The sequence below is a fragment of the Microcoleus sp. w2-18bC1 genome (genome assembly GCF_036700365.1).
Lineage (GTDB): Bacteria > Cyanobacteriota > Cyanobacteriia > Cyanobacteriales > Microcoleaceae > Microcoleus.
Map to the genome: position 1 here is coordinate 1 of NZ_JAUBOS010000041.1, position 51,988 is coordinate 51,988.

At 45.9% G+C, this 51,988-nt stretch carries 46 protein-coding genes; 20 read left to right on the forward strand and 26 right to left on the reverse strand.

Annotation, left to right across the window (positions count from 1 at the left end; genetic code table 11):
- Nucleotides 1–209: 209 nt before the first annotated feature.
- Nucleotides 210–656 (reverse strand): hypothetical protein, encoded by a 447-nt coding sequence (locus tag QT979_RS19340; protein WP_333213561.1) that lies wholly within the window; start codon nucleotides 654–656, stop codon nucleotides 210–212.
- A gap of 582 nt (nucleotides 657–1,238) precedes the next feature.
- Nucleotides 1,239–2,819: a photosystem II high light acclimation radical SAM protein gene (locus tag QT979_RS19345; protein ID WP_333311417.1), complete on the reverse strand. Its 1,581-nt coding sequence runs from the start codon at nucleotides 2,817–2,819 to the stop codon at nucleotides 1,239–1,241.
- Between the two features lie 374 nt (nucleotides 2,820–3,193).
- On the opposite strand from QT979_RS19345, the gene QT979_RS19350 reads away from it, so the two are divergent.
- Nucleotides 3,194–3,583: a DUF1830 domain-containing protein gene (locus QT979_RS19350; protein WP_333213557.1), complete on the forward strand. Its 390-nt coding sequence runs from the start codon at nucleotides 3,194–3,196 to the stop codon at nucleotides 3,581–3,583.
- Between the two features lie 237 nt (nucleotides 3,584–3,820).
- Nucleotides 3,821–4,411, forward strand: coding sequence for a hypothetical protein (locus QT979_RS19355; RefSeq protein ID WP_333213555.1), 591 nt, complete (start codon nucleotides 3,821–3,823; stop codon nucleotides 4,409–4,411).
- Nucleotides 4,412–4,551: 140 nt separating this feature from the next.
- Here QT979_RS19355 and QT979_RS19360 read toward each other — a convergent pair whose 3' ends face one another.
- The 10 genes from QT979_RS19360 to purL all read right to left on the reverse strand — a co-directional run bounded on the left by QT979_RS19360 (nucleotide 4,552) and on the right by purL (nucleotide 17,313).
- On the reverse strand, nucleotides 4,552–5,637 hold the full coding sequence (locus tag QT979_RS19360; protein ID WP_333213553.1) for a DUF3474 domain-containing protein: 1,086 nt from the start codon (nucleotides 5,635–5,637) through the stop codon (nucleotides 4,552–4,554).
- A 747-nt stretch (nucleotides 5,638–6,384) separates the two neighbouring features.
- Nucleotides 6,385–7,851 (reverse strand): amidophosphoribosyltransferase, encoded by a 1,467-nt coding sequence (gene purF / locus QT979_RS19365; protein ID WP_333213551.1) that lies wholly within the window; start codon nucleotides 7,849–7,851, stop codon nucleotides 6,385–6,387.
- Nucleotides 7,852–8,409: 558 nt separating this feature from the next.
- Entirely contained in the window at nucleotides 8,410–8,874 is a 465-nt protein-coding gene (locus tag QT979_RS19370; RefSeq protein WP_333213549.1) for a hypothetical protein, read from the reverse strand.
- Complete coding sequence (locus tag QT979_RS19375; protein ID WP_333213547.1) at nucleotides 8,871–9,113, reverse strand: hypothetical protein; 243 nt, start codon at nucleotides 9,111–9,113, stop codon at nucleotides 8,871–8,873. Before QT979_RS19375 ends, QT979_RS19370 begins: the two co-directional genes overlap by 4 nt.
- 60 nt (nucleotides 9,114–9,173) lie before the next feature.
- Entirely contained in the window at nucleotides 9,174–9,335 is a 162-nt protein-coding gene (locus tag QT979_RS19380) for a hypothetical protein (RefSeq protein ID WP_333311418.1), read from the reverse strand.
- A 335-nt stretch (nucleotides 9,336–9,670) separates the two neighbouring features.
- Nucleotides 9,671–11,707: a bifunctional serine/threonine-protein kinase/formylglycine-generating enzyme family protein gene (locus QT979_RS19385; protein ID WP_333311419.1), complete on the reverse strand. Its 2,037-nt coding sequence runs from the start codon at nucleotides 11,705–11,707 to the stop codon at nucleotides 9,671–9,673.
- Between the two features lie 270 nt (nucleotides 11,708–11,977).
- Nucleotides 11,978–12,382 (reverse strand): hypothetical protein, encoded by a 405-nt coding sequence (locus QT979_RS19390; protein WP_333106498.1) that lies wholly within the window; start codon nucleotides 12,380–12,382, stop codon nucleotides 11,978–11,980.
- A gap of 5 nt (nucleotides 12,383–12,387) precedes the next feature.
- Entirely contained in the window at nucleotides 12,388–12,603 is a 216-nt protein-coding gene (locus QT979_RS19395; protein ID WP_333106499.1) for a hypothetical protein, read from the reverse strand.
- Between the two features lie 203 nt (nucleotides 12,604–12,806).
- Nucleotides 12,807–14,540, reverse strand: coding sequence for a bifunctional serine/threonine-protein kinase/formylglycine-generating enzyme family protein (locus QT979_RS19400; protein ID WP_333311420.1), 1,734 nt, complete (start codon nucleotides 14,538–14,540; stop codon nucleotides 12,807–12,809).
- A 211-nt stretch (nucleotides 14,541–14,751) separates the two neighbouring features.
- Complete coding sequence (purL, locus tag QT979_RS19405; protein WP_333311421.1) at nucleotides 14,752–17,313, reverse strand: phosphoribosylformylglycinamidine synthase subunit PurL; 2,562 nt, start codon at nucleotides 17,311–17,313, stop codon at nucleotides 14,752–14,754.
- 135 nt (nucleotides 17,314–17,448) lie between these two features.
- On the opposite strand from purL, the gene QT979_RS19410 reads away from it, so the two are divergent.
- The 3 genes from QT979_RS19410 to QT979_RS19420 all read left to right on the forward strand — a co-directional run bounded on the left by QT979_RS19410 (nucleotide 17,449) and on the right by QT979_RS19420 (nucleotide 21,094).
- Entirely contained in the window at nucleotides 17,449–18,054 is a 606-nt protein-coding gene (locus tag QT979_RS19410; RefSeq protein WP_333311422.1) for a pentapeptide repeat-containing protein, read from the forward strand.
- A 35-nt stretch (nucleotides 18,055–18,089) separates the two neighbouring features.
- A complete protein-coding gene (locus tag QT979_RS19415) occupies nucleotides 18,090–19,277 on the forward strand; it encodes a flagellar assembly protein H (RefSeq protein WP_333311423.1) in 1,188 nt (395 codons plus the stop codon).
- 62 nt (nucleotides 19,278–19,339) lie between these two features.
- Nucleotides 19,340–21,094 carry a DUF3352 domain-containing protein gene (locus QT979_RS19420; protein WP_333311424.1) on the forward strand — a complete coding sequence of 585 codons (1,755 nt, stop codon included), beginning with the start codon at nucleotides 19,340–19,342 and terminating at the stop codon, nucleotides 21,092–21,094.
- A gap of 146 nt (nucleotides 21,095–21,240) precedes the next feature.
- Here the strand turns inward: QT979_RS19420 and mrdA are convergent, their stop codons facing one another.
- Complete coding sequence (gene mrdA / locus QT979_RS19425) at nucleotides 21,241–23,067, reverse strand: penicillin-binding protein 2 (protein ID WP_333215196.1); 1,827 nt, start codon at nucleotides 23,065–23,067, stop codon at nucleotides 21,241–21,243.
- A gap of 214 nt (nucleotides 23,068–23,281) precedes the next feature.
- The gene (locus QT979_RS19430; RefSeq protein WP_333215194.1) at nucleotides 23,282–23,554 is read right to left on the reverse strand and encodes a hypothetical protein; all 273 of its coding nucleotides are present in this window, start codon (nucleotides 23,552–23,554) and stop codon (nucleotides 23,282–23,284) included.
- A gap of 59 nt (nucleotides 23,555–23,613) precedes the next feature.
- Between QT979_RS19430 and QT979_RS19435 the strand changes: the two genes are divergently transcribed.
- On the forward strand, nucleotides 23,614–24,096 hold the full coding sequence (locus tag QT979_RS19435) for a hypothetical protein (protein ID WP_333035992.1): 483 nt from the start codon (nucleotides 23,614–23,616) through the stop codon (nucleotides 24,094–24,096).
- A gap of 293 nt (nucleotides 24,097–24,389) precedes the next feature.
- The gene (cysE, locus tag QT979_RS19440) at nucleotides 24,390–25,187 is read left to right on the forward strand and encodes a serine O-acetyltransferase (RefSeq protein WP_242719981.1); all 798 of its coding nucleotides are present in this window, start codon (nucleotides 24,390–24,392) and stop codon (nucleotides 25,185–25,187) included.
- 162 nt (nucleotides 25,188–25,349) lie between these two features.
- Here cysE and QT979_RS19445 read toward each other — a convergent pair whose 3' ends face one another.
- Complete coding sequence (locus QT979_RS19445; protein WP_333215192.1) at nucleotides 25,350–25,931, reverse strand: Npun_F5749 family FMN-dependent PPOX-type flavoprotein; 582 nt, start codon at nucleotides 25,929–25,931, stop codon at nucleotides 25,350–25,352.
- A gap of 170 nt (nucleotides 25,932–26,101) precedes the next feature.
- Between QT979_RS19445 and QT979_RS19450 the strand changes: the two genes are divergently transcribed.
- Nucleotides 26,102–27,220: a tocopherol cyclase family protein gene (locus tag QT979_RS19450; RefSeq protein ID WP_333215210.1), complete on the forward strand. Its 1,119-nt coding sequence runs from the start codon at nucleotides 26,102–26,104 to the stop codon at nucleotides 27,218–27,220.
- A 103-nt stretch (nucleotides 27,221–27,323) separates the two neighbouring features.
- Nucleotides 27,324–27,824: a plastocyanin/azurin family copper-binding protein gene (locus tag QT979_RS19455; protein ID WP_333215190.1), complete on the forward strand. Its 501-nt coding sequence runs from the start codon at nucleotides 27,324–27,326 to the stop codon at nucleotides 27,822–27,824.
- A gap of 92 nt (nucleotides 27,825–27,916) precedes the next feature.
- Here the strand turns inward: QT979_RS19455 and clpS are convergent, their stop codons facing one another.
- The 4 genes from clpS to pflB all read right to left on the reverse strand — a co-directional run bounded on the left by clpS (nucleotide 27,917) and on the right by pflB (nucleotide 34,427).
- On the reverse strand, nucleotides 27,917–28,210 hold the full coding sequence (clpS, locus tag QT979_RS19460; RefSeq protein ID WP_006633998.1) for an ATP-dependent Clp protease adapter ClpS: 294 nt from the start codon (nucleotides 28,208–28,210) through the stop codon (nucleotides 27,917–27,919).
- A 230-nt stretch (nucleotides 28,211–28,440) separates the two neighbouring features.
- Complete coding sequence (gene adhE, locus QT979_RS19465; protein WP_333311425.1) at nucleotides 28,441–31,071, reverse strand: bifunctional acetaldehyde-CoA/alcohol dehydrogenase; 2,631 nt, start codon at nucleotides 31,069–31,071, stop codon at nucleotides 28,441–28,443.
- Between the two features lie 124 nt (nucleotides 31,072–31,195).
- Entirely contained in the window at nucleotides 31,196–31,936 is a 741-nt protein-coding gene (gene pflA, locus QT979_RS19470; RefSeq protein WP_333311426.1) for a pyruvate formate-lyase-activating protein, read from the reverse strand.
- Between the two features lie 262 nt (nucleotides 31,937–32,198).
- Nucleotides 32,199–34,427: a formate C-acetyltransferase gene (gene pflB / locus QT979_RS19475; RefSeq protein ID WP_445304795.1), complete on the reverse strand. Its 2,229-nt coding sequence runs from the start codon at nucleotides 34,425–34,427 to the stop codon at nucleotides 32,199–32,201.
- Nucleotides 34,428–34,850: 423 nt separating this feature from the next.
- Between pflB and QT979_RS19480 the strand changes: the two genes are divergently transcribed.
- Entirely contained in the window at nucleotides 34,851–37,586 is a 2,736-nt protein-coding gene (locus QT979_RS19480) for a bifunctional acetate--CoA ligase family protein/GNAT family N-acetyltransferase (RefSeq protein WP_333311428.1), read from the forward strand.
- Between the two features lie 427 nt (nucleotides 37,587–38,013).
- On the opposite strand, the gene QT979_RS19485 is transcribed toward QT979_RS19480, so the two are convergent.
- Complete coding sequence (locus QT979_RS19485) at nucleotides 38,014–38,616, reverse strand: superoxide dismutase (protein ID WP_333036013.1); 603 nt, start codon at nucleotides 38,614–38,616, stop codon at nucleotides 38,014–38,016.
- Nucleotides 38,617–38,997: 381 nt separating this feature from the next.
- Here QT979_RS19485 and QT979_RS19490 point away from each other — a divergent pair, with 381 nt between their 5' ends.
- Entirely contained in the window at nucleotides 38,998–39,537 is a 540-nt protein-coding gene (locus QT979_RS19490; protein WP_333311429.1) for a phosphate-starvation-inducible PsiE family protein, read from the forward strand.
- A 343-nt stretch (nucleotides 39,538–39,880) separates the two neighbouring features.
- On the opposite strand, the gene QT979_RS19495 is transcribed toward QT979_RS19490, so the two are convergent.
- Nucleotides 39,881–40,432: a peroxiredoxin gene (locus QT979_RS19495; RefSeq protein ID WP_333295631.1), complete on the reverse strand. Its 552-nt coding sequence runs from the start codon at nucleotides 40,430–40,432 to the stop codon at nucleotides 39,881–39,883.
- Nucleotides 40,433–40,552: 120 nt separating this feature from the next.
- Here QT979_RS19495 and QT979_RS19500 point away from each other — a divergent pair, with 120 nt between their 5' ends.
- Nucleotides 40,553–41,890 carry a peptidylprolyl isomerase gene (locus QT979_RS19500; RefSeq protein WP_333311430.1) on the forward strand — a complete coding sequence of 446 codons (1,338 nt, stop codon included), beginning with the start codon at nucleotides 40,553–40,555 and terminating at the stop codon, nucleotides 41,888–41,890.
- 152 nt (nucleotides 41,891–42,042) lie between these two features.
- Here the strand turns inward: QT979_RS19500 and QT979_RS19505 are convergent, their stop codons facing one another.
- Nucleotides 42,043–42,753 carry a tetratricopeptide repeat protein gene (locus QT979_RS19505; RefSeq protein ID WP_333311431.1) on the reverse strand — a complete coding sequence of 237 codons (711 nt, stop codon included), beginning with the start codon at nucleotides 42,751–42,753 and terminating at the stop codon, nucleotides 42,043–42,045.
- Between the two features lie 175 nt (nucleotides 42,754–42,928).
- Between QT979_RS19505 and QT979_RS19510 the strand changes: the two genes are divergently transcribed.
- The 5 genes from QT979_RS19510 (at nucleotide 42,929) to QT979_RS19530 (ending at nucleotide 47,102) form a co-directional block, all read left to right on the forward strand.
- Nucleotides 42,929–43,075: a hypothetical protein gene (locus QT979_RS19510; protein WP_333311432.1), complete on the forward strand. Its 147-nt coding sequence runs from the start codon at nucleotides 42,929–42,931 to the stop codon at nucleotides 43,073–43,075.
- 455 nt (nucleotides 43,076–43,530) lie between these two features.
- Nucleotides 43,531–44,235: a pentapeptide repeat-containing protein gene (locus tag QT979_RS19515; protein WP_333311433.1), complete on the forward strand. Its 705-nt coding sequence runs from the start codon at nucleotides 43,531–43,533 to the stop codon at nucleotides 44,233–44,235.
- Between the two features lie 52 nt (nucleotides 44,236–44,287).
- A complete protein-coding gene (locus QT979_RS19520; protein WP_333311434.1) occupies nucleotides 44,288–44,587 on the forward strand; it encodes a hypothetical protein in 300 nt (99 codons plus the stop codon).
- A gap of 208 nt (nucleotides 44,588–44,795) precedes the next feature.
- Nucleotides 44,796–45,527: a cytochrome c biogenesis protein CcdA gene (locus QT979_RS19525; protein WP_445301797.1), complete on the forward strand. Its 732-nt coding sequence runs from the start codon at nucleotides 44,796–44,798 to the stop codon at nucleotides 45,525–45,527.
- Between the two features lie 183 nt (nucleotides 45,528–45,710).
- Entirely contained in the window at nucleotides 45,711–47,102 is a 1,392-nt protein-coding gene (locus tag QT979_RS19530) for a cytochrome c biogenesis protein (protein WP_333311435.1), read from the forward strand.
- Nucleotides 47,103–47,552: 450 nt separating this feature from the next.
- Here QT979_RS19530 and queF read toward each other — a convergent pair whose 3' ends face one another.
- Nucleotides 47,553–47,972 carry a preQ(1) synthase gene (gene queF, locus QT979_RS19535; protein WP_333217000.1) on the reverse strand — a complete coding sequence of 140 codons (420 nt, stop codon included), beginning with the start codon at nucleotides 47,970–47,972 and terminating at the stop codon, nucleotides 47,553–47,555.
- 145 nt (nucleotides 47,973–48,117) lie between these two features.
- Here queF and QT979_RS19540 point away from each other — a divergent pair, with 145 nt between their 5' ends.
- Nucleotides 48,118–48,714 carry a hypothetical protein gene (locus QT979_RS19540; protein ID WP_333216998.1) on the forward strand — a complete coding sequence of 199 codons (597 nt, stop codon included), beginning with the start codon at nucleotides 48,118–48,120 and terminating at the stop codon, nucleotides 48,712–48,714.
- Between the two features lie 84 nt (nucleotides 48,715–48,798).
- On the opposite strand, the gene speD is transcribed toward QT979_RS19540, so the two are convergent.
- Entirely contained in the window at nucleotides 48,799–49,221 is a 423-nt protein-coding gene (gene speD, locus QT979_RS19545; RefSeq protein WP_190743421.1) for an adenosylmethionine decarboxylase, read from the reverse strand.
- A gap of 535 nt (nucleotides 49,222–49,756) precedes the next feature.
- Here speD and QT979_RS19550 point away from each other — a divergent pair.
- Complete coding sequence (locus QT979_RS19550; RefSeq protein ID WP_333311436.1) at nucleotides 49,757–49,966, forward strand: hypothetical protein; 210 nt, start codon at nucleotides 49,757–49,759, stop codon at nucleotides 49,964–49,966.
- A gap of 71 nt (nucleotides 49,967–50,037) precedes the next feature.
- Here the strand turns inward: QT979_RS19550 and QT979_RS19555 are convergent, their stop codons facing one another.
- A complete protein-coding gene (locus QT979_RS19555; protein WP_333311437.1) occupies nucleotides 50,038–50,460 on the reverse strand; it encodes a transposase in 423 nt (140 codons plus the stop codon).
- A 76-nt stretch (nucleotides 50,461–50,536) separates the two neighbouring features.
- Nucleotides 50,537–51,118 carry a helix-turn-helix domain-containing protein gene (locus tag QT979_RS19560; protein WP_333311438.1) on the reverse strand — a complete coding sequence of 194 codons (582 nt, stop codon included), beginning with the start codon at nucleotides 51,116–51,118 and terminating at the stop codon, nucleotides 50,537–50,539.
- A 55-nt stretch (nucleotides 51,119–51,173) separates the two neighbouring features.
- Between QT979_RS19560 and QT979_RS19565 the strand changes: the two genes are divergently transcribed.
- Nucleotides 51,174–51,941: an ATP-binding protein gene (locus QT979_RS19565; protein WP_333311439.1), complete on the forward strand. Its 768-nt coding sequence runs from the start codon at nucleotides 51,174–51,176 to the stop codon at nucleotides 51,939–51,941.
- Nucleotides 51,942–51,988 lie beyond the last annotated feature (47 nt).

Consider the following 51,988-nt stretch of genomic DNA (forward strand, 5'->3'; position numbering starts at 1 on the left):
GCTGCCTATCTTTTTTTACCACAAGTTGGCTCAATCCTTACTAGCTATGGGTTTCAGGTGGGTTGTCACCCCCCCAGCAATTTTATAAGCGTTACCACTGATGAGCTTTGATAATTAAGGAATCAATATGTTTTGGCGACTCTTGAATTTTTCACTTAAATAAAATACACCCTGAATTTAGTGAATTTATGATTAAATAACAATTAGTGTTACTTGATCACACCTTCAGTCAAAATTACCTTACCATTTTGCCGGACTTGTAGGCGTTGGGGGTTAATCGAATAGATAATATTGCCGTTAGTCGCTTCATAAGTTCCGTCATCACCTGTCGTTACTTGCATGACATTGATTTGGCTGCCATTTATCTTGCTGAGGCCGCGGTAAAAAATATCGCCTTCCTGGGTTTTGCAAATGTATATAGAAAAGTTGGGCGTTGCGAAAAATTGCACCATTTGGGCCCTCGGACATCCCTCAACTTGAGCAATTTGCAGCGGTTGATTATTGCCCAAACTGTTGGGTGCGATCGCCCGAACTTTGTCAATCGGTTGATTTAGTGCAGTTGCTTCTGCTGAGGCAGTCAAAAAGCAGATCGCACTAATGCCTGCCATAACTAGAACTACTCCTTTAATGCCCTTAACTCTCTCTTTATAAAACATCTTGTCACTCCTGGTTTTAACTATATAATTACATCTTAAGCGATCCTTGCTGGATATTAATAATATTTAATGTCAAAGGTGAGATGTGCAGGGGACACGGTACAGGGCCGATTTAAGTAAGGTGCGAACTGTGCACGCTACACCAGTAAAAATACATAAGTATGTCAATGCGATCGCAGGAAAGCAATCTCTTGCATTTAGGACATTTTTAAGGTTTTATGACTTGTTCACGCTGATTTGAGAAACCGGGTTTCTTCATATATTTCTCGTTACTAAACCTTTGATTTTCCTAGAAACCAGGTTTCTAGACGCCCAGGCGATCGCTAACTGACTCTTTTACAGGGTAATGTTTATTTGCGCTTAGCTATTTAGTGATATCATGTCCGATCGAGTGACCGAGATTAAAAGGGCTGGTTTTTGAGATTGTCAATTATGGGCAGATATTTTTGGTGAGGGGAACTCCTACCGTATTAGGGTAATCGACCGGACATAATATGAATAAAAAAAGGGAAACAGAAGATACATTTTTACTCCCATTTCCCCTGTTGAAAAGAACCGTCGTCCTGACGGGGAACCTGGTAATTAATTAACTGCTGCCAACTGTTTGTCTTTAATTTCCACTGGCGCGGTTAATGCTTCTTCCAAATCCGCACAGCCGAGTTTTTCCTCCAAAATAGCCATCACTTCGCGGCCGAAATCATTGGAATTACGCTGCCAAGCTTCTAAACAAATTTGCCCGAAAAACGAACCCAAAGGTTCGGGATTCCACAGCAACTTGCGCGCTGTCCAAGGCATCAAACTCATCGGATCGTAACCAGGTTGCAGAATCTCCTTTTTAAAGGCGTATTCCTCCAAAATTGTGTGCGGCTGCAACCCGATAAAGAAAATAGCTGGTTCTACTTTATCTACTCCGAAAATTCGCTCTAATTCTCGGTGATAAGCAATAGTTTGCCGGATGGTTTCAAAGGTTTCGTCAATGACGTTAAATGAGTAATTAACGGAAACCACATCGTTGTAACCGGCTGCTTTTAAATCGCGACAATTCTCTAAAACTACTCGCAAGTTGTAGCCCATCCGCATTTTCCGAACCAGTTCCTGGGAACCGCTGGTGATGCCGATTTCAAAGTAATTCATCCCCGTTTTTACCATCAAATCGCACAACTCTGGTGTGAGATTATCCGCACGGATGTAAGCGGCCCAGTGTATATCGTCCATGCCGGCGGCGATGATTTTTTGCAATAATTCAACTGCATCATCGATGAATTTGCGTGCTGGGATAAATTGAGCGTCGGTAAACCAGAAATTGCGGATACCTCGATCGTACAATTGCCGAATCTCCGCCACCACCTCATCCGCCGGATTGATCCGCACTTGTTTCCCTTCAATCACGGTATAAATGCAGTAACAGCAATTATGAGGACAGCCGCGCTTGGTTTGGACTCCGACGTAGAAGTCCATATCTTGTAGATAATAGGAAAACTCGGGCCAAATCGTTTCGATGTAATTGTAATCGCAGGCAGTTTTCTCAATGTTGGCTGGCTTTTCGTGAATTAGCTTCGCGCGCGGCACAGTTTCTCCCACCACATAACACCTTTCCTCGGCCAAATCTTCGCCTTTAATCAACTTCTCCAGCAAAGCTTCGCCTTCCCCCACCGAAACCACAGTCCCCGCCGGCAAACTGCGGCCCAACTGTTCGTAAAACACGCTCACAGCACCGCCTCCGACCACTGCACGAGCTTCGGGGCGGTATTTCCGGGCCCGCTTCAATCCGCGCTTAATCAGTCCCAAATTGCGCCAGAGTTCGGTGTAGTAAGACGTGGCTAAACGCAGTCCTCCGAGGGCTCCCCGGAACTTGATCAGCGGATTTTTGGCGTAGTAAAACTCGAAGGCATTTTGCAACGGATTGCCGCCCCTGCCGCCCACGGGCGCATAAATTTGAATGTCCCGCCAAGAGAAAACCAGCAGCGTCGGCTTAAACTCGTCTATGCTGGCATCCAAAGCTTTAGCGAAATCCAGGGGGGGTACGGCACCTAAATCGAAAATGCGCTGTTCGACATCGGGAAACAGCTTGTGTACGTGATCCGAAAGATACACAACTCCGATCGGGAAAATAGGATTGCAGGGGAGGCGAACGTACAGGACTCGGTTTTCTCGGTTTTCCATGATTGCCATATCCTAAAGTGGAACTTTTTCAGCTATGTTAATATTCTTTTAATATAACTTTACAATATGTCTAATTTTCGCAATTTGACATTAAATATTCTTAAATTTTTCTATTGGGTTCCAGGCCGAGCTTGTTGGTGTCGATCGGCGAGAGCAGCAGAAAAAAGCTAATTTTTAAGTCAATACAGCGTATTTTGAATGAAAATCCCAGCGGGGAGTCAAAAATCCGATATTTATCCGGTTAGATTTTAATTTAAGTTCGATCGGTCTCTCATGTATTAGGGAGTTGGTAGTCGGCTTTACAGTAGGCGGGATCACCTAGTGTTAGCCTGAGAAGATAACTAAAACTTTTAGGCAAGGCTCCCTCAGCAGTTATGGCTCAAATTCTTGACCCCGTACCCTCAGACACCGACAGCAAGATTCTGTGCTGCTACGTTAACGCCACCAGTCAGATTCAGATTGCTCGCATCGCCAACATTCCTAACTGGTACTTTGAACGAGTGGTGTTTCCCGGACAGCGCTTAGTGTTTGAAGCGATGCCGGCCGCAGCATTGGAAATTCACACCGGGATGATGGCCAGTGCAATTTTGTCGGATAAAATTCCTTGCGATCGCTTGCAGATTAACGAAGGCCCCTATTCAAACGTCAATCCTAGCAGATCGCGAGAGGCAGTTCAGGGCGATCGAGCAGCAATGACTGGCCGCCCCAAATCCCGAGAAATCTCAGAACCTCTGACTGTACCGGCACTAACGGCCGTTGATTAATTGAAGTTGTGAGTTTTGAGTTATAAATTGTCAGTGAATTGATAACTCCGCGCTCAAAATTCCAACTTCAACAAAGCCTTAAAAACTCAACACTTAAGAATCAAAGTTTGTGAAATGAATTTTAGATCAAAACTCCCGACGGCAAATATTGTCCGGTTTTTCCTATTTCCCTGAGTTTGGTTGGCGGGTTCGGCAACTGTGCAAAAATATCATTAAACAGCTTCTCGAATTTCAGCCATGTCAGCACAACCTCTTGCTTCTTCCCCATCTTCGGCCCCAGTATTTGAGCCGGCGGTATTCCGGCTTTCTCCCCTGATTAGAATCACGCTGTTGAGCTTGTACACAGCCCTGACAATTCCCTTGCCGTTTTTGTCGGAAGTAACAAAAGCACCGGTTCCCCCGGCGGGCCTCTGGGCGGCAATCTTTGTCGGCGCTGTGGGCCTGTACGGCGTGCTCAGTGAAAGGGTAATTTTGAGCGAGGAGGGGATTGAAGTCACATATCCCAACTGGTTTCCGCGTTGGTTTCGCAAGGGTTGGTCGCTACCTTGGACTGAGGTAAAAGCTCTCAAACCTCGATCGACCGGTCAAGGAGGTTTAGTTTACTATTTTTTGAGTCATTCGGGTGAAGGTTATTTGTTGCCAATGCGAGTGGCTGGGTTTGGTAAATTAGTCGGTTTGGTAGAAGCAAAAACAGGTATTGATACTAGAGATGTCCGCCCTTTGTCGCAGCCTTGGATGTATCTTATTTTGCTGGGATGTACGCTGCTGTTGCTGTTGGTAGATGCGTGGACTATTGTTACGGCGATCGGGATTAAAGGTAATCTGTAAATTTCTTGTGGGGCGGGCAAGATGCCCGCCCCCAATATCCAGGCTAAATGTGGAACATCTTATTATCAAACACGCACAAAAAAGAAAAACCCGGTTTCTTTAAAAAGCCGGGTTTTTGCTTATTCTATTGTTTATTTAAGCTACTTAACTTCAGCAGAGCGCCGACTGTTAGGTGATTCGTAGTAAACTCCAGAACCTGTATCGGAGACAAAATGACAATCCCAGTAAGAGCGAATAAAGCTTTTCCAAATTGGCTCAGTTGACTTGCGGTAATAATCGCCCAACACTGGCTTGATGGCTTCCGTTGCTTCCTTCAAGTGATAGTGCGGCATGGTCGAGAAAATGTGGTGGGCTACGTGGGTGCCGATGTCGTGATGGATGGAATTGATGATTCCGTAGTCGCGATCGATCGTAGACAATGCACCTTTCAAGAAAGACCAATCTTTACCGCGATACCAAGGAATATCGGCTTCTGTGTGGTGCAGGAATGTTACCAAATCCAGCCACATCACGAACACTACATAGGGAACTAAGTAGAACTTGAGTAAAAACAGCCAACCAAACTGATAGGTTAGCGCGCCTAAAAAGCCTACCATCAGTACCAAGGATGCGGAACTCGTCAACACCTCCCATTTTTCGGACGGACGGAAAAGCGAGCTACCGGGCATGAAGTGAGAACCAGTTCGATCGGGCGATCGGCGAAATAGATAAATTGGATAGGCAAATAACATCAAATAAAAGCGTCCCAGCTTTTCGTACCAAGGCATTTGATTGTATTTGCTCTCCGATACCGGATACCAGCTTTCATCGTTATCTAAGCTGCCTGTATTGGCGTGGTGGGTTCTGTGACTAATCCGCCAACCGTGGAAGGGCACGAGAATTGGAGCGTGAGAGAGGTGTCCGATCAGGTTGTTGAGCCATTTGCTCTTAGAAAATGAACCGTGTCCGCAGTCGTGGCCCACTACAAACAATGCCCAAAACATGGTTCCCTGCATCAACCAAAAGATTGGGTAAAAAAGCCAGGAATCGACGGTGTAGGCGATCGCATATAAACCTGCGATGATGCCAATATCTAAAAAGAAATAAGCCAGAGATTTCCATGCCGAGGGCTCAAAACAGTGGGCTGGAATGGCTGCCTTGATATCTTGAAGAGTAAAAGGTAACTCTGCTGTACGAGAGGATGAGCCTGGATTGCTCGCGGGATTGAGAACAGTATTTGATTGCACGAAGTTTCCGATTTAAGCTGACTTGAGAAACCGCATTCCGCCTTCTTTTAACAGTCAATCGATTTTAGATTTTAGATTTTAGATTTTAGATTTACTCCACAGATGAATCTGGGGGCTTAAACTAATATCTAAATTTTTTGGCTCTCCCCGACATGAGTCGGGGGGTTGTATCCCTATGCAGGTGAGGTCAGTTTCAACCTGCAAGGAGCCATATTTTTACTCTGCAAGGGTTTCTAAAGTTCTTTAGTTCGCATGAATAGCCCGTCCGCGATTCTCAAGCAAGTTGGCTTGTCGAATACTTGTGTCGGAAAAATTAGTGCGATCGACCCTGTTATCTGAAAAAATCTCCTGTGCCCGTTGTTGGTGCGAAATGCGACTTCAATCTGAGAGTGGACATCTGGAGGAACTACCTCCAGTCTGCAGGTAGCATACAGCGTTTCGAGCAAGAATTGTGAACGAGAGTGTAGGGAAAAACCATCGATTTTAGATTTGCGATTTTAGATTCAAGCACAAATCTCCAATCTCCAATCTTCAATCTTCAATCTCCCATCTCCAATCCGAGGGTTGGGTTTCACACAAGTTCTACCCAACCGACTGTTCACTACTGTTCACAAATTCTGCAAGAACTGCTAAAGCTAAGTTAATGTAACATTTCTACACACATTCTGGCAATGACTTACCATAAAAACTTGAAAATCCATAAATTGGGGAAAGTGACGGGCAATCGCTTTCCCGCTTTTTTATTTTTTAGGTTCCAGCTTTTTCTAATATGAGCTTAGACCGTTTTACCATTTCTGGAACGTCGATCGGATAATCACCAGTGAAACACGCCGAACAAAAACTCATTGGGTCTTCGTTAGTCGCCTTCAGCATTCCATCCCAACTCAAGAAAGCCAAAGAATCTACCCCAATTTGGGCGCCAATTTCTGCGACTGACTTAGTAGCCGCAATCAACTGATCTTGATTGTCGGTGTCGATCCCGTAGAAACAAGGATGAGTCACCGGCGGCGAGGAAATTCTCATGTGAACTGCTGTTGCACCCGCATCCCGCAAGGCTTTGACTATTTTGCGACTGGTAGTACCGCGCACGATCGAATCGTCGATAATAATTACTCGCTTTCCTTCCAAGACATCTTTGAGAGGGTTGAGTTTCATGCGGATTCCTGACTCCCGCATTGTCTGAGTCGGTTGAATAAAAGTGCGCCCGACGTAGCGATTTTTAATCAATCCTTCGGCGTAAGGAATGCCGGAAGCTTGAGAAAAGCCGATCGCCGCCGGGATTCCAGAATCGGGAACGCCGATAACTATATCAGCATCAGCCGGAGATTCTGCTGCCAACAAACGCCCGATCCGCAGTCGGTAGCTGTATAAACTTTCACCTTCCATTTGGCTGTCGGGTCGAGCAAAATAGATCATTTCAAAGATGCAAAGTTTGCGCTTTTGTTGCTGACTCCAGTGGAAGGAAGCCATACCTTCCTCTGTAATCCAAACTAATTCCCCCGGTTCTACGTCCCGCAAAAATTCAGCACCAATAATATCTAAGCCACAAGTTTCCGATGCTAAAACGTATCGTACCGGAGTTGTGGGGAGGATGCCAATTACCAACGGGCGGACGCCTTGGGGGTCGCGGACTCCCATCACGCCTTTGGGGGTGGCGATGGTCAAACTAAAGGCTCCTTGGCACATACCAAAGGCGCTGATCGCTGCTTCCAGCCAGTCTTTGCCCTTGTCTACTTCGGAACCGATCGCCACTGCGATCGCCTCTGAATCCGTCGTACTGACAAATTCGCACTTCCGAGACAGCAATTCTTCGCGCAATTCTTTAGTATTGACAAGATTCCCGTTATGTGCTAATGCCAGACTTCCCAAACGGGTTTGGACGACAACAGGTTGAGCGTTGACCACGCGCGAGGAGCCGGTAGTAGAGTAGCGAGTGTGGCCTACTGCTAAGTTACCGGGCAAGTGACCTAAACTCGATTCGTTAAAGACTTGGGAAACCAGTCCCATATCTTTGTGCAGGTGGACTTTTTCACCTTCAAAGGTGGCAATTCCTGCTGATTCCTGACCGCGGTGCTGCAAAGCATACAAACCGAAGTAGGTCAACTTGGCGACATCTTCACCCGGTGCGTAGATACCGAAAACGCCACAAGCTTCCTCGGGCTTGTCGGGTTTACTAGAATGCTCGTCAGCCGCGAAGGAATGGTTGGGAATCATAGATGGGTGGGTTCCTAATGGGGAAGGTGGGTTAGGGGGACAGTTTCAGCGGGAAATCTTGTTTGCGAAAGCGTCGCATAACTTAACATTCCCTTAATCTTGCCACGGATCTGTCATTATTTCCAACTCGTGTAGCATTTCAGACAGAAGCGATGCGGCGTTTAAGGGCATTGTAGTATCGATCGCTCGCAAATTCTATACTAACCTTGATTAAGGGCGGGCGAGGGATGTGGCGAGGGATGCGGCGATTGTCAAACGAAGTCCGCGCAACGCCAGAATGAAGAGATCGGCGATCGTGCAATGGCAAATAAATTAGGAAATTGCTTGATGGGCTTTTTGAAATATTAGAATTTAAGGGCGATCGAGGTTGACTTTTCTGTGAGATTGACCTACTATATCATCATGGGAATCTGTGCGGCCATGTAAAGTCAATTTTGGGCGCGATAGAGTATTAAGTAATGTCGTATTTTGTAGGGTGCGTCGCTATGAGATTGGCCTCTTACTTGGAGATTGTTTCGGGCGACGCACCCTACAGCTTCAACCCACGCACCATCAGGTTTACGTTGGTGTAGACGCGGTTTCAACCGCCGATTCCAATTCTTGAAAAATTTTGTAACTACCGCAAACTACTTCGATACAAATATCCCCTTCCAGTCGAAAGTAGAAAAGGGACGAAGAACCTGTCTCAACCAAACCGGCTTGATTTTGAAAAGGATAGGACAAAGTAGATAAAATTTGACTCTTATCTTCTGTCAATTGTCTTAATTCTGCGTTACCCACCCAGAAGCAAGACTCTTCTGAGTCGGAGTTGACTGGTTGAGAGATTACCTGATGAACGAGTTGATAGAATTCGATGGAAGTGTCATAAATCCCGGTTCCGAATGTAAAGTCTAAGCGCAAGGTTAAAGGTTGGGGGATTAGAGTAATGCCTGCAAGGTCGGCACTTTTCAAGTCTTCTATGCAAAAATGTTTTAAAGGGCGATTCCCTACGGGATAGCTACGCTTCACGGCTGTAAGAGTCATATAATTATATTTTCTCCGGTACTGTGGGTGTTTGAACCTGCCATGAATTGAATCTGATTGCCAAACTGGTCGTATCGGCGGCGGTAACTTTTACCGCGATCGTTTTTTATTTTAGGCCCAGTTCGGACAATTTCACCAGCGGGTCTAATATGAATTAAACTACCATCAGGATGCTCGAATGTTTCATATCCACCCTCTGTTTTAGTTTTGAATACAAAGCCGCTATCTGCTATAATCACTTATAATCACTAGGGCTTCTGACTTGGTTTTTGCCGTTAAATTAGGCAACTGCTGAGATGCTACATTCCTTGCTGCTGTCGGTCAAGTTTCTGCACCAACTGAGCGCGTTTTTGCTCCCACCAATCATCGGTAATCTCTATAGAATTGCCACTATCCAAACCAGCCAAAAATAACGACTCAACCCGCGCGAGTCTTGCTTGTTCTTGGCGAATTAGATGCAAGATGTATTCCGCTGCATTACTGTAGCCTCCGATTCCACTTGTTCGTTAATAAAATTTTGAATTGAATGGGGCAGAGGAAGATTGAGGGTCATATTTTTTATCCTTCCTAATATGTGACATTGGCATATTTTAACTATTATAGGACTTATGCGCGGGTGGTTAGGAACCTGGTTTTTTGGCCCAGAAGACGCGCTACAAACCGCAGAAACCGCAAAAAGCCCGGTTATGAAGGTTTTGATGCGTCCAGGACTATATTTATAAACCAGGTTGAAACAGCCGAGTCTTAAAATAAGAGTCCTCGCGGGAGACTACAGCAAAGAAGCGAAAACCCGAGACTACGCGGAAACCAAAGCCACGCGAAAACCGATGTCCGAGTAACGATCGCCCGCCGAATTGCTAAGACGATACGCACTGCGACAATTCACCGCAGAGTCCTTCCAGGAACCGCCACACCGCACCCGGCGATCGCTTCGATCGTTGTCGGAATGACTGCACCATTCCCAAACATTTCCGTGCATATCATAAAGTCCAAAAGCATTGGGTGAAAAATTCCCGACATCAGTTGTTTGTTTGCGGTAAAGTCCCTTCGATGCCCCAGCGTAGGGATTATTGCCATTATAATTAACTAAATCTGGGGTAATTGTTTCACCAAAATAGAAAGGTGTTTTAGTTCCGGCGCGGCAAGCATATTCCCATTCCGCTTCTGAAGGTAAGCGATAAGTCTTGCCTGTTTTTTTAGAAAGCCGCTTGCAGAATTCCACAGCGTCATTCCAGCTTACTTTTTCGACCGGAAGTTTCGCACCTTTGAACTCAGAAGGGTTATTTCCCATCACCGCTTGGTATTGTTCTTGAGTTATCTCATATTTACCCATAAAAAAAGTAGGGATCTTCACGGTACGCTGCGGCCCTTCATAACTACTTCGTCCGGCTTCCGTATCGGGCGAACCCATCACGAAACTGCCACCAGGAATTGCTACCATTTCTAGAGTAATACCATTCCCCATATTTTCTATAAAAGCCTGTGCTTTTCCTTGACGGCGGTTGGCAATTTGCCCCGTTGAGTTGACTGTCACTGTTTCAAAAGTAAAGCTTTTTAAAGCATTGGAAGATGGCGTAGGTTTTGGAGTTTCTGGTGCGGGTTTGGGAGATGGTTTGGGAGATGGTTTTGGCGATGGACTTTCTGCTACAGATTGTGGAGATGGTTTTGGCGATGAACTTTTGGCTGTAGTTTTTGGAGATGATTTTTGAGCTGATGATTTAGGAGATGGCTGTTCCTTGTTGGATGAAGGTGGAAGATTTGGTGAAGATGAAGAAGTTTTGTTGTTCAACAAACTTTGACCCAGCACAGCTAATGCAAATCCTCCCCCAGCAAAACCCGCTAATTGCAAGAAACCTCGCCTTGTTGTGTTAGTTCGTAACGGCAAAGAGTGCTGTGGAATCACAGGAATTGTGGGAATTGGTGTCGGTGCGGGAGATTGTGTTGACTGACGTTGAAAATCTCTTAAAACTTCCTCTGCTGATTGATAGCGCTGCTGGATATCTTTTGCCAACAACTTAGATAAAATGAATTCCAATTCCTTGTCTATCGGACTTTTCAAATGTTGCTGCCAATTTGCAGTCCAGCTATAACCGTGTTCCGTCCACAAACCATAAGGATGTAACCCCGTCAGTAGATGAAAAGCCGTCGCCCCCAAGCTAAACAAATCGCTGGCTGCATAAGCTTCACCCCCTTGCATTTGTTCAAGCGGTGCATAACCATGCGAACCAATTTGCGTTCCCTGTCGCGATATCACTGTTCCCGACAACTGTTTGGAAACTCCGAAATCAATCAGCATTAACAAACCGTCGCTGCGACGGCGCATAATATTCTCAGGCTTGATATCTCGGTGAATGATTTTTTGTTCGTGAATAAAGTTGAGAACAGGTAAAAGTTCGAGTAATAGTTGCTTAACTTGGCTTTCTTGCAAAATTCCCTGATTTTGGAAAAGCGTCAACAAATTCTCCCCATCAACAAACTGCTGTACGAGATACAAATATTTGTTGTCTTCAAAGTAGGCATCAAGGGATGGAATTTGGGGATGTTGTCCTAGCTGTTGCAGTTGTCTAGCTTCTAGCTGAAATAATTCTACCGCTTTGTTAATCGCCCAAGTTCCCTGGACATCGGGTGCTAATTGTTTAACGACACAGCGTTGATTTAGTCTATCAATATCTTCTGCTAAATAGGTTCGACCGAAGCCACCTTGACCGAGGAGTTTGATCATGCGGAAGCGATTTCGCAGGATGGGTACGAGTTGAAGGCCACAACTGATGCAATATGTTTGCCCGTCCGGGTTTTGAGGATTGGGGCAATCGGGATTGATACAGCAAATCATTTATTTTAGGAATGATATTGTTTATATTGTATAGGACTTTCGATACAAATATTCCCTTCCAGTCGAAAGTAGAAAAGGGACGAAGAACCTGTCTCAACCAAACCTGCTTGATTTTGAAAAGGATAGGACAAAGTAGATAAAATATGACTTTTATCTTCTGTCAATTGTCTTAATTCTGCGTTAGCCACATTGTGTAGCTATAGTTGGCTGTGACTGAATTGAAGGATAAGTATGACAGGAGTGAACCGTGCCAATAAATTATGGTAAAAATTAACGCTTCAGCTCAATATCAAACTCAAGCCGAGAACGATAAAAGTGAACGTCAAATTCTAAGAAAAAATTTGTCTGTCCCAGAATCAATGATACACTATCACTTTTTGCCCAAGCAAATACTAATCTTACCGGAGCAAACTCCCCTATTTCAGCCATGAAAAATACTGGCATCGCTGGTTGATTACCCACGTTACCAGCCAGTCGAATAATGGCTTTGCTGTCATCCCACACTAAGCCAAGCTGAATTCCTATTTGGTAAGGCAATACACTCACTGTTGCACCGCTGTCTACTAACCCAACAACTTCGACTCTCTGGTTATTGTGGCGCAGAATCAAGGGAATGCGCGGTAAGCTGTCAAACTCATCTTGAGAGGGGTGATTGGTAGAGTATTGAAATCGCATAATACTCACTTTTCGTCGCTGTTAGCCAGATTCATTGCCTGCATCAAAGCTGCACCAGCGCCAAAAGTATCGTAGGGAGTTGGTAAGTAGTAAGTCTTGTAAGGTTCCAAAGGAAAAATATTCTCACTGATATCTTCTTCCGCCATGAGAATACGGATTAACTCTCGTTTATCGATCGCAGACAGTTTTCTAATGGTAGGGAGTAATTCTGTTAGTGTCATCGGTTGTTTTCCTACGATGCGTCTATCTTGATGATAGCAGGTCAACAGTTTTTGTACGGTGCGGATCTGTGGGATATTCGATGGAATTTACAGGTTTGAGATGGCGACGCACCTGACTGACTCTCGCCGTGTGTCGCTGCGAGATTGTCGATTTGATTTGCAGATTTTTCAATGCGACGCACCCTACCACTACTACGCGGAAACTAGGACGAGGAAGAAACCGACGCTACCGCAACCCGAAAACCGAGGTGCCTGCTGCGATGGACCGCCCAATTCCTGCCACGATAGGCACTACGGCAATAGACCGTATTGCAGTTCCAGGCACCAGCACGCAGCACTCGGTTATTATCTGTTCCAGTTTCCCAAGAACTTCCATCAGTCGGTGCGCCGTTATAATTACCATGCCATTTATCGCTGCACCATTCCCAAACATTCCCGTGCATATCATACAAACCAAACGGATTCGGCGGAAAACTCCCCACATCAGTTGTTTGTTTGCGGTAAAGTCCTTTCGGCGCAGCACCGTAGGGATAATTGCCATCATAATTAACTAAATCCGGGGTAATTGTGTCGCCCAAATAGAAAGGCGTTGTAGTTCCGGCGCGACAAGCATATTCCCATTCGGCTTCCGAAGGTAAGCGATAAATCTTGCCGGTTTTTTGAGAAATTTTCTGGCAGAATTCCAGAGCATTATTCCAGCTTACTTGTTCTACAGGACGTTTCAAACCTTTGATCTCAGAAGGGTTATTCCCCATCACTACTTCCCACTGTTCTTGAGTAATGGGATATTTACCCATAAAAAAAGGAGAGATATTAACAGTACGCTGCAGCCCTTCATTGTTACTTCGCCCTGCTTCCGTATTGGGGGAACCCATCACGAAACTGCCACCAGGAATTGCTACCATGTCTAAGATTGCACCGCTACCTAAATTTTCACTAAAAAATTGTGCTTCACGGCGTTGACCGCTACTTATATTACCCCGCACATCAACTGTCACCGGGTCAAAGTCAAACCTTTTTAAAGTCTGTATAAAATTTGGTGTTGACTGACGTTGAAAATCTCTTAAAACTTCCTCGGCTGATTGATAGCGCTGCTGGATATCTTTTGCCAACAACTTAGATAAAATCAATTCCAATCGCTTATCTATGGGACTCTTCAAATGTTGCTGCCAATTTCCAGTCCAGCTATAACCGTGTTCCGTCCACAAATCAGAAGGATATATCCCCGTCAGTAGATGAAAAGCCGTCGCCCCCAAGCTAAACAAATCGCTGGCTGCATAAGCTTCACCTCCTTGCATTTGTTCAAGCGGTGCATAACCAGGCGTACCAATTTTTGTTCCCAGTCTCGACATCACTGTTCCCGACAACTGTTTAGAAACTCCGAAATCAATTAGAATAAACAAACCGTCACTGCGACGGCGCATAATATTCTCAGGATTGATATCTCGATGAATAATTTTTTGTTCGTGAATAAAGTTGAGAACAGGTAAAAGTTCGAGTAATAGTTGGTTAACTTGGCTTTCTTGCCAAATTCCCTGATTTTGGAAAAGGTTTAACAAATTATCACCATCGACAAACTGCTGTACGAGATACAAATAGTTTTCTTCTTCAAAACAGGCATCTAGTGATGGAATTTGGGGATGTTGTCCTAGCTGTTGCAGTTGTCTGGCTTCTTGCTGAAATAATTCTACCGCTTTGTTAATTGCCCAAGTTCCCTGAACATTTGTTGGCGCTAATTGTTTAACGACACAGCGTTGATTTAATTTATCAATATCTTCTGCTAAATAAGTTCTGCCGAAGCCACCTTGACCGAGGAATTTGATCATGCGGAAACGATTTCGCAGGATGGGTACGAGTTCAAAGCCACAACTGATGCAATATGTTTGTCCGTCCTGGTTTTCAGGTTTTTCACAGTCGGAATTGATACAGCAAATCATTTATTTTATGAATGATACTGTTTATATTGTAGAGATGAATTGGGTGATTGACACGGCGATTGATTGGGGGATTGACAGGGAAATTGAAACGGCGATTGAAATCACTTCTACACAAACAAAGTCCCCCTTCGCGGCCTCAAGAAATGCAAGCCACGTCGGCGGGTTTCGTCTGTGTAGAGGCGGTTTCAACCGCCGTGTGTATCGACTGCGATTAGACAGATGCAATCCGACGCTCGATCGCATTATAGAACCGATCGCCCATCTCACCCATCGAAACCTCAATTAACACTTGATTGTCAGCAGTCACCACCCGCAAAGGTGATTCAGCACAGCAAACTAAACCAATTTTCTGCCACATTTTGGTCAAATGTTCTTGCAGGTAAGCTTCCCAAATTTCTTGATTTTTCGGTGCGACTGAAACTACAATGCAGTTGCCCATCTCACCAAACAAAATTTCATCCCAGCGGCTGACATTTGCCGAGTTGAAACTGAGATGAATTTCCGCACCCATTTTAGCAGAAATACAAGATTCCGCGAGGGCGATCGCAATTCCACCTTCCGCACAATCATGGGCAGAACATACCCAACCTTGCCGAATTCCAGCGCGACAAACCGATTGCACTTTTCTTTCTAACTCAAAATCTATCCTTGGCGGTTTCCCAGCTACAATCCCGTGAATTGCCGCTAAATATTCCGAACCTCCCAAAGTAGGAGAAGTTTCAATTTTTGAGCTTTCAGATGGAAGTTCGGATTTTTGGGATGATTCACCAATTCCCAGAACATAAATTAAATCACCTTTCTTTAGCCAAGCTTGGCCAGAAATCTTCGTCAAATCGGGAATTAACCCCACCATTCCGATTACCGGAGTCGGATAAATTGGTTGAGGATTCCCCTCAGCATCAACCGTTTCATTGTAAAGAGAAACATTGCCGCCAGTAACAGGGGTTCCCAACTCCCGACAAGCATCAGCAATCCCGCGACAAGCTGAGGCTAACTGCCAATATCCGATCGGCTTTTCAGGACTGCCAAAATTCAAATTATCAGTAACTGCCAGAGGTTCAGCACCCACACAACTTAAATTTCTCGCTGCTTCCGCTACGACTGCTTTTGCACCTTCATAAGGGTCGAGATAAACATAACGAGAATTGCAATCAACCGTTGCAGCAACTCCAGGAATCATCCCCAGGGGCGCTTCCTTCTTGCTGAGGGGGGGAGAAAGTTTGGGAGTTTCCCTACCTTGTGCCTTTGTAAATAGAGGAATTACCTCTTCTTCCTGTTTGCTTTCGGAAGCTAGAGAAACAGCATTTTCTCTCTGTAGATCCCCCTTAGCAAGGGGGTGTACTTCTAACCCGTTAGCAAGGGAAGATTGGCAAGGTTCTAGCGGACGCAATCTGACAACCGCAGCATCAGCACCTCCCGGTAAAACAACAGTATTGTTTTGCACTTGATGATCGTATTGGCGATACACCCAGCGTTTAGAAGCGATGGTGGGAGTATCTAAAAGCGTCAGCAAAATCTGATTCCAAGTTTGGAAATTACCTTGAACTTCGATACCTGCAACTGTGGATTGTGGCAACAAATCTGCCGTCCATTCCCATGCTTTTTTAGCATATTCTGGCGGCTCTGTCAACAATTCTCGGTGATAAATTGGCGTGTTATCTGCCAAAGCAGTCGCGGTAATTTCGGCAGCGATTTCGCCTTTAAATAGAATTCGGACGATCGGCTCTTCAATCACTGTACCCGCTACAACCGCGTGCAATCCCCATCTGTGGAAAATATCGATTAATTCGTGTTCGCGTCCTTTTTGGGCAACAAACAACATCCGTTCTTGGGATTCCGAAAGCAGGTATTCGTAGGGAATCATGCCGCTTTCTCGAACGGGAACTTTGTCTAAATCGAATTCAATGCCGACGCCGCCTTTGGCTGCCATTTCTGATGTGGAACAGGTGATTCCCGCCGCACCCATATCTTGGGCAGCGACGACTGCGCCGGTTTTGAATGCTTCTAAACAAGCTTCAATTAAGGATTTTTCTAAAAATGGATCTCCTACTTGGACGGCGGGGCGATCGTCCATTGATTTGTCTGTCAATTCGGCACTGGCAAAACTTGCTCCTCCCATGCCATCTCGCCCGGTAGTTGAACCGACATAAAGCACGGGATTTCCGATGCCGGATGCGCCGGATTTGACGATTTCTTGAGTTTCCATTAAACCCAAGGCCATGACGTTTACTAGCGGGTTGCCGGAATAAGCCGGATCGAAATAAACTTCGCCTCCAACTGTGGGTACTCCGATGCAATTTCCATAATGGGAAATTCCCGATACTACGCCTTTGAACAATCTCTGAGTTTTGGCATCGTCTAAGTTACCAAAACGCAGGGAATTTAAAAGTGCGATCGGGCGTGCACCCATTGTGAAGATATCGCGGAGAATCCCCCCGACACCGGTTGCTGCACCTTGGAAAGGTTCGACTGCTGACGGGTGGTTGTGGGATTCAATTTTAAAGGCGAGTTGCAAGCCGTCTCCCAAGTCTACGACGCCGGCATTTTCTCCGGGCCCGACGAGAATTCGATCGCCCTCTGTGGGAAACTGTTTTAATAGTGGCCGCGAATTTTTGTAACAGCAGTGTTCGCTCCACATGACGCCGAACATTCCCAATTCAGCTTTATTAGGATGGCGGCCAAGACGCTGAACGATTTCTTGATATTCTTCTGGTGTGAGTCTTTCAGCGGCAATTTGTTGGGGGGAAAATGGAGATTCGGAGATGGGAGACATGGAAACTCGTTATAAACCACAGGCTTTATTCTAAATGCCCTGCGCTTGGTTAATCTAAAATCTATAATCTAAAATCTAAAATCCCAGGCATTTGCTTGGTTAATCTAAAATCTAAAATCTAAAATCTAAAATCGAATGACTTTACCTCGAAATCTCAATTTTGCTAACCAAAACTTGCGGAACCGTTCTTTTAAAGGGCTTGACTTATCTGGGGCGAATTTCAGCGGTTGCGACATTCGAGGCTGCAATTTCACCGGGGCGATTTTGAGGGGGGCAAATTTTCAGGGTGTCCGAACCGGACAAAGCCGCAGGCGGGTAAGAAATTTGATTGCTAGGGCTGGGGTAACTGCGGTAACAGTGACGGCGGCTGGGGCTTTGACTGGACTGATAGCCGGGGCGGATGCGGGGGCTGTGGCTGTGGCTGGAACGGCTGCTACGGCGATTGCTGCGACTCGGTGCGAGGCTGGAATTGTGGCTGGGGCTGTGGCTGGGGCTGCTGCTGCGATCGGCGCTAGCGGTATTGTGACATTTTTGGGCGGAGATACTATCAGGGGAATTGTCTTATTTTTAGTTTCTGGGGTAATTCTTGGGTTAACTGCGATCGGCTTTTTTATTGCTGTTGAAGAAATAGAAAAATTGTCGGTAACGTCGTTTAGAAAAGCTGATTTAACTGATGCTGTTTTCGATCCGGGGGCGGTTCTAGATGCCGATTTTTCCGATGCGCGAGGCTTGCCGTGGTAGACAACCTGCTTCTAAAATCTAAAATCTAAAATCGGATGACTAAGTTTCCCCACGATCAGTTTGCAAAAGAATACCTGCAAGAGTTATTGTCGCCTCTTGGAGAAGTAGAAACGAGCAAAAATGTCACTGCTGAAGTTAGAGAAATTGATGTTTGGTTTCAACCAACTTCTTTTGAGAGCGAATATGAATATGTCCAAAGTTTGGGTTTGTTAGGTAAAATGGCTGCAACGGCGGCGATAATTGAACCGTTTCGCAATCCTGTGACTGCTGAGGGAATTTTTAGCTGTGTCGTTAAGTTATTAAATAGTAGGGCAGAACTGGGGCGGCGGGCTAATCGAGAAAATCAACGTTTTGAGGAAAGACAATTACCGATGTTGTGGATTCTCACTCCCACTGCTTCGGAAGCTTTATTAAATAGTTTTGGTTTTCGGACTTCCGAAGAGTCTGAGGGCTGGGGGAGGGGAATTTATTTTTTATCGGAGGTTTGGAGAGTTGGGTTAATCGCTATTCACCAGCTACCGAGGACTCCAGAGACTATATGGTTGCGGATGTTGGGTAGGGGCAGGGTGCAGCAAGGGGCGATCGCGGAATTAACTGCATTTCCCATTGATGCTTCAATTCGAGCTAATGCGCTACAATTACTTTACATCTTGCAGGAAAATTTGCAAGCGAATACACCAACTAATCCCACAATGGATGATGAAGATCAGGAGTTAGTTATGGCGATCGTACCCCTTTTTCAACAAAAGTTACAAGAAGCACGAGAACAAGGTCTTGTACAAGGTATTGTAAAAGGTCTTGAGCAAGGAAGAGAACAAGGTCTTGAGCAAGGAAGAGAACAAGGTCTTGAGCAAGGAAGAGAACAAGGACAGCGGTTAATTTTAGAGAGTTTCTTGCAGGTAAGATTTGGGGAGTTAGACCCGCTAACTGTCACCTTTTTGCGCCCGGTATCGGCTCTACCTACTGCCGAGTTTACTATGTTGTTAGTCCAATTATCTATGCTGCCGATCGCCCAAACCGATCGCCAACAAGTCCAAAATTTGCTAGCGGAAAGTGTTTTGAACAACCGCTTCAGCCAATCAGGACAAGAAGAACGCCCGGTTAATCTCATCCCCAATTTGCTCGGCTTATCCCCAGAAAATTTATCATTACTGCTGTCAGAATTGCCTCAATTATCGCTGGAAAATCTGATAGCTAGATTACCCAATACACTTGAAAACTAACAATGTGGCGAGAACCCCGACTTCTTAAACAAGTCCGGGTTCTGGGTGTATAATCAGAGACTGTGGTAATTTGTCATTTGCCGATGAAATTGCGATCGTTCTTTTCTTTCCTCATTGCTGGCGTCTTGGCACTTTTAGGCTTGAGTGCCGGTGGTTTTTACTGGCTGACAACTCAAACTCCCCTGAATTTGCTCGCTGGCGGGCCGACAACTACTCCGGCTGCGGCTGTGTTTGTCTCGAAACAAGCACCTTTGTTAGCTTCAATGTTGGTAAATCCCGATCGCCTCGAAGCATTGCGACAAGTTTTTGCCACTCCTGAAGAAAGAAGTCGATCGCACGCAGAATTTGAGCAAATCAAAAAAAGTCTCCTCGGCAATACAGGCCTCGATTACAGTCGAGATATCCAACCTTGGATAGGTGACGAAATAACCCTCGCCGTTACAACGCCAGATTTCGATGGCGACAGCAGCAACGGCCAACAAGCCGGGTTTTTGCTGGCGGTTTCCTCCCAAAAGGTCGATCGCAGCCAAAAATTTCTCGACTCCTACTGGCGCCAACAATCTCGTGCCGATAAAACAGTGCAGTCGGAAATATATAAAGGCGTGAAAATTAATTATAAACAAGCACCCATAACCAAGAAAAAATCTGCTTCACTTTCGCCTTTTAACCAGTTTTCTGTGCCGACTTCCAAGTTGCCATCCAGCTTCGCAACAGCAGCCATCGACGGGAATTTAAATTCTGGGAATAACCAAAATTTTGTTTTATTTGCCAATAGCCCCAATGTGATTCGAGATGCAATTAATAACGTTGAATCAGCCAACCTAACTCTCAACAATACCCCCGAATATCAAAAAGCTTTGCAGCAGCTAAATCAAGGCAGAATCGCTTTAGCATTTGTCAATCTCCCGCAATCAGCAACCGAGCAAAATCTCCAAGTTTCTTTTAATTCTCTCGCAGTTGCTGTCGGAGTCAACCGACGGGGATTGCTGGCTCAAACTGCTTTAGTGACATCGCGAGAAAACACAGCTTCTCCAACACTCTCCGAACCTGTGCAAGCCTTGCAATACATTCCCTCAGCCAGTCCTTTCGCTGTCGCCAGCACCGATTTAAGGAATTTTTGGGCTGATTTGTCATCGGCGGTTTCCACTAATGCAGAAGTCTCAAATTTAGTCGATCGCACCCTGGCAGATATTCAGCAAGTTTGGGGCGTCAACCTGCCACAGGATATATTTAACTGGGTACAAGGAGAATACGCTCTAGCAGTGCTTCCGAATTCCTCAAATAGTGCTGACTGGATTTTTGCCGCCGAAAAATCTCCTGATTCCCAAAAGGCGATCGATAAACTCGATGAAATTGCCCGCAGCAAAGAATACAGCATCGGCAGCTTCACTCTCAGAAATCAGAAAATTACCGCTTGGACGCAGTTGACAACAAACCCAAATTATGGAGAAGAAAATAATAGAAAAAGTGCGATCGAAACCGAGGCAAAAGGAGTACGAGCCAGCGTCGGCAAATACGAAATTTTCACCACTTCAGTAGAAGCAATGGACGCAGCACTAGAAGCCGCTGAAACAGGCTCTTTATTTGCCAATCAAGATTTTCAAACCAGCATTGAACCGCTACCGCCATCTAACGACGGCTATTTTTATTTAGACTGGCCCTCCAGCAGGCCAATTTGGGAAAAACAAATCCCGCTGTTGAGGTTAATTGAACTTTCGGCAAGACCATTGTTCGATCACTTGCGATCGCTTACTGTCACCAGTACGGGAGAAATAACAGGAATTCGCAAAGCTACTATATTTATGCGGCTGAATTAGTCAGTAGTCATTAGTCAGTAGTCAGTAGTCATTAGTCAGTAGTTAGAAGGAAGAAGGAAGAAGGAAGAAGGAAGAAGGAAGAAGGAAGAAGGAAGAAGGAAGAAACTATGCCCAATTCCCTATGCCCCATTCCCCATTCCCAATAACTAAGGACTAATAACTACTGACTGCTTCCCCTTTTTCTGTTGCCCAAAATAAGCTTGAAACACCTCTTTGGCGATCGGGGCCGCGGCAACAGAACCATAACCGCCATTTTCCACAATCACGGCGATCGCAATTTCCGGCTTGTCAGCGGGCCCGAAGGCGACATACAAAGAGTGATCCTCCTGTCCAATGACCTCCGAAGTCCCTGTTTTGCCCGCCGTCAGTGGAATCGTACCGTCATTCATCCCCTGTCCCGTACCCTGGGCAACTACCGCGATCAGTCCTTCCTTCACCACCTGAATGGTTGAAGGTTTCATCCCCGTATGTACCCGTTTAGTCTCCGCTGTGCCGGTCATAGAAGTTAAGAGATGAGGCTTCACCCGATAACCGCCATTAGCGATCGAACTCACCATCACCGCCCCCTCCAAAGGAGTCATCAACACCAACCCCTGACCGATCGACATCGTTACCGTATCACCCGCATACCAAGGTTCTTTATAAAGTTTTTCCTTCTCCTCCGGCGTCGGGATTTGACCGTAATCGCCGCCACCTAGCCCCAAAAGATTCAAATCCGTATCCTTGCCAATTCCCAGGCGGTGTCCCCACTTAGAAATTTGCTCCGGCCCCGTACTAATCCCCACTTGATAAAAAAATGTATTGCTGCTGAAAGCCAAAGCATCCCGAAAGCCGATGTCGCCGTAACCGCCGCTGTGTTCGTTAAAATCAATTCCCCCCACAGTAATGTAAGAAGAAGTACCGAGAATTGAGTCCGGCGAAAATTTGCCCGACTCCATGCCCGCGACGGAAGTCACAATTTTAAAGGTGCTGCCGGGGGGATAGCCTTGCATGGCCCGATTCAAAAATGGATTTTCGGGGTCTTGAAGAGTTTTCCACTCATCCTTAGTGATTTTTCGCGTAAACAGATTGGGATCAAAAGTCGGGTGGCTGGCCATAACTAATACCGCCCCGGTTTTGACATCCAGCGCCACTACTGCTCCCCGGCGCTGCCCCAAGGCTTTTTCGGCTGCTTTTTGCATAGACAAGTCTATGGTTAGCTGCACCGCCTCACCGGGTTTGGGCGGTGTATCTCCCATCAGTCGCAATTCTTGATTTTGGGCATTTACCTCGATCAGCCGATCGCCCCAAACTCCGGCAATCTTCTGGTTTGAGCTCGCTTCTATGCCCATTTGACCGACAATCATCCCCATCGGATATTCGGGATGATCTTCTAAGTCTGCTGCGGTAGCTTCGCCAATATATCCGATCACGTGAGCGGCCAAACTGCCTTCGGGATAGTAGCGGTTCGCTTCTGGCCGCACTTCCACTCCCCGCATTTGTCCCACCTCTTCTGCTAGTGGCACAAACACCTCTGGCGGCATTGCTTGCTTGAGCCGCACCGGTCTGTAGGATTGAGGATCGACCTCTTTTAATTTTTTTAAAATTTCTTGTGCCGGGATTTTAACCAACGGACTCAACTTTTCTGCTGTCGCTTTCCACTCTTCCGACGTTTGTTCTTTCGGCCACAAGTATACCGATCGAGCTAAATTGTTTGCCGCTAGTAACTTGCCTTGGCGATCGATAATGTGTCCGCGATTCGCCGGCATGGGAACTAGGCGAACGCGATTGTTTTCGGCTCTTTCCCGGTTTTGCTTCCCTTGTATCAGTTGCAATTCCACCAGCCGACTAGCGTGCAGGCCCAGCAAACCGGTCGCCACCAGCATTAACACGATCGCCCGGTGTATCGGACGCTCCTGTTTCTTAGGAGTTTCCGCCAGGGTTTTGTCAGAAGAGTGAAATGCTGAGATCGAATAAACTTGTCGTTGCATCATTCTATAGGTAGATGTCAAATCCTAGATTTTAGATTCTTGAATTGTCAATTTTGAAGTATACATCATCAAACCGGGGACGATCGTGCCTTGCCCGTTGGGGGAAACGGAATGATTAAGCGTTAACTTTTGACTAATCACTAATTAACTCATGACTGCTCACTAATCCCCCAAGCACCAAGAAATACCCAGAAAAATCAAGGTCAGGCTCAGCCAATTAGGGAGGTGGAGCCAGCCAGATAGACCTATAGGTAACAATACCAAGGCCTGTGTCAATAGGGAACCGATCGCCAACAGGAATGCTAGGAGTATCAAATTTATCATCTTGACACCGTACAATTTCGGATATGAGTCGATCGCCTGTGGCAGAAATCCGACTGGCACAACCGAGCGCGATCGTACACGGATTGTCCTGATAGACATAAGGAAGAGAAGCCAGGAGGTTTTGAACTAATTTAAAAATTATTCTTCCTCCATAGTTTGTATTCAAGGGGCTGCGATGGGTAAATTCTGAGTTGTGATTTTAAGTTGTGACCGAGGAGTATTACCATGTTGTTTAATCAGCGAGCCAATTTCAAAAACGGTGCGCTCTTGGCTGCGATCGCCGCGATCGCCGCCCTACCAGTTTTAGCAGAAACAGCCAATTTCGGCACTTTAACTTTATCGCGAGGTTTTGCAGCCCCAACAGCAGTTTTGAGAGGTTCTACAGGCGGATCGTACTCTCTATCTGTCATAGCCAACGCCGATCGCCACAAAAACAAATGTTTGGGTTTTGCCACCCCAACTCCCGACCACATCATAGTCTTGCAGCAAAAATTTTCAAAACTCACGCTCCAAGTCAACAGCGGAGGCAAGGACACAACCTTACTCGTACAAGGCCCCGGTAATGCGGTGCGCTGCGGAGACGATATAGGTCAGAATAAAGATGCTGGCATACTTGATTCTGACTGGCAAGCAGGCTCTTACAGGATTTGGGTAGGTACTGTCGAACCCGGAGTCAAGTCTAACTATACAATCTCAGTACAGGAATAGTCAGTAGTCAGTAGTCAGTAGTCAGTAGTCAGTAGTCAGTAGTTATTGGTTATTTGTTATTTGTTATTGGTTATTGGTTATTTGTTGTCAGTTCCAATGCCCCATGCCCCATGCCCCATGCCCAATTCCCAATGCCCCATGCCCAATTCCCAATTCCCCATGCCCCAATTTCCCCAATCTCCCACTCTCTTAATCTCCCACTACCCAATCTCCCGATCGACCGCTCACTTCCGCCATCCAGTAAAATGTAAAATCGAAAGTGGCGTGTTTAACCAAAATAGGTAACTCCGAAAGTGCTAAAGACTCTTAGAGCTGACTTCAGTATAATTTTCGATCGCGACCCTGCCGCTCGCAACTGGCTGGAAGTTTTGTTTTGCTACCCCGGTCTTCAGGCCCTAGTGCTGCACCGCCTCGCACACTGGCTTTATGTGTTGGGACTTCCCTTCATCCCCCGCTTGATTTCCCACATTGCTCGTTTTTTGACCGGAATTGAAATCCACCCAGGGGCAACCATCGGCAAAAGCGTATTCATCGACCACGGTATGGGGGTTGTGATCGGCGAAACAGCGATTATCGGCGATTTTGCCCTAATTTACCAAGGTGTCACCCTTGGCGGTACTGGCAAACAAAGCGGCAAGCGTCACCCTACCGTCGGCGAAAACGTAGTTGTCGGTGCCGGCGCCAAGGTACTCGGCAATCTGCAAATTGGCAATAACGTCCGCATCGGCGCCGGTTCCGTCGTACTCCGCGACGTACCATCTGACTGCACAGTGGTAGGGATTCCCGGCCGCATCGTCTATCGATCGGGAGTGCGCGTCAATCCCCTAGAACACGGCAGTTTGCCGGATTCGGAAGCTGTGGTAATTCGCTCTTTGCTCGATCGTATCGAATCCCTCGAACAGCAAGTAAAAAGTTTGCTTCCTCAAGCATCTGTCTCCTTAAATTCTGTTCCCAATTCGCCTTCAGGATTCCCAACTTTAAATCAAACCAGCAATGTAGCTGTAGCTGAAAAAACCCAATTAGCTGTTGCTACCACTTGTCAGTTAAAAGATAAAGCAATTCAAGAGTTTTTTGACGGCACCGGCATCTAAAATTTGAATTGGGCATTGGGCATTGGGCATTGGGCATTAGGCATGGGGCATTGGGCATTGGGCATTGGAACTGACAACAAATAACCAATAACCAATAACTAATAACTAATAACTAATAACTAATAACCAATAACTAATGACTACTGACTAATGACTTCTTTTTCAAGGATTAACAGATCGCACAGACCAATTTCCCTCCCCGTCGCGCCGATAAAGCGATCGGTTTTGCGGTTCCCCCCGCAACTCTAACAAATCCACCGTTTCCGGTTCCAACAACAGCAAGCAAAAATTAGGCAGCGGCTCGATCGCATTTGGGGAAGCAGAATCAAAAGCACTAGCCTCGGCTTTGTCATCCCCCGGCTGCGGCCAAGCAAACTGCGCTCTAGCCGCCTCAGAAAGCTCCTGCCAAGTTGTGCACCGCAATGAGAACAACTCTGCCTCTGGATAATCTGCCCCTACCAAAACGAGCTTTCCAGCAATCCGAAATTGTTCACGAGTTTTCGGGAAATACCAGCAAATTTCCCCCCAAGGATAGAGGTTAATTTCCTCTGCCTTTTGACTGCGAATATCTGTAATAAACTTTAAGTGATTAGTATCTGCTAAAAAGCCTCGAAACACCACAGTGCGGTTAGCCGGTCGCCCGGTAGCCCGAACCGTTGCTAGTTGCAAGTAGCGGGAAAAAGCAAGACTGCGATTGCGGTGGAGCGCGCGAGCTAAGGGCGATCGCCAAAGTGCTAAAGACATAATTAATAACCTATCATATTAGTCATTAGTCATTAGCCATTAGGAATTGGGCATTGGGTATTGGGCATTGTTAACCGTTGACTGTTAACTGTTAACCGTTAACTAATGACTAATGACTAATGACTACTGACTAATGACTAATGACTCTTCTTTCTCCTATTGGTAATTCTATGTCAAATTCACTCTCAAAACTCAAAACTATTGAAACTCCCCACAGTGGCTACCACTGGGACGGCAGTTCCCGCCGCTTTTTTGAAGGCTGGTACTACAGAATAACATTACCGATTCACGGACAATCCTTTGCATTCATGTATTCCATCGAAGATCCCAGAGGCGGTCAACCTTACAGTGGCGGTGCAGCTCAGATTCTCGGCCCGAAAGATAGCTATTTGTGTCGCACTTTTCCCAATGTAAATAAGTTTTGGGCGGATCGAGAAAGCTTAGGTTTCGGACATTGGGGCAAAACAGATTTACAAATTAAACCCCAATATTTAGAGCCGCAAGTATTCGACAGCCGCGTCGAAGAAGGCTATCAAGCTACTGCTCGTTTGAATCAAGGTTATCTGCACGATCCGGGAAGTGGCAGCCACTGTTTTTGGCAGTATGAAATCCAACCTATTTATGGCTGGGGCAACTCTCAGGAACTCCAGAAATCTACGGCGGGAATGCTATCTTTTCTCCCCGTATTTGAGCCGGGCTGGCAAATTTTAATGGCTCACGGTTTAGCCACGGGCTGGATTGATTGGAATGGCGAACGCTACGAATTTAAAGATGCTCCCGCTTACAGCGAAAAAAACTGGGGCGGTGCTTTTCCGCAAAAGTGGTTTTGGATTAATTGCAATTGTTTTCAAGGCGAAAAGGATTTAGCTTTAACCGCTGGTGGCGGCAAGCGGGGCGTGCTGTGGTGGATGGAATCGGTAGCAATGATTTGTCTGCATTACCGAGGCAAGTTTTACGAATTTGTGCCTTGGAATTCGGAAGTTAGTTGGAATATTGAACCTTGGGGAAGCTGGACAATGCAGGCTAGAAATAGTCAGTTTGAAGTTGAGTTAATTGGCACTACAACCAGTCCTGGTACTTATGTGCGAACTCCTACAGAAAAAGGTATGGCTTTTTGCTGCCGGGATACGACGCACGGCGAATTGCGCTTGCAATTGCGAGAGTTGTTGGGGGGAAATGTGGAAAAAAATGGCAAGCAGCGTTCTAGAATTATCTTAGAGGCTCAAAGTTATTTATCGGGTTTGGAAGTTGGAGGCGGGCCTTGGGATGAAGTTTGGCGATCGAATTAAATCAGTAGTCAGTAGTCAGTAGTCATTAGTCCGTAGTCATTAGTCCGTAGTCAGTCCTTATTAGTCCTTAGTCAGTTAATAGTTAACAGTAGTCTTAACAGCCATGATCAATTTACTCGGTTGGCAATTAGGCAAATTCTACCGCAGCCAGCGGTTACAAAAAACTTTCAAAGTTATTTTGGGACTAATTTTATGTTTGAGTACAATTTTGAGGCCGGCAGCAATTGCTAGTGCTGCAGGTGATTTGTCGCGCCAACCTGTCACCGAAATTACTGTTAGTTTGGGTAACGAAGCTGGGGAACTTAAGTTTTTTCCCAATCTGCTAGAATTTGAATCGGGCAAGCGCTATAAATTAGTGCTGAAAAATCCCAGTTCGCAGAAACATTATTTTACTGCTAAAAACTTTGCTGATGCGAGTTGGACTCAAAAAGTTGAAGCGGGTAAGGTGGAAATTAAAGGAGCGATTCACGAATTGGAACTTAAACCGGGCGCTATGGCAGAATGGGTGTTTGTGCCCGTGAAATCGGGAACCTACAACCTGCGCTGTACGGTAGCCGGACATACGGAAGCGGGGATGATTGGCAAAATTACGATCGCCTCTTAACCCCAATCTCCGTCGCCTCACCGGACATCCTATCAATTTCCGATTAATTAGCGACAAACAATCGATCGAACTTTCGGCCATCTAGACACTTATCAAGTAGACTCTAGCGGAGCCATTGTCAGTCCTGCACGGCTCAATTGCATATGATAAAGTTCTGCTTGCTCTTGCGGGCCAACCCAGACGGTGGCTTGGCCTTCGTGGTGGATTTGGTTGGCGAGTTTCCAAGCTTGATCGCTCGTCATGCCTGGAATGTATTTCGTCAAACATTCCACAACGTGCTGGAAAGTGTTGAAATCGTCGTTGAGGACTATTACCCGATAGTTGGGATAAGGTTTGCGGGTAACTTGACTCGATCGAACGGGTGCTATGGTTGGTGAAGAGGTCATCGCGCGAACAGCCACTGAAACTACAAAATTCGTAAAATAGTTACCTCTAAAATCATAACATAATTTCAGATTTTTTCAATTCCTACTTGGTATTTTGATCTGCTTCGGGGTTTATTTTCACCACCGAACCCTGCGTTAGATTTCTCCAGAAAGTCTTGTGGGGATTAGGGGTTAGACACCCTGCCCCCCATTGACAGGCTTTTCGGGAGAAATCTATTGCACCGCGCCGATTACACTAAAGTTAACTCTCGATTGAGTTCAGAAGTGTCAGCGTCAGAATACGCTTGCACCAGAAGTTGCTTTAAATCTTCAATCAGCGGATAGCGGGGGTTAGCTCCGGTACACTGATCGTCAAAAGCTCGATCTGCCATTTCCTCAACGCGAGCAAAAAAGAAATCATCACTCATTCCCTGACTGGCGATCGCCTCCTGAATCGTGCTAGGAATATCTACCTGACGCTTCAGATCTTCCACCGCTGCGATCAACTTCTCAACTTTTTCATCTTCTGTATCGCCGCCCAAATTCAGATAGTCCGCAATTCGAGCATAACGCCACTTGCTGTTAGGATACTTGTTTTGAGAAAAAATCGCTTGTTTGAACGGAACATCCGTTGCATTGTAGCGAATTACATGGGAAATCATCAGCGCATTCGCTAAACCGTGAGGGACATGGCAAGTTGCACCTAATTGGTGAGCCATTGAGTGACAAACCCCCAGAAAAGAGTTAGCAAATGCCATCCCGGCGATCGTAGCAGCATAATGTACTTTCTCCCGCGCTTTCGGATCATTAGCACCATTTTTGTAAGCGCTGGGCAGGTATTTAAACAGCAAACGAATCGCTTCTAAAGCCAAACCATTTGTATACTCAGAAGCCAACACAGAAACATAAGCTTCTAAAGCGTGAGTTAGCGCATCAATGCCACCGTAAGCAGTCAGTTTCCGTGGCATATTCAGCGTAAGCTCTGGATCGACGATCGCCATACTCGGAGTCAAAGCATAATCTGCAAGCGGATACTTAATCCCCGATCGTTCATCCGTAACAACCGCAAAAGGCGTGACTTCCGAACCCGTTCCCGAAGTAGTTGGAATTGCCACCATAATTGCCTTTGAACCCAAAGGCGGCAGTTCGTATACCCGCTTGCGAATATCCATAAACCGCATCGCCAATCCTTCAAACTCAATTTCTGGATGCTCGTACATCAGCCACATTACTTTAGCAGCATCCATCGGCGAGCCACCACCAAAAGCAATAATCACATCTGGATGGAAACTATTGCAGATTTCTAAACCTTTGCGAACAGTAGCCAGCGAAGGATCGGGTTCCACATCGTAAAATGTGTAGTGATCGATGCCGATTTCTTCCAAACTATCTGTGACTTCCTTAATCAATCCCAATTCAAACAAAGGTTTATCGGTCACAATCAAAGCACGTTTCTTACCTGCAAGATCCCTCAAAGCAACAGGAAGACAACCAGACTTAAAGTAAATCTTGGGAGGAATGCGGAACCAGAGCATATTCTCGCGCCGTTCTGCTACGGTTTTGATATTGAGCAGGTGATGGGGTGTCACGTTGACAGAAATGGAATTATCGCCCCAGCTACCGCAACCGAGGGTAAGGGAGGGATCGAGGCGGAAATTGTACAAATCGCCGATCGCACCTTGAGAAGAAGGCGTATTAATCAGCACTCGCGAAGTCTCTAGTTTGCTTTCAAAATAACGAATGTGCTTCTGATTGTGCGGAGCGGTGTAGAGTACAGAAGTATGTCCGTGCCCGCCAAAAATTATCAGCGCTTCGGCTTTGTCTACTGCTTCAGTAAAGTCCTTGGCGCGGTACATTGCGAGAATCGGCGAAAGTTTTTCACAAGCAAAGGGTTCTTCTTTACCTATAGCATCAACTTCTCCAATCAAAACCCTGATGTTAGCCGGCACTACAAAACCCGCAATTTCCGCCACTTTTTGCACCGATTGTCCGACTATTTCGGCATTCAATCGACCATCAATTAAGATTACCTGCCGCACTTTTTCCCGTTCTTCAGCATTCAGGAAATAAGCACCGCGTTTGATAAATTCCAGTTGCACTGCATCGTACACCTCATCCACAACAACCACCGATTGTTCCGAAGCACAAATCGTGCCGTTGTCGAAAGTTTTGCTGAGCAAAATTGAGCTGACAGCCATTTGGATGTGGGCGGTTTCATCGATGATGGCGGGAGTATTTCCCGCACCGACACCGAGGGACGGATGCCCTGAAGAGTAGGCAGCTTTTACCATTCCCGGCCCGCCAGTTGCCAAAATTAGTTTGATATCGGGGTGCTGCATCAAAGCTTGGGAAAGCGGCACAGTGGGCTCGTCAATCCACCCAATAATATCCGGTGGTGCTCCTGCCGCTACAGCAGCATCTAGGATGATTTTTGCCGCCGCAGCCGTGCAGGATTTGGCGCGGGGATGGGGAGAAAATATAATGCCATTTCTCGTCTTGAGCACGATTAAAGATTTAAAGATGGTGGTGGAAGTCGGGTTAGTTACAGGAACGATTCCCGCCAGCACTCCCACGGGTTCGGCAATGCGTTCGTAACCAAAATGCCGATCGGACTCGATGATACCGCAAGTCTTGTCGTTTTTGTATTTATTGTAAATCATTTCCGAGGCAAAATGATTTTTGATGGCCTTATCTTCAATAACTCCCATTCCCGATTCTTTGACTGCTGCCTTGGCTAAGGGAATGCGGGCGGCATTAGCGGCTAAAGCTGCTTGCTTGAATATGCGATCGACCTGTTCTTGAGTGTAGGTGGCAAATTCAGCTTGGGCTGCTTTTACTTTTTGAATTAGGACTTCTAATTCTTCTAAATTGGTAACTTTCATGTTATTTTTCCTGATGTTTATTTCGGGAAAATTATTGCCTCAATCTTTAATTGGTAGGGAACCCGCAGATCAACGCAGATAATTTCTAGATTTTTTGTGACTTGTGAACGCGGTCTTGTAATTATTATATACCGCTAGCTCCGATCGCATTTAGCCCGCGACTGCGAAAAATATCAACAGTTTGTTGCACGAGTTCCGGTGAAGCTGGAGGTGTATCCCTGAGTTCGTAATCCAGTTTTAATTGTTCCCATTTGTATTCTCCCATTTTATGAAAGGGTAATACTTCGACTTTTTCCACATTGTTCAGATTGGCAATAAAATCCGCTAATTTTTCTATGTTTTCGATGGCATCTGTGAGGTGAGGAACTAGAACGAAGCGAATCCACGTCGGTTTGCCAATTTCGCTGAGATATTTGGCCATTGCTAAAGTAGGCTCGATCGACACATTGGTGACTTTGTAATACAGTTCGGGAATGTAGGATTTGATGTCCAATAAAACCAGATCGGTCATTTCCAGAACCGGTTTAGCAACGTCTAAAACACAGAAGCCTGATGTGTCAAGGGCTGTATGCAATCCCATTTGATGACAGCGACTAAAGATTTCTCTGACAAAATCCGGCTGCATCAACGGTTCGCCGCCGCTGACTGTAACGCCTCCTTTCCGCAGGTAGGATTTACATTTGGTAATTTGATCGATTAAATAATCGACGGTTACTTCTTTACCATCGTGGGAATTGCGGCAGTCGGGATTGTGACAGTAAAGACAGCGTAACGGACAGCCTTGGGTGAAGACGATAAACCGGATTCCGGGGCCGTCTACGGTACCAAATGTTTCGATTGAATGAATGCGACCAATTCCAGACATTTAATTTGCTGTTGGTTATGTTCCGAGATAATGAATTAATCCGCTGCGATCGGAAAGTCTCTGAGGTCAAACGAGCTGAAAAATAGATACTGTGATTGCTACATTCCTCGCGGCGGACAACCGCTAACTTACCCACAATGAACCTATTGCACTCCCAAGCTCTCAATTCCCTCAATTATCTGCGTTAATCTGTGTTAATCTGCCTTACATCTGCGGTTTTTAGAGCAAAGATTCATGCAATAAGTCCAATCACTGCTGGGATTTAGACTCGTTCGTGGAAGGTGCGTTTAATCACATCTAATTGCTGTTCGCGGGTAAGTTTGATGAAATTAACCGCATAACCGGAGACGCGAATTGTTAGCTGGGGATAGTTTTCTGGATGTTCCATCGCATCTAGTAATGTTTGCCGATCGAGCGCGTTAACATTGATGTGATGGCCGCCATCGTGGAAGTAACCGTCTAGAAGACCAACTAGGTTATTAGTCCGATCGCTCTCCATTCTGCCCAAGGCCTGCGGTACAATCGAAAAAGTATTCGATATGCCATCTTGACAATCACTGTAAGGCAGTTTTGCTACAGAAGATAAGGATGCGATCGCCCCACAGGAATCTCGGCCGTGCATCGGGTTAGCACCGGGAGCAAAGGGTTCGCCTGCTTTACGTCCGTCGGGAGTGCTACCAGTTTTTTTGCCGTACACTACGTTAGAAGTAATCGTGAGTACCGATTGAGTCGCTACAGCGCCACGGTAGGTTTTGTGCTGGCGAATTTCGTTCATGAAGCTTTGCACAAGTTCGATCGCCACACTGTCTACGCGATCGTCATTATTGCCGTATTTGGGATATTCTCCTTCGATCGAGTAATCCACTGCCAAACCTTGCTCGTTGCGAAGCACTTTAACTTTAGCGTGTTTAATCGCCGAGAGCGAGTCCGCTACCACAGACAGTCCGGCAATTCCGCAGGCCATTGTCCGGTAAACATCGCGATCGTGCAATGCCATTTCTAGGCGTTCGTAGCAGTATTTGTCGTGCATATAGTGAATGACATTCAACGTATTGATATACGTTTTTGCCAACCACGCCATCATGTCGTGGAACCGCGCTCTTACCTCGTCATAATCGAGATATTCGGTAGTAATCGGTGGGAACTGCGGCGCGATTTGGTCGCCGGACTTCTCATCTTTACCGCCGTTAATCGCATAGAGCAAAGTCTTAGCCAAGTTAACTCGCGCGCCGAAAAACTGCATTTGCTTGCCAATTCGCATGGCAGAAACACAACAGGCGATCGCGTAATCATCGCCGTATTGAGGACGCATCAAGTCGTCGTTTTCGTACTGAATCGAACTCGTCTCGCTGGATACCTTCGCACAGAATTGTTTGAAGTTGTCCGGCAAGTTTTCCGACCACAAAACTGTGAGATTTGGTTCGGGTGCAGTACCGAGGTTTGACAGGGTGTGTAAGAATCGGAAACTGTTACGAGTTACCAATGTTCTACCGTCATCGCTGATACCGCCGATCGCCTCTGTTACCCAAGTTGGATCGCCAGAAAACAGAGCGTTATAGTCGGGAGTTCGCAAAAACCGCACCATGCGGAGTTTCATTACAAAATGGTCGATCAGTTCTTGCAATTCCACTTCGGAACTCGCGCCACTTTGCAAATCGCGCTCGAAATAAATGTCTAAAAACGTCGATACGCGACCGAGAGACATCGCTGCCCCGTTTTGTTCTTTCACTGCTCCCAAGTAGCCAAAATACACCCACTGGACAGCTTCTCGTGCATTTGCTGCCGGACGGCCAATATCAAAGCCGTAGCTAGCCGCCATTTCTTTTAACTCAAACAATGCCCGAATTTGCTCGGATAACTCTTCGCGCAAACGAATTGTCGCCTCGTCCATCGCGTCTAGTTCGAGTGATTCTTGCTGTGTTTTTTTATCATCAATTAGGCGATCGACACCGTACAAAGCAACGCGCCGATAGTCACCGATAATCCGCCCTCGTCCGTAGGCATCTGGCAAACCTGTGATGATACCAGAACGTCTCGCCAGACGCATCGAGCGCGTGTAGACATCGAATACACCATCGTTATGAGTTTTGCGATATTTCGTAAATATTTCTTCCGTTTGCCCATCGAGCTGATAGCCGTAAGCTTCTAAACCTGCCTTGACCACGCGAATTCCGCCAAAGGGCATAATCGCGCGTTTCAAAGGTCGATCTGTTTGCAAACCTACTATTTGTTCTAAGTCGCGATCGATGTATCCTGCTGCATGAGCCGTGATAGATGTGGGAACTTTTGTATCAACATCCAATACACCTTTTTCGCGCTCTTGCTTCATTAATTCCAGAACTTTTTGCCAAAGCTGCTGGGTTTTTTCGGTTGCTACTGTGAGAAATTCTGCATTCCCTTCATAGGGGGTGTAGTTTTTTTGAATGAAGTCTCTGACGTTGACTTCCTTTTTCCAGTTGCCTTCAGTAAAGCCGTGCCATTCTGCAAACATAGCTTGCATTCACCTCAAATTTTTGTTAGCGATCGATCTTTTCTTCTTCGACCACTACATCTAGTATATATTTAATTTCAATATTTTAAATACCCAGTTCGCTATTTGTTACAAAAATTGACTTGCTAATTCCGTGGGAAGAATTAAGATAGATAGTAGGCAGAACAACCTCTGGGATTTGTGAGCAAGCTCTGACAAAATTGGATTCCGAACTAATAGTTAGACAACGGAAATGTTGTTTAAGTGCGGGTCGGTCGGGAACGCGCAATGAGAGTTTGGGTCGCGAACTGCGAAGACCAGAAGAAGAGGAAGAAAAAGCAGAAAAATAGCAGAAGAATAGCAGAAAAATAGTTCAGATTGGATTAGAGAATTGTTATCGAAAGCAGAGCAATATTAATTGCTGATTAATTGAACAAGGGTATTATGCAGATAAATTCAAGAAATCAAAGCACTGCGAGCGATCCGGCTCACGATATTTGGAAAGAACAGCGTCATCCGCTCGATCGGATTTTTCGGCCTCGCTCCGTGGCTGTAATCGGCGCAACAGAGAGAGAAGGAAGCGTCGGACGTACTCTCCTGTGGAACTTGATTCGGAATCCGTTTGGCGGAACAGTTTTTCCGGTGAATCCCCAGCGCCACAGCGTGTTGGGGCTCAAGTCTTATCCTGACATTGCTAGCGTCCCGGAAGTAGTGGATCTGGCGGTGATTGCTACGCCTGCTGCTGGGGTGCCACAAGTGATCCGCGAATGTATCGCTGCTGGGGTGAAAGGGGCAATTATTGTTTCTGCTGGCTTTAAAGAAATTGGCGCGGCTGGGGAGGCTTTAGAACAGCAAGTTATGGCCGAGGCGCGTCGGGGCGGAATGCGGATTATCGGCCCAAATTGCCTCGGTGTGATGAATCCTGTGGTTGGGCTGAATGCTACTTTTGCAGGTACGATCGCCCGTCCGGGTAATGTCGCCTTCATCAGTCAAAGCGGCGCCCTCTGTACTTCGATTCTCGACTGGAGTTTGGGGGAAAATGTCGGTTTTAGCGCCTTTGTATCGATCGGCTCTATGCTCGATGTCGGTTGGGGCGATCTGATCGAGTATTTCGGAGACGATCCCCATACTCACAGTATCGTTTTGTACATGGAATCTATGGGTGATGCTCGTTCGTTTCTGTCCGCCGCCCGCCCAGTGGCGATCGACAAACCGATCATCATTCTCAAGGTAGGACGTACCGCCGCCGCCGCCCAAGCCGCCGCTTCCCATACGGGAGCTTTGACCGGCAGCGATGACGTGCTTAACGCTGCTTTCCGCCGCTGTGGCGCGTTGCGGGTACATACGATTTCCGATTTGTTCGACATGGCAGAAATTCTGGCCAAGCAACCGCGACCGCAAGGCAACCGCCTATCGATCGTCACCAATGCCGGAGGCCCGGGGGCGATCGCCACTGATGCCTTAATTAGCGACGGCGGTGCGCTGGCAGATTTGGCACCGGAGACGCTGCAGCAGCTTGATGAGTTTTTGCCACCTCAGTGGAGTCATCACAACCCGATCGATATTTTGGGCGATGCTAGTAGCGATCTTTACGCCAAAACTCTAGAAGTTGTCGCTCCCGATCCCAATAGTGACGGATTGCTGGTCATCCTGACGCCACAAGCGATGACAAATCCCACCCAAACCGCAGAAAAACTCAAGTCTTACAGCAAACTCGGAAAGCCCTTATTAGCAAGCTGGATGGGTGGCGTGGAAGTGTCAGCGGGAACGCAAATTCTCAATCAGGCAAATATTCCGACTTTCCCTTATCCCGATACCGCCGTCAGGTTATTCAACTATATGTGGCGGTACAGCTACAACCTGCGCGCTATCTACGAAACGCCATCTCTCCCCGCTGATTGCGAAATCGAGACTTCCGGGTGTGCGACTGCTGCCAAGATTTTGACTGCCGCCCGCCAAAATAATCGCACTTTATTAACCGAGTACGAATCAAAACAGTTGCTGGCAGCTTACGGCATTCCCACCGTAGCGACAGAAATTGCAGCGAGTGCGGCCGAAGCTGTGGAAATTGCCGATCGCCTCGGTTATCCTGTAGTGCTAAAACTCCATTCTGAGACGATTACTCACAAAACTGAGGTGGGGGGCGTCCAACTAAATTTAAGCGATGCTAAGGCTGTAATTAGTGCTTTTGAGGGGATATCCGATCGAGTACGGGCGATCGATCCGGCAGCGTTTCTCGGCGTGACAGTGCAGCCGATGGTGCATTTGGAAGGCTATGAACTAATTTTGGGTAGCAGTATTGATCCACAATTTGGGCCAGTGATGCTGTTTGGTTCCGGCGGACAATTAGTGGAAGTCTTTCAGGATCGATCGCTCGCACTTCCGCCTTTAAATACCACCCTAGCGCGGCGGATGATGGAGCAAACGCGCATCTATAAAGCTTTGCAAGGAGTGCGCGGGCGATCGGCAATTGACTTGGTACAACTCGAACAGTTATTAGTTCGTTTCAGTCAACTGATTGTAGAGCAACCTCAAATTGCCGAGATTGATATTAATCCGCTGCTGGTTTCTCCTGAAGGTGCGATCGCTCTTGATGCCCGTGTTGTTCTCCAGACAACGGAAAACCCCATTTCACCCGCGATTCGCCCCTATCCTACGCAATACGTTCAAACCTGGTCAACGGAGGGCGATCGTCCCATCACCATCCGTCCGATTCGTCCAGAAGATGAGCCGCTGATGGTGCTCTTCCACCAAGAACTTTCGGAAGAGAGCGTGTATTTGCGCTACGCTCACATGGTAAAGTTAAAGCACCGCATCGCTCACGAACGTTTGACCCGGATTTGTTTTATTGACTACGATCGGGAAATGGTGTTAGTAGCCGATCGTCAAGACCCAGAAACCTCAGAACACCGGGTTTTGGGAATAGCGCGTCTGAGCAAACTCCACGGTACAAACCAAGCCGAATTTGCCCTCATCGTTAGCGATAGCTATCAGCAGCGCGGTTTGGGAACAGAATTATTGAGGCGGCTGCTCCAAATTGGTCAGGAAGAGAAATTAGAGGCGATCGTTGGCTACATTCTCAATAGCAACTACAAGATGCAGAGCCTCTGTAAAAAACTAGGATTTGAACTCCAACCAGACCGAGGCGAAGGAATGTTGAAAGCTGTTTTTGTGTGCTAATAGCAAGTTTGGTTAAATAATATCAATTCCGGCTGCGCTGGAATGATATCAAATCCGCGTTTCATCGTCCCAAGCGAGTTGAATCGAGCTGCCAACAAATATTAGAGCAATTTTCAGTTTTTTGATTCACAGTCAACAGTCAACCGTCAACAGTCAACTCGAATTTACTATTCCGATGCTAACGGATTTGATATTAGTCCTCACTATAGCAATCCTAAATCAGTTTCAATAACTGGTTAACTGGTTCCCAAGCTCTGCCTGGGAACCAATGTCCAGAGGCTCTGCCTCGGCTGCGACAATGGAGGCAGAGCCTCCGGATATGCGTTACCAGGCAGAGCCTGGTAACGAGTATAATCATTTAGGATTGCTATACAAACTTTATAGGTTTGTAGTGAGGACTTTAGTCCTCAAACTCAGATAGATGCTACTAAGCCGCAGCCAAATTTGCTGCAGCGAAATCCCAGTTAGCCAAATTATCCAAGAAATTGGTAATGTAGTCGGGACGGCGGTTTTGGAAATCCAAATAATAAGCGTGTTCCCACACATCCAAAGTCAGCAACGGAGTTTGGCCGTGTGCTAGTGGGGTGTCGGCGTTAGCTGTTTTGGTGACTTTCAAAGTGCCGTTGTCCACAACCAGCCAAGCCCAGCCACTACCGAACTGAGTTGTCGCAGCAGTCTTGAATTCTTCTTTGAATTTGTCGAAGCTACCGAAGTCAGCGTTGATTTTTTCAGCTAAAGCTCCTGTCGGAGTGCCGCCGCCGCCCGGTTTGAGAGAATTCCAGAAAAAGTTGTGGTTCCAAACTTGACCTGCATTGTTGAAAATGCCGGCTTTGGATGGGTCTTTAGCAGATTCCTTGACAATTTCTTCAAGGGATTTGCTGGCCATTTCAGTCCCTTCAATCAGTTTATTCAGATTGGTCACGTAAGCAGCGTGGTGCTTGTCGTGGTGGAACGAAAACGTGTTGGCCGACATATGAGCTGGTTCTAGGGCGTCAGCGGCGAATGGTAATGGTGCAAGTTCAAATGCCATGGTGTTCAATCCTCTCTGGATTACTTTGGGTTTTTCGGTTGACTTTCCGGCTTTTGTATGATTAAAGCCGAGACTCACTAGCTTGAGTTTATCAAGCTGTGGTAAATAATTCTTTACAATTTTCCTATTTTATAGCAGTTGCAGCATTTTAGCATTCAGACTTCTATTTTTTAGATATCAAAGCTACTTATTGCAGGCATCAGATAGCATAAACTCTCACTAAATGTCAAGCCACCCAGGAGGCAAATAAAAGTGTGTGTGAAATTGTCAACCGATCGAAATTTTATGAGACTGATAAATAGATTAAACCTGTAAATTGTCAAAGATTAACCTATGTTCAATTAAGCTGTAAGAAAGTCAAACAAGTTGCAGGAGCTGTCAATGGAAAACCGTTTAAACAACTCGTCCAGTAACCCCCCTCAATGGTTGAATTTGCAATTAATCGTCACCGGTCTGGAAACAGTCCAAGACTTAATTGTAATTTCCCTATGTATTGGTTTGTTTTGTTTCATGGTGCTAGAACTGCGAGAAATGTTCTTCTCACTGCTGCCTCCTTTGAATTTCCAGGAAGTCACGGCAGATATTTTATTTCTATTAGTTTTAGTGGAATTATTTCGGCTGCTAATTATTTACTTGCAAGAAAAAAGAGTTTCGATCGGCGTAGCTGTGGAAGTTTGTATTGTATCAGTTTTGCGGGAAGTGATAGTGCGGGGAGTGCTGGAAACTCCCTCGGTTCAAATATTATCAACAGGCGCATTTTTGCTGGTTTTGGGAGTGTTGTTGGTAGTCCGAGTTTGGTTGCCACCAACCTTCGAGGGAATTGACCCGGAACGCCGAATGGCTAGCAGAAAGAGAAATTTTTCAGACAATGAATCTTCTTCCGCATCTGTTGCAGCCAATAGCAAGTTGAATTCTCATTGAATATGGCATGACAGGCGATTTTAGATTTTAAATTTACTCTGATATTGCTTGTCACGTTACCAGCCATGATTTCCCGTAAAACTGAAATGTTGCACCCTTGTCAAGAACGGGCAAGATGCCCGTTCCACACAGAGTAGATTTTCTTGTAGGGTGGGCTTTCCTGCCCACCCAAAAAAGGATTATTGAGAATGGTGCAAGATGTGAGGTGAAATCAACCTGATAACGTTTGCAGTTAAGACTACATTCCTCTGAAAATACAGAGGAATGTAGTCTTAACTACAAAGACAAGCTTCATCAGTCATTCCCAATTATTCAAATCTAAAATCTAAAATCTAAAATCGTATTACCCGTTAGCCTGCAATTGGGCCAAACGAGCCAACACTTCTTTAGAATGAATCGCCGGATTAATCTTCACAAAAGTTTCGCGCAAAATACCTTCAGGGTCAATAATAAAACTGTGTCGCGCCGAGATAAAACTCATCCAAGAACCGTAAGCTTTACTCACTTTACCATCCGTATCAGCTAACAGCGGAAACTTCAAACCTTCCGAATCGCAAAATTCCGCGTGGGAATCGACATCATCAGCGCTAATACCGATAATTTGAGTATTCTTTGCCAAGTATTTTGGCAAGTCTTCCTGAAATCTCCGCGCTTCGATCGTACATCCCGAAGTAAAGTCTTTCGGATAAAAATAGACTACCAGCCACTTACCACGATAATCGGACAGGGACACTTGTCCGTCGCCGCTGTTTGTCGGCAAACTAAAATCCGGTGCTGGTTGATTCACCGCCGGAAGCTTACCACCGAGAGCCAATGCAGGTGTGGCAAAATTGAAACTTAGAACAACTAGACAAATTGCCAATAAAGTGCTAAAAAACTTGCGACGGGACATCATAAATTTTAGAAGTAGAACTGTACTTAAGACAAGTTTACAGTTTTCTGATTAAATGGGTAAGGGCAATTCGCGGATTGCTTCTAAAACCCAAATATCACTCACTCAAATAGCAATTTACCCATGAGCGCTGCACTCCCGTTAACAGGCAAAGCTATAGTAGTCCAGGTAATTAACGGTCAACCCGTTGTGATCGAAGTAGACGGCACTAATGCCCCGATTACTGGAGGAAATTTTGTTGACTTAGTTGAACGCGGCATTTACGACGGGGTGATGTTTCACCGAGTTGTGCGCCAGCCAGAGCCTTTTGTGGTGCAAGGAGGTGATCCGCGCAGCAGAGATAGGACAATTCCAGCCAGTCAATTGGGAACGGGTAGTTTTATTGACCCGGATACCAATCAGCCGCGTTTTATTCCTTTGGAAATCAAGCCGCAAGGGGCCGCGCAACCTGTTTACAACCAAATTGTAACCCAGACGCCGCAGTTGCAGCACACTCGCGGGGCGGTGGCAATGGCTCGTTCTAATGCTTTGGATTCGGCTTCTTCGCAGTTTTATTTTGCTTTGGATGATTTGCCATTTTTGGACGGTAGTTATGCTGTTTTTGGCAACGTTATTCGAGGTTTTGAAACGGTGAATGCGGTGCAGCAGGGCGATCGCATTTCGACTGCAAAAGTCATTCAAGGAATCGTTCCCAGTCGGGTTTCTAGCATAGTTAGCGATGTTAATGCGCTCAACGCTTTAATCAATAGTACCAATTTCGTAAATCTATCTTTGCGAGCCCTCAGACTGTCAAACACCCCCAACAACTATCAAGTAACTTCCCAAGACTCTCAGCAAAATCCCAGCGGTGTAGTGGGAGGTAGCGCAAACGATCGCATCCTCGGTTCACCCACTGATGATGCAATTAATGGCAGCCAAGGTAACGATACCATCACTGGCGAAGTGGGCGACGACTTTCTCAGAGGCGGCAAAGGCAACGACTCGATTAGCGGCGGTGTTGGCAACGATATTATCAACGGAAATCTCGGCGACGATACTATCAATGGCGATGCTGGTAACGACTTTTTGCGAGGGGGCAGAGGAAACGATGTTTTAATCGGCGGCGATGGTAACGATGTTTTACTTGGCGATATTGGCAGCGATACTCTCACCGGCGGTGGCGGTACTGATACTTTTGTTCTGGTTACGGGTGAAAATCTGGAGTTGGATGGGGCGAGCGATATAATTCTTGATTTTAGGCCGGGAGATGGCGATCGTATTGGCTTAACCAGCCCTTTATCCAACACCTCATTCACCCAATCAGGCAGCAACACACTCATTCAATTTGGAGGAGTTACTTTGGCTGTCGTTCAAAATGCCACTCCTGCAGCAGTTCAAAATGCTGCTTTTGAAATTAACTTTTCTACTGCTTTCGTTGCCGATAACTTGCCTTCCAGAGACGCCGCCTTGAGTATTGGCTAACTTTAAGTATAGGTGTAGGGTGCGCCGGGCCGCGCACCTTACCCAATTCCGAATACTTCGGCTACGCAAGCGTACAACTTCCCCATTCCCAATTCCCAAATTCCCAACACTTCGGCTACACCAGCTTACAAGTTTATAATTCCCAAATTCAACTAATACCATAGCTGGCTAATTTTAGAAACCGCATCTTGATAAGAATCCATTCTCCCCTGCTGCTTAAAAAGCGCTGCCGCCTTTTCAAAATCCTCAAATGCTCCATGAACCTCTCTCAATTTATATCTAATCACTCCTCGGTTAAAGTAAGCTTTAGCAAAATCGCTATCGAGGCGAATTGCTGACTCAAAATCAGCTAGTGCTGCCAGGGAATTCTCCATTTGCATGCGGATAGCACCTCGGTTAAAGTAAGATTGAGCTACATTAGGGTTGAGCAGGAGTGCCGAGTTGTAATCTGCGATCGCCGCAGTATAATCTTTTAAACGAGTCAGCATAAACCCACGATTGCTGTAATACTTGGCTCGGTAAGGATTGAGTTCGATGGCTGTAGTTAAATCTTCGATCGCCAATTGCTTGTAGCCTAATTTGTAGCGGGCCACACCGCGATCGTTGTAAGCTGATGCAAATTGCGGATTAATGTTAATTGTGGCAGTAAAATTTTTAATAGCGCCGTGCAAATCTTGTTGTTTGAGATTTTTTAAACCCTGAGTGTAAAACTTTTTGGTACTAACTTTTAAATTTTCCTCTTGTCGGGATTCAGCTTGATCCCCCGAAAATACGCCGGCAATATTAGTGAATCCCAAAGATTCGATTGAATTGAAAATAGTTGTGACAACTAATTGGGTTGGGAGAAGGGGGATAGTAGGCATGGGAGAAGTGTTGTTCAACTGTATGCTCTTATTTTCCTCCATACTTCAGCTACTGACAGTGATATCCGTAGTGTCAGGAACGTGATAAGTTTGATGAGATTTGGTGATGCTGGGACATTGACTTGTGTGATGAAAGTTGGGCTTAGTTAGTGATGACGATCGCAATTCAGAACAAATGCGTCTACAACCTTTTAAATATAAGGTTTTCAGGCGAGCTTGGCGGTTTCTTTCTTCCCATATTGAGCAGTTCCTACCGGGATTATTGGCAGGTATGCCCCTGGGAGAGCGATCGCAACTGCCTGCAGCAAGTATTACTTTGTAGCGATATTGCACTGCCAAATCCCGATCGAACTTGCGGTTATCTTATACGAGGTTTTTAGGGAAAATATTAGTTTGGCAGCGAGGCATCTGTGAATCAACCGGGTTTCTAGCTCAAAGTGCGTCTAAGACGGGAGCATCTCATATTTGTAAAAACACTTCTTCTGGCTCCTTCCTTCTTCTGGCTCCTTCCTTCTTCCTCTTTCCTTCTTCCTTTTTCCTCCTGCCTCCTGCCTCCTGCCTCCTGCCTTAAAACTCCAATTTCTAGCTTAACTGCAAAAGTGAGATGCTCCCGTCTAAGACTGGCTGAGTTAAGTTTGTACCTGCGCCAACCCTGATTAACCTTTCACTACACTAATATTTTTGAGTAATCTTGCTGAGGAAAGTTGCCGATTATTTGCTATGCTTTGATTAGACATCAATAATTTATGGCACAAATTAGTGTCAATGAAAAGAGTTATGAGGTTGAAAACTTTCTTCGCTGCAGTGTTGGCGATCGTCCTGTTCACTCTCTCCTTAACTCCTCCTGCGATGGCAGCGAATACGGAGGATTTGAGTCACCTATTAAAAGATCATTGGTGCGTCAGCTTTCTGTGGAAGCAATGCGATTTGAGCGCTGTCGATTTGCGGGGCGCTAATCTCCAAAAAGCCAATTTGAGCGGCGCTAATTTGAGCGGCGCTAATTTGTCCGGTGCTAACTTAAAAGATGCGGATCTTTCTGACGCAGATCTCACCGGCGCTAATTTAGCAAATGCTGATATTTTAGGCACGGATCTCAGTCGAGCCAATTTGACCGAAGCTAATTTCAACTGCACGAAGTTGTGGGATGCTAATCTGACTTTGGCAAATCTGAGTCGCGCCAATTTACAAGATGCTAATGTCTTAGATTCTCGACTTTGGGGAAGCAATCTCACGGAAGCTAATTTAACTGATGCGACGCTGCACGGTGCTGACTTGCAATATGCTAATTTAGCCGACACTAATTTAACAGGTGCTGACTTGCACAGCTTCTTTTTCCGAGGTTCCAAACAAGTCACAAATTTGAGCAATGCTAATTTAGAAGGCGCTATTTTAACGGGAGCAAATCTTAGAGGTGCGGTGCTGGCAGGGGCAATAATGCCGGACGGGTCTATTAATGAAGAAAGTGGCTTTAATTTAGAGTAGAGTAAAATTAAAGTCTGCTTGAATAATTTCAACAACAGGCTTTCGGGCTGATTTGGCAGTCAATGAATTATCTGGTGTAGCTGCGCCCGTTGCCAAGAGCTTGTTGAGGATGCTGTCAAGATATCAATTTAAACCAGGGTGCGATCGACCTTTTAACTCCCAAGCTGCGCCCATTGTCAACAGCTTGTTGAGGATGCTGTCAAGATATCAATTTAAACCAGGGTGCGATCGACCTTTTAACTCCCAACCAGTAAATATCGCTAAAATCTTAAATCTCAAACCGAACCTGCACGCATCTGTTACAATTTTCAACAAAGCCAGAACTGCCCCGAACCTGAAGTCACCTGCCTAGGGATACAAGCCCCCGACAGGAGTCGTCAAGAGCAAAAATATTAGATATTTAGTTTAAACTCCCAGATTCATCTGTAGAGTCAATCTAAAATCTAAAATCGATGGGCTGTGGAGTCAATCTAAAATCTAATAATCTAAAATCTAAAATCTAAAATCGATGGGCTGTGAAGTCAATCTAAAATCTAAAATCTAAAATCTAAAATCGACTGATGGAAACCCTGCAAACTCAACTTTACGAACTCGCACAATTTGCTAATAATTTAGTAAATACTCAACTGACAAACCTCAGTTTAGTCAGCGTCGGAGTCATCTTTCTGGCAGGGTTGCTAACGAGCTTAACGCCCTGTATGCTTTCAATGTTGCCGATCACGATCGGCTACATCGGTGGATACGAAGCAAAAAGTCGCCTGCAAGCGGCTACCCAGTCTGCGTGGTTTTCCCTCGGATTAGCCACCACCCTTGCGGGTTTAGGTATTGTAGCATCATTTGCCGGACAAGTTTACGGGAAAATTGGCCTGGGTTTGCCAATTATTGTCAGCATTATTGCTATTCTAATGGGGCTGAATTTACTCGAAGCTTTACCCTTGCAACTGCCGTCTTTCGACGCTGTGGGGTGGGTTCCGAAAGATTTACCGGCGGGGGTGCGATCGTACTTATTGGGCTTAACTTTTGGTTTAGTAGCGTCTCCCTGCAGCACGCCGGTGTTAGCTACACTCTTAGCTTGGGTTTCCAAAACGGGGGATACAGTTTTAGGTGGTGTGTTGCTGCTGTTTTACGCTGCTGGCTACGTCGCTCCGCTAATAATAGCAGGTACTTTTACTGCCAGCATTAAAAAGTTGTTAGAATTACGTCGGTGGTCGAGTTGGATTACGCCTGTTAGCGGCGTTTTGCTAGTGGGATTTGGCGTTTTCTCTCTGCTTTCCCGGATACTTCCGGCTTAATTAAAATCGACATTATTCGGCTTGAAGCGGCGGTTGAAACCGCTACTACACAAACAAAGTCAGCCTCCGCGGACTAAGAAAGAATGGGGAGATTCAAGCGGAATCTGATATTATGTGTTACTCACAAATAACCAGTAACTAATAACTAATAACCAGTAACCAATAACAAATAACCAATAACCGATGACATCAGAATCAAACTGGGCGACTGCCCCTCAAAAGTTTTTCAAGCGAGAAATCTTGCCGGTGCTAGCAGATTTGCGGCTGGCAATTATCTTGCTGCTGACGATCGCATTTTTCAGCATTTCCGGCACTGTCATCGAACAAGGCCAATCAGTACCGTTTTACCAATCTAACTATCCAGAACACCCCGCTTTGTTCGGCTTCCTAACTTGGAAAGTGGTGCTAATTGCAGGACTCGACCACGTATACCGCACTTGGTGGTTTTTGTCAATCTTAATTTTGTTCGGCAGCAGCTTAACAGCTTGTACATTTACCCGACAATTTCCCGCATTAAAAGCCGCCCGCCGCTGGAAATTTTATGAAGAACCAAAGCAGTTTGAAAAATTAGCTCTCAGTGCGGAATTAGAAACAGTTGCTTTAAGTTCCTTAGAACCACTTTTGCAGCAAAAAAACTACCGCATATTTCGAGAAGGCCAAAAAGTTTATGCGCGCAAGGGAATAATTGGCAAAATCGGCCCGATTATTGTTCACGCCAGTATGCTAATTATTTTAACTGGGTCGATATGGGGCGCAATGACGGGATTTCTCGGTCAAGAAATGGTTGCCAGCGGCGAAACATTTCAGGTGCAGAATATCTTGGATGCGGGGCCTTGGGCGGGGCCGCAAATACCGAAGGATTGGTCGATGCGAGTTAATCGGTTCTGGATTGATTATAGTCCGAGCGGTGCGATCGACCAATTTTACTCTGATCTGTCAGTTTTGGACAAAACAGGCCAAGAGGTCGATCGCAAAACCATTCACGTTAACGAGCCCCTCAGATACCGGGGAGTCACATTTTATCAAGCAGATTGGGCAATAGCCGCCGTGCGAGTTCGCCTCAATAAAAGCCCGGTTTTACAACTGCCAATGGCTCAGTTAGACACCCAAGGTAAAGGCCGAATTTGGGGTGCTTGGATTCCGACAAAACCAGATTTGAGTGCGGGAGTTTCTCTGCTAGCAAAAGACTTGCAAGGAACGATGTTAGTGTACGGTACGGATGGCAAATTGTTAACTACAGTTCGCGCAGGCACGGCGGTAGAAGTTAACGGAGTTATGCTGACAATTGACGAAGTTGTAGGCAGTACGGGATTGCAAATTAAAGCCGATCCGGGCATTCCTATCGTTTATACTGGCTTCGGGTTGCTGATGCTCAGTGTGCTGATGAGCTATCTGTCTCACTCGCAGATTTGGGCTTTGGAAAAAAACGGCAAACTCTACGTCGGCGGGCGCACTAATCGCGCTCAGGTGACTTTTGAAAGAGAAGTTGTGGAGATTTTGGACAAGTTGGCCGAATCGAAAACAGCAGAGGAAAAAAGTGCGATCGCCCCGACTTCTGTTGCAAGTCAAAGCTAAAAGTAGGGTGCGCCTAGCGCACCTTACACCAACGATAAATATCAAAAAGATTAGTTGAGTTTGTAGGGTGGGCGTTGCCAGATATGTCTAGGTGGTTAATGTGAACCTGAGAAAAAGCAGAAAACCACTATTTCACGTTCTGATTTTTCAAATTTCAAGTAATGAAAATTACTATACGGAGTTTTGGTTTCACAATCCCAACGTTGAAACGCCCGTGACCTGATACTCTCCCGTGGGCAACCAACTCGACCGATGCGGAGTGTACACCCTACAAACTACGAGATTTTAAGCGTCTGAACGACTTTTTGACTGTCTTGAGAGGGCTGTCCTGACGCACCCTACCATTAGTTACTAATTTTATTAACAATCCTATTTCTTAAAACTATTGTGGGGGGCGCTTCGATGCCACCCCACAATTAAATCTCACTCCCACAACAGCTTAATACTACCCTACTTCTGATGCGACACCTCAATCACGGTGTGGACGTTCCCCCGCGGCGAAAAATCGCCCTTAATCGTCGCTTCCAGTGGCGCGCAAGCTGCCACAAAATCGTCTAAAATTTGATTGATCGATTCTTCGTGAGAAATGTAGCGATCGCGATAACTGTTAACGTACAGTTTCAGCGCTTTTAACTCTACCACCCGCTCGTCTGGCACATAAGTAACGTGAATTGTCGCAAAATCGGGATAGCCAGAAAATGGGCACTTGCAAGTAAACTCCGGCAACGTAATGTTAATCGAGTAGCGCCGCCCGACTCGCGGATTCGGAAAAGTAATTAACTCGCCTTCCAAAATCTGGCGTTCGCCGTATTTCATTTCTTCGGTGCTTGACTTTTGCGACATAGTTTGTTCCGGTGCGTAGGTGTTCATAGCGATCGACTAAAAACTTGTAACATTAAATTAAATTAACGTTCAATATCTGTAACAAATATCTTGACGAATTGTGTTGCGATCGATCTAATTGCAAATACTCTCAGGCTAAACTAAAACAAGTTCACCCTCGCCATCTACAATTATGCAAAATACTACCTTATCTGACAATACTTCCCCTGAAAACTCAAATAGTTACTCTCCATCGGTACCAATTTCCCTCTATCGAGAAGTCACGGCCGAGCTGCAAGCAGCCCAAGCGATGGTAGACTCTCTCAAAACCCACAATCAGCAATTAGTCCAACAAAATCAACAACTGCGGCGAGAAGTAGAAACAGTAGTTCAAGTATCCCAACAGTTACAGCAAGTAGTCAACTCGGCTCAGAGCATCACCCAGACAGGGATGCCTCAAATGCCGTCAGTCAAATTTAATTTCAGCGTTGAACCTCCGCCCCCACCACCTGTAACCTCGCAGACTAACTCTGCCATACCTCAACCACCTCAGACAGTGGCTTTCCCCTTCCCACTACCGGAACCGGAGCCAACAGCCACCTCTATGCCGCAGCCACTTCCCGACAAATTATTTACAGAAGTGCCGGAAACTCCTTACCGTGTCCGCTCTCAACTCAAAAAAAACTCAGATTTAAGCGGATTGTGGTTGGCGATCGCGATTTTTCTGATTGTGATTGCAGCTTTCGGTGCAGGTTATTTAGTTGTCCGCCCTTTATTAATGAAAAAGTAAATTCCAACAAGAATCCCACGGTTCGATCCGTGGGATTTTAAACAAAACCTAGCATAAAATGTTCAAAGTTACGCTAATTGGCCATCATCCTCTGGCGGCAATCGTTTCTACTGAACGAGGGGCATACTGCTCTTCACAAGCAGAACCTACGATTCCCACCCCTGGCTCGAAACCGCGCGTGAACTCAGTGAGTTTTACCTGTTTAGCTTCCAAAGCTGTCTGTAGCACCTTCATGGCTCGGTGAGGGTCGCCGGCTCCGCAGAAAAATAAGTCTGCAGCAAAATAACCGTGTTCAGGCCAAGTATGGATTGCTATATGAGACTCTGCCAAAGTAGCAGTAGCTGTCACTCCGTGAGGACTAAACTGGTGTACGCACAAATCGATGAGAGTAGCTCCTCCGGCTTCGATCGCATCGAGAATAGCGCGGCGGATACGTTCAGGATCGTTGAGCAGGTCTCCTGGAGACTGCCAAGCATCAGCGACCAGATGGGTTCCCAATTGTTTCATTCTGCGGGGTTTTACCTCTATTGATTTTTTAAGTCTCAAACCTTTTAACCATAGCACGATGCCAAAAATTTTGCAAGTATCTTTCACAAAGAAAAATGAAGATTACGAGAAATACCCACCACCAAGCGCTGGCTGTATGGTGGGGTCAAACTGTCTCACAGGCAGATCCCACTAATGGAATTCGTATTATTTCAGTGCTGCCTTTTTCTTCTCAAACCACCGTTTTTGATTAAAGCGATCTCTGGTTTCCATGGGCTAAAAAAACCAAAGCTCGATCGTTCCGGCTGTGGCGGAATTGATATGAGATCGAAATGCCACAGATGGACAGCTATGCTTTCATGCGTAAAATTCGACAGATCCTAGACGATCGCCCGGCGGGCAGATTCCAGCGCTCGCTCTGGCAGCCTATGCTGTAAAAGTTGAGCAGCAACAGGCGATCTCCGCTGGGTTTCTGGCGTCATCTAGCTAAACCAGCCCGGTCAGCCGAGATAGTATCGTTGCCCCCTTGGTGCGGGCCCAATAGAGAGACAAGCGCATGATCCAGCAGTATCAACTCGTCGAACAGATTTTTGCAGGCAATAGCGAGATGGCGATGCTGATGCGATCGCACGACTGGTCGCTTTCCGCCCTTGGTGCCGTTGAAACCTGGTCGCAAAGCTTGAAAACCGCGATTCGGATCATCTTATACCATTTTTTTAAAGATGTGATAGAGATAAAGAATGTAAAATCCAAGACCATCCGGTGAGAAAACCAATGACGCGAGCGGTGAAAGATGCCAAAATTTCCTTGACTTTTGTGCGGAGTTCGTCCAGATTACTAAACACTGACTTTCGCTAAAAAATCTTTCAGATATTCCCACACTCTTTCTGTGGGATTTACTTCAGGACAAGCCGGAGGCTGAAATAGTAAAATGATATTGTCTGGTAATTCAGATGAGCTTAAATTATGAGCGGGTGCGTTATCTACTTGAATGATGTGTAATTCATGAGGATATTGTCTTGACAAAAGTTGTAAATATGCTTCAAAACAAACTTTGTCTAAATGCGAAAACTCCCAAAAAAAACTTTTTCCACTAGGGATGGATACTGCCCCATACAGCCAAAAACACTCAAATTTCCATTGATGCTTCCCCATGGGCTTTACGCCTGAAAGCGTCAGCTTGCGGCGACAAATTGTATGCAGCCCTAGACGAGTTTCATCACTACACCAATAACAATAGTCCGGACAGTTTTCAATCACTAACGGCAGAATGAGGGTTTCAGCCTTCTCAGTGAGGTCGAATGCTAACGGTAGAATGAGGGTTTCAGCCTCGATCTCAAAAACTGTCCGGAGTATTGCAATAAGTGACTTTTTTATATTTGTTTACTTGAGGTAAAGCTTTCTGTAGTAAAGCTTTTATCTGTTGATGCAAGTTATTTTTAAATTCATTAATTGCCGTAGTTTTCTGAGAAATACTGCGAGGTCTGGGAATTTTTAATTTACTTTTTAATTCCCCTCTAACTAAAGAATATACCGCCTGGTAACTGCTAGCTATTCCTTTAATCAACCAGAGCCAAAGATGAACTTCTTTATAACTCTGAAATCCTTCGGGGTCTCTCAACTCTTGTTGCAAGGTCGCTGCTATTTCAACTGAAAACTTTTTTGGGCGGCCAAAAACCTGCCGATTTTTTAACAAATTTTCCAGACCGCCCTTTTTATATTGAGAGAGCCAGCGATGAATTGTTGCCTCACTTTTACCTAAAACTGCCGATACTTCCCGCACAGTTTCTACTTGTTTTGACTGAAATAAATAAAGCATTTGAACTTTGTTATAACCTAGGATTATTTTTTGCTGTTTAAGGATTCCTCGTAAATTTTCTACTGATTCGGTAATCTTTATATGAGGACGACCAGACATTGTAATTCTCTCCTTTACTTTTTACACAAGTCTATCACATCTTTAGAAAAATGGTATGAGCGGCAAACTGAGTTTGAATCGGATGTCCGTTGATTTGAATATGGTGATCTCGGCCGCCTTGGAAACCGTTCGGCTAGCAGCCGAAGCCAAGTCGCTGGAAATTCAAACAAGCTTTTCACCCGGCATCGGAATGGTAATGGGCGATTCCGGGCGTTTGCAGCAAGTAATCTGGAATCTTTTATCCAATGCCGTGAAATTCACCCATCAAGGCGGGCAAATTAGCGTTAGGTTAACCCAAACTGGAACTTATGCCCAGATTCTTGTCACCGATACAGGAAAAGGCATCAATCCTGAGTTTCTGCCTTATGTGTTTGAGCATTTTCGGCAAGAGGATGGAGCCATAACTCGTAAATTTGGGGGTTTGGGATTGGGGCTGGCGATTGCACGTCAAATTGTGGAATTGCACGGCGGCAAAATTTGGGTTGAGAGTAGGGGTGAAGGACGGGGAGCCAGCTTCACCGTTGAACTTCCTCTTTTGCATACCGCGAATCTGCTTGAAGAAGTTGCCGATACAACAGAAGCTCGATGGGACGATCTTCACCTGGCCTCTGTGCGCGTGTTGGTTGTGGATGATGAACAGGATTCACGCGAGTTTGTGGCATTTGTAGCGGAACAAGCCGGAGCCAAAGTGACTGCCGTTGGGTCTGCGATCGAGGCACTGCAACTGCTCTCAACCACACCCTTCGATATCCTCCTGTGCGACATCGGAATGCCAGATATGGATGGCTATATGCTAGGGCGTCGGTTCAGTATTAGGAGTTGACAAAAAAAACTGGAAATGATATGTGAATTGAGAAGCCTGTTAAATTC

Coding starts and splice junctions, on each gene's coding strand:
- QT979_RS19445 (WP_333215192.1), bottom strand. CDS start 25,931: ATGTCTTTAGCACTTTGGCGATCGCCCTTAGCTCGCGCGCTCCACCGC.
- QT979_RS19450 (WP_333215210.1), top strand. CDS start 26,102: ATGTCAAATTCACTCTCAAAACTCAAAACTATTGAAACTCCCCACAGT.
- QT979_RS19400 (WP_333311420.1), bottom strand. CDS start 14,540: ATGATTTGCTGTATCAATTCCGACTGTGAAAAACCTGAAAACCAGGAC.
- QT979_RS19455 (WP_333215190.1), top strand. CDS start 27,324: ATGATCAATTTACTCGGTTGGCAATTAGGCAAATTCTACCGCAGCCAG.
- QT979_RS19525 (WP_445301797.1), top strand. CDS start 44,796: ATGGAAACCCTGCAAACTCAACTTTACGAACTCGCACAATTTGCTAAT.
- pflA (WP_333311426.1), bottom strand. CDS start 31,936: ATGTCTGGAATTGGTCGCATTCATTCAATCGAAACATTTGGTACCGTA.
- QT979_RS19560 (WP_333311438.1), bottom strand. CDS start 51,118: ATGTCTGGTCGTCCTCATATAAAGATTACCGAATCAGTAGAAAATTTA.
- purL (WP_333311421.1), bottom strand. CDS start 17,313: ATGTCTCCCATCTCCGAATCTCCATTTTCCCCCCAACAAATTGCCGCT.
- QT979_RS19340 (WP_333213561.1), bottom strand. CDS start 656: ATGTTTTATAAAGAGAGAGTTAAGGGCATTAAAGGAGTAGTTCTAGTT.
- QT979_RS19530 (WP_333311435.1), top strand. CDS start 45,711: ATGACATCAGAATCAAACTGGGCGACTGCCCCTCAAAAGTTTTTCAAG.
- pflB (WP_445304795.1), bottom strand. CDS start 34,427: ATGTTTGCAGAATGGCACGGCTTTACTGAAGGCAACTGGAAAAAGGAA.
- QT979_RS19500 (WP_333311430.1), top strand. CDS start 40,553: ATGAGCGCTGCACTCCCGTTAACAGGCAAAGCTATAGTAGTCCAGGTA.
- QT979_RS19395 (WP_333106499.1), bottom strand. CDS start 12,603: ATGACACTAACAGAATTACTCCCTACCATTAGAAAACTGTCTGCGATC.
- QT979_RS19550 (WP_333311436.1), top strand. CDS start 49,757: ATGATCCAGCAGTATCAACTCGTCGAACAGATTTTTGCAGGCAATAGC.
- QT979_RS19385 (WP_333311419.1), bottom strand. CDS start 11,707: ATGATTTGCTGTATCAATCCCGATTGCCCCAATCCTCAAAACCCGGAC.
- QT979_RS19480 (WP_333311428.1), top strand. CDS start 34,851: ATGCAGATAAATTCAAGAAATCAAAGCACTGCGAGCGATCCGGCTCAC.
- QT979_RS19415 (WP_333311423.1), top strand. CDS start 18,090: ATGACTAAGTTTCCCCACGATCAGTTTGCAAAAGAATACCTGCAAGAG.
- QT979_RS19390 (WP_333106498.1), bottom strand. CDS start 12,382: ATGCGATTTCAATACTCTACCAATCACCCCTCTCAAGATGAGTTTGAC.
- speD (WP_190743421.1), bottom strand. CDS start 49,221: ATGAAACAATTGGGAACCCATCTGGTCGCTGATGCTTGGCAGTCTCCA.
- mrdA (WP_333215196.1), bottom strand. CDS start 23,067: ATGATGCAACGACAAGTTTATTCGATCTCAGCATTTCACTCTTCTGAC.
- QT979_RS19505 (WP_333311431.1), bottom strand. CDS start 42,753: ATGCCTACTATCCCCCTTCTCCCAACCCAATTAGTTGTCACAACTATT.
- QT979_RS19490 (WP_333311429.1), top strand. CDS start 38,998: ATGGAAAACCGTTTAAACAACTCGTCCAGTAACCCCCCTCAATGGTTG.
- QT979_RS19510 (WP_333311432.1), top strand. CDS start 42,929: ATGCGTCTACAACCTTTTAAATATAAGGTTTTCAGGCGAGCTTGGCGG.
- QT979_RS19435 (WP_333035992.1), top strand. CDS start 23,614: ATGTTGTTTAATCAGCGAGCCAATTTCAAAAACGGTGCGCTCTTGGCT.
- QT979_RS19345 (WP_333311417.1), bottom strand. CDS start 2,819: ATGGAAAACCGAGAAAACCGAGTCCTGTACGTTCGCCTCCCCTGCAAT.
- QT979_RS19565 (WP_333311439.1), top strand. CDS start 51,174: ATGAGCGGCAAACTGAGTTTGAATCGGATGTCCGTTGATTTGAATATG.
- QT979_RS19495 (WP_333295631.1), bottom strand. CDS start 40,432: ATGATGTCCCGTCGCAAGTTTTTTAGCACTTTATTGGCAATTTGTCTA.
- QT979_RS19485 (WP_333036013.1), bottom strand. CDS start 38,616: ATGGCATTTGAACTTGCACCATTACCATTCGCCGCTGACGCCCTAGAA.
- adhE (WP_333311425.1), bottom strand. CDS start 31,071: ATGAAAGTTACCAATTTAGAAGAATTAGAAGTCCTAATTCAAAAAGTA.
- QT979_RS19355 (WP_333213555.1), top strand. CDS start 3,821: ATGTCAGCACAACCTCTTGCTTCTTCCCCATCTTCGGCCCCAGTATTT.
- QT979_RS19350 (WP_333213557.1), top strand. CDS start 3,194: ATGGCTCAAATTCTTGACCCCGTACCCTCAGACACCGACAGCAAGATT.
- QT979_RS19410 (WP_333311422.1), top strand. CDS start 17,449: ATGACTTTACCTCGAAATCTCAATTTTGCTAACCAAAACTTGCGGAAC.
- clpS (WP_006633998.1), bottom strand. CDS start 28,210: ATGACCTCTTCACCAACCATAGCACCCGTTCGATCGAGTCAAGTTACC.
- queF (WP_333217000.1), bottom strand. CDS start 47,972: ATGAACACCTACGCACCGGAACAAACTATGTCGCAAAAGTCAAGCACC.
- QT979_RS19540 (WP_333216998.1), top strand. CDS start 48,118: ATGCAAAATACTACCTTATCTGACAATACTTCCCCTGAAAACTCAAAT.
- QT979_RS19515 (WP_333311433.1), top strand. CDS start 43,531: ATGAGGTTGAAAACTTTCTTCGCTGCAGTGTTGGCGATCGTCCTGTTC.
- purF (WP_333213551.1), bottom strand. CDS start 7,851: ATGATTCCCAACCATTCCTTCGCGGCTGACGAGCATTCTAGTAAACCC.
- QT979_RS19370 (WP_333213549.1), bottom strand. CDS start 8,874: ATGACTCTTACAGCCGTGAAGCGTAGCTATCCCGTAGGGAATCGCCCT.